51 protein-coding genes and 1 pseudogene (2 of these 52 running past the window's edge) are annotated in these 56,398 nt (G+C 71.2%); 24 read left to right on the top strand and 28 right to left on the bottom strand.

All coding sequences use genetic code 11. From position 1 onward, the window contains the following. Positions 1-1,702, bottom strand: the 5' portion of a protein-coding gene (locus AB0C28_RS39460; protein WP_358080462.1) for an FtsX-like permease family protein. Its footprint begins 239 nt before the window's first position; 1,702 of the gene's 1,941 nt are visible here — the first part of the coding sequence; the start codon lies at positions 1,700-1,702; its stop codon lies off the left edge, out of view. Between the two features lie 115 nt (positions 1,703-1,817). Further along, entirely contained in the window at positions 1,818-2,495 is a 678-nt protein-coding gene (locus AB0C28_RS39455; protein ID WP_358080461.1) for an ABC transporter ATP-binding protein, read from the bottom strand. Between the two features lie 92 nt (positions 2,496-2,587). Here AB0C28_RS39455 and AB0C28_RS39450 point away from each other — a divergent pair, with 92 nt between their 5' ends. Together AB0C28_RS39450 and AB0C28_RS39445 are read left to right on the top strand one after the other, a co-directional pair. Then, a complete protein-coding gene (locus tag AB0C28_RS39450; RefSeq protein ID WP_346105724.1) occupies positions 2,588-3,235 on the top strand; it encodes a response regulator transcription factor in 648 nt (215 codons plus the stop codon). A gap of 46 nt (positions 3,236-3,281) precedes the next feature. Beyond that, complete coding sequence (locus AB0C28_RS39445) at positions 3,282-4,091, top strand: DUF4328 domain-containing protein (RefSeq protein ID WP_358080459.1); 810 nt, start codon at positions 3,282-3,284, stop codon at positions 4,089-4,091. 22 nt (positions 4,092-4,113) lie between these two features. Here the strand turns inward: AB0C28_RS39445 and dnaE are convergent, their stop codons facing one another. The 3 genes from dnaE to AB0C28_RS39430 are packed head-to-tail and all read right to left on the bottom strand — an operon-like array spanning position 4,114 to position 8,864. Next, positions 4,114-7,770, bottom strand: a complete 3,657-nt coding sequence (gene dnaE / locus AB0C28_RS39440; RefSeq protein WP_358080458.1) for a DNA polymerase III subunit alpha — start codon at positions 7,768-7,770, stop codon at positions 4,114-4,116. Beyond that, complete coding sequence (locus AB0C28_RS39435; protein WP_346105731.1) at positions 7,770-8,036, bottom strand: DUF6504 family protein; 267 nt, start codon at positions 8,034-8,036, stop codon at positions 7,770-7,772. The genes dnaE and AB0C28_RS39435 overlap by 1 nt, the downstream gene beginning before the upstream one ends. Positions 8,037-8,096: 60 nt before the next feature. Beyond that, positions 8,097-8,864: a GntR family transcriptional regulator gene (locus AB0C28_RS39430; RefSeq protein WP_357855848.1), complete on the bottom strand. Its 768-nt coding sequence runs from the start codon at positions 8,862-8,864 to the stop codon at positions 8,097-8,099. 223 nt (positions 8,865-9,087) lie between these two features. On the opposite strand from AB0C28_RS39430, the gene AB0C28_RS39425 reads away from it, so the two are divergent. Genes AB0C28_RS39425 through AB0C28_RS39400 form a run of 6 tightly spaced genes read left to right on the top strand, consistent with a single transcriptional unit; the run spans position 9,088 to position 15,190 of the window. Continuing rightward, on the top strand, positions 9,088-10,128 hold the full coding sequence (locus tag AB0C28_RS39425) for an extracellular solute-binding protein (RefSeq protein ID WP_357855845.1): 1,041 nt from the start codon (positions 9,088-9,090) through the stop codon (positions 10,126-10,128). Continuing rightward, positions 10,125-10,949 carry an ABC transporter permease subunit gene (locus tag AB0C28_RS39420; RefSeq protein ID WP_357855842.1) on the top strand — a complete coding sequence of 275 codons (825 nt, stop codon included), beginning with the start codon at positions 10,125-10,127 and terminating at the stop codon, positions 10,947-10,949. The genes AB0C28_RS39425 and AB0C28_RS39420 overlap by 4 nt, the downstream gene beginning before the upstream one ends. After that, on the top strand, positions 10,937-11,785 hold the full coding sequence (locus AB0C28_RS39415) for an ABC transporter permease subunit (protein WP_358080456.1): 849 nt from the start codon (positions 10,937-10,939) through the stop codon (positions 11,783-11,785). The genes AB0C28_RS39420 and AB0C28_RS39415 overlap by 13 nt, the downstream gene beginning before the upstream one ends. Further along, positions 11,782-12,855, top strand: a complete 1,074-nt coding sequence (locus AB0C28_RS39410) for an ABC transporter ATP-binding protein (RefSeq protein WP_357855835.1) — start codon at positions 11,782-11,784, stop codon at positions 12,853-12,855. Before AB0C28_RS39415 ends, AB0C28_RS39410 begins: the two co-directional genes overlap by 4 nt. Next, entirely contained in the window at positions 12,845-13,501 is a 657-nt protein-coding gene (locus AB0C28_RS39405; protein ID WP_357855832.1) for an HAD family phosphatase, read from the top strand. Before AB0C28_RS39410 ends, AB0C28_RS39405 begins: the two co-directional genes overlap by 11 nt. 57 nt (positions 13,502-13,558) lie before the next feature. Then, positions 13,559-15,190, top strand: a complete 1,632-nt coding sequence (locus tag AB0C28_RS39400; RefSeq protein ID WP_358080454.1) for a serine/threonine-protein kinase — start codon at positions 13,559-13,561, stop codon at positions 15,188-15,190. An 87-nt stretch (positions 15,191-15,277) separates the two neighbouring features. On the opposite strand, the gene AB0C28_RS39395 is transcribed toward AB0C28_RS39400, so the two are convergent. Continuing rightward, entirely contained in the window at positions 15,278-15,658 is a 381-nt protein-coding gene (locus tag AB0C28_RS39395; RefSeq protein ID WP_357855826.1) for a helix-turn-helix domain-containing protein, read from the bottom strand. A gap of 325 nt (positions 15,659-15,983) precedes the next feature. Between AB0C28_RS39395 and AB0C28_RS39390 the strand changes: the two genes are divergently transcribed. Next, on the top strand, positions 15,984-16,655 hold the full coding sequence (locus AB0C28_RS39390; protein ID WP_358080452.1) for an NADP-dependent oxidoreductase: 672 nt from the start codon (positions 15,984-15,986) through the stop codon (positions 16,653-16,655). A 22-nt stretch (positions 16,656-16,677) separates the two neighbouring features. Here AB0C28_RS39390 and AB0C28_RS39385 read toward each other — a convergent pair whose 3' ends face one another. Then, entirely contained in the window at positions 16,678-17,235 is a 558-nt protein-coding gene (locus AB0C28_RS39385) for a TetR/AcrR family transcriptional regulator (protein WP_358080450.1), read from the bottom strand. 109 nt (positions 17,236-17,344) lie between these two features. Between AB0C28_RS39385 and AB0C28_RS39380 the strand changes: the two are divergent. Continuing rightward, positions 17,345-18,136: pseudogene (locus AB0C28_RS39380) on the top strand (ATP-binding cassette domain-containing protein); the annotation flags it as partial. Here the strand turns inward: AB0C28_RS39380 and AB0C28_RS39375 are convergent. Together AB0C28_RS39375 and AB0C28_RS39370 are read right to left on the bottom strand one after the other, a co-directional pair. Then, the gene (locus AB0C28_RS39375; protein WP_358080448.1) at positions 18,024-19,205 is read right to left on the bottom strand and encodes a YihY/virulence factor BrkB family protein; all 1,182 of its coding nucleotides are present in this window, start codon (positions 19,203-19,205) and stop codon (positions 18,024-18,026) included. The pseudogene AB0C28_RS39380 and the gene AB0C28_RS39375 sit on opposite strands and share 113 nt — an antisense overlap. Before the next feature lie 38 nt (positions 19,206-19,243). Next, entirely contained in the window at positions 19,244-20,527 is a 1,284-nt protein-coding gene (locus AB0C28_RS39370; RefSeq protein ID WP_357847718.1) for an amidohydrolase family protein, read from the bottom strand. A gap of 61 nt (positions 20,528-20,588) precedes the next feature. Between AB0C28_RS39370 and AB0C28_RS39365 the strand changes: the two genes are divergently transcribed. The 3 genes from AB0C28_RS39365 (at position 20,589) to AB0C28_RS39355 (ending at position 22,887) form a co-directional block, all read left to right on the top strand. After that, entirely contained in the window at positions 20,589-21,098 is a 510-nt protein-coding gene (locus tag AB0C28_RS39365) for a MarR family winged helix-turn-helix transcriptional regulator (protein WP_357847720.1), read from the top strand. Positions 21,099-21,421: 323 nt separating this feature from the next. Beyond that, the gene (locus AB0C28_RS39360; RefSeq protein WP_357847722.1) at positions 21,422-22,588 is read left to right on the top strand and encodes a helix-turn-helix transcriptional regulator; all 1,167 of its coding nucleotides are present in this window, start codon (positions 21,422-21,424) and stop codon (positions 22,586-22,588) included. A gap of 104 nt (positions 22,589-22,692) precedes the next feature. Further along, positions 22,693-22,887 (top strand): hypothetical protein, encoded by a 195-nt coding sequence (locus AB0C28_RS39355; RefSeq protein ID WP_346109640.1) that lies wholly within the window; start codon positions 22,693-22,695, stop codon positions 22,885-22,887. A 98-nt stretch (positions 22,888-22,985) separates the two neighbouring features. Here the strand turns inward: AB0C28_RS39355 and trpS are convergent, their stop codons facing one another. After that, positions 22,986-23,990 (bottom strand): tryptophan--tRNA ligase, encoded by a 1,005-nt coding sequence (trpS, locus tag AB0C28_RS39350; protein WP_346109641.1) that lies wholly within the window; start codon positions 23,988-23,990, stop codon positions 22,986-22,988. 14 nt (positions 23,991-24,004) lie between these two features. Beyond that, on the bottom strand, positions 24,005-25,318 hold the full coding sequence (locus tag AB0C28_RS39345) for a hemolysin family protein (protein ID WP_357847725.1): 1,314 nt from the start codon (positions 25,316-25,318) through the stop codon (positions 24,005-24,007). 86 nt (positions 25,319-25,404) lie between these two features. Here AB0C28_RS39345 and galE point away from each other — a divergent pair, with 86 nt between their 5' ends. Then, the gene (gene galE, locus AB0C28_RS39340) at positions 25,405-26,352 is read left to right on the top strand and encodes a UDP-glucose 4-epimerase GalE (RefSeq protein ID WP_357847727.1); all 948 of its coding nucleotides are present in this window, start codon (positions 25,405-25,407) and stop codon (positions 26,350-26,352) included. 38 nt (positions 26,353-26,390) lie between these two features. Further along, a complete protein-coding gene (locus AB0C28_RS39335) occupies positions 26,391-26,543 on the top strand; it encodes a hypothetical protein (protein ID WP_357847729.1) in 153 nt (50 codons plus the stop codon). Positions 26,544-26,646: 103 nt separating this feature from the next. On the opposite strand, the gene AB0C28_RS39330 is transcribed toward AB0C28_RS39335, so the two are convergent. Beyond that, a complete protein-coding gene (locus AB0C28_RS39330; RefSeq protein WP_358080446.1) occupies positions 26,647-27,645 on the bottom strand; it encodes a malate dehydrogenase in 999 nt (332 codons plus the stop codon). A 58-nt stretch (positions 27,646-27,703) separates the two neighbouring features. Then, the gene (locus AB0C28_RS39325; protein ID WP_357847733.1) at positions 27,704-29,782 is read right to left on the bottom strand and encodes a transporter substrate-binding domain-containing protein; all 2,079 of its coding nucleotides are present in this window, start codon (positions 29,780-29,782) and stop codon (positions 27,704-27,706) included. Between the two features lie 217 nt (positions 29,783-29,999). On the opposite strand from AB0C28_RS39325, the gene AB0C28_RS39320 reads away from it, so the two are divergent. Then, entirely contained in the window at positions 30,000-31,130 is a 1,131-nt protein-coding gene (locus tag AB0C28_RS39320; RefSeq protein WP_357847735.1) for a saccharopine dehydrogenase NADP-binding domain-containing protein, read from the top strand. Positions 31,131-31,136: 6 nt separating this feature from the next. On the opposite strand, the gene AB0C28_RS39315 is transcribed toward AB0C28_RS39320, so the two are convergent. The 5 genes from AB0C28_RS39315 to AB0C28_RS39295 form a co-directional block, all read right to left on the bottom strand. Further along, positions 31,137-32,150 (bottom strand): polysaccharide deacetylase family protein, encoded by a 1,014-nt coding sequence (locus AB0C28_RS39315; RefSeq protein ID WP_358080444.1) that lies wholly within the window; start codon positions 32,148-32,150, stop codon positions 31,137-31,139. 139 nt (positions 32,151-32,289) lie between these two features. Next, on the bottom strand, positions 32,290-33,753 hold the full coding sequence (locus tag AB0C28_RS39310) for a tetratricopeptide repeat protein (RefSeq protein WP_358080442.1): 1,464 nt from the start codon (positions 33,751-33,753) through the stop codon (positions 32,290-32,292). Between the two features lie 91 nt (positions 33,754-33,844). Beyond that, positions 33,845-35,062, bottom strand: a complete 1,218-nt coding sequence (locus AB0C28_RS39305; RefSeq protein WP_357847740.1) for an NADP-dependent isocitrate dehydrogenase — start codon at positions 35,060-35,062, stop codon at positions 33,845-33,847. Between the two features lie 53 nt (positions 35,063-35,115). Next, positions 35,116-35,418: a DUF3017 domain-containing protein gene (locus AB0C28_RS39300; protein WP_357847742.1), complete on the bottom strand. Its 303-nt coding sequence runs from the start codon at positions 35,416-35,418 to the stop codon at positions 35,116-35,118. A gap of 67 nt (positions 35,419-35,485) precedes the next feature. Then, entirely contained in the window at positions 35,486-36,607 is a 1,122-nt protein-coding gene (locus tag AB0C28_RS39295) for a citrate/2-methylcitrate synthase (protein WP_358080440.1), read from the bottom strand. 181 nt (positions 36,608-36,788) lie between these two features. Here AB0C28_RS39295 and AB0C28_RS39290 point away from each other — a divergent pair, with 181 nt between their 5' ends. Then, positions 36,789-37,436, top strand: coding sequence for an FHA domain-containing protein (locus AB0C28_RS39290; RefSeq protein WP_106236302.1), 648 nt, complete (start codon positions 36,789-36,791; stop codon positions 37,434-37,436). A gap of 218 nt (positions 37,437-37,654) precedes the next feature. Here the strand turns inward: AB0C28_RS39290 and AB0C28_RS39285 are convergent, their stop codons facing one another. Further along, positions 37,655-39,187, bottom strand: coding sequence for a family 10 glycosylhydrolase (locus tag AB0C28_RS39285; RefSeq protein WP_357847747.1), 1,533 nt, complete (start codon positions 39,185-39,187; stop codon positions 37,655-37,657). An 87-nt stretch (positions 39,188-39,274) separates the two neighbouring features. On the opposite strand from AB0C28_RS39285, the gene AB0C28_RS39280 reads away from it, so the two are divergent. Both AB0C28_RS39280 and AB0C28_RS39275 read left to right on the top strand, forming a co-directional pair. Continuing rightward, on the top strand, positions 39,275-40,705 hold the full coding sequence (locus AB0C28_RS39280; protein ID WP_357847749.1) for a glycoside hydrolase family 3 N-terminal domain-containing protein: 1,431 nt from the start codon (positions 39,275-39,277) through the stop codon (positions 40,703-40,705). Next, on the top strand, positions 40,702-41,562 hold the full coding sequence (locus tag AB0C28_RS39275) for a MurR/RpiR family transcriptional regulator (protein WP_357847751.1): 861 nt from the start codon (positions 40,702-40,704) through the stop codon (positions 41,560-41,562). The genes AB0C28_RS39280 and AB0C28_RS39275 overlap by 4 nt, the downstream gene beginning before the upstream one ends. Positions 41,563-41,592: 30 nt before the next feature. Here AB0C28_RS39275 and AB0C28_RS39270 read toward each other — a convergent pair whose 3' ends face one another. Then, complete coding sequence (locus AB0C28_RS39270) at positions 41,593-43,053, bottom strand: benzaldehyde dehydrogenase (RefSeq protein WP_357847753.1); 1,461 nt, start codon at positions 43,051-43,053, stop codon at positions 41,593-41,595. A 103-nt stretch (positions 43,054-43,156) separates the two neighbouring features. Here AB0C28_RS39270 and AB0C28_RS39265 point away from each other — a divergent pair, with 103 nt between their 5' ends. Continuing rightward, positions 43,157-43,930: an IclR family transcriptional regulator C-terminal domain-containing protein gene (locus AB0C28_RS39265; RefSeq protein ID WP_357847755.1), complete on the top strand. Its 774-nt coding sequence runs from the start codon at positions 43,157-43,159 to the stop codon at positions 43,928-43,930. Positions 43,931-43,982: 52 nt separating this feature from the next. On the opposite strand, the gene AB0C28_RS39260 is transcribed toward AB0C28_RS39265, so the two are convergent. Continuing rightward, on the bottom strand, positions 43,983-44,831 hold the full coding sequence (locus tag AB0C28_RS39260; RefSeq protein WP_346110575.1) for a bifunctional methylenetetrahydrofolate dehydrogenase/methenyltetrahydrofolate cyclohydrolase: 849 nt from the start codon (positions 44,829-44,831) through the stop codon (positions 43,983-43,985). 557 nt (positions 44,832-45,388) lie between these two features. Here AB0C28_RS39260 and AB0C28_RS39255 point away from each other — a divergent pair. Beyond that, positions 45,389-46,432, top strand: coding sequence for an ROK family protein (locus AB0C28_RS39255; protein WP_358080438.1), 1,044 nt, complete (start codon positions 45,389-45,391; stop codon positions 46,430-46,432). 137 nt (positions 46,433-46,569) lie between these two features. On the opposite strand, the gene AB0C28_RS39250 is transcribed toward AB0C28_RS39255, so the two are convergent. From AB0C28_RS39250 to purN, 3 genes are all read right to left on the bottom strand, one after another. Next, positions 46,570-46,758, bottom strand: a complete 189-nt coding sequence (locus AB0C28_RS39250) for a hypothetical protein (RefSeq protein WP_346110577.1) — start codon at positions 46,756-46,758, stop codon at positions 46,570-46,572. A 298-nt stretch (positions 46,759-47,056) separates the two neighbouring features. Further along, the gene (purH, locus tag AB0C28_RS39245) at positions 47,057-48,607 is read right to left on the bottom strand and encodes a bifunctional phosphoribosylaminoimidazolecarboxamide formyltransferase/IMP cyclohydrolase (protein WP_358080436.1); all 1,551 of its coding nucleotides are present in this window, start codon (positions 48,605-48,607) and stop codon (positions 47,057-47,059) included. Beyond that, the gene (gene purN / locus AB0C28_RS39240; RefSeq protein WP_357847762.1) at positions 48,604-49,233 is read right to left on the bottom strand and encodes a phosphoribosylglycinamide formyltransferase; all 630 of its coding nucleotides are present in this window, start codon (positions 49,231-49,233) and stop codon (positions 48,604-48,606) included. Before purN ends, purH begins: the two co-directional genes overlap by 4 nt. Before the next feature lie 143 nt (positions 49,234-49,376). Between purN and AB0C28_RS39235 the strand changes: the two genes are divergently transcribed. Next, positions 49,377-49,727, top strand: a complete 351-nt coding sequence (locus AB0C28_RS39235; RefSeq protein ID WP_357847764.1) for a hypothetical protein — start codon at positions 49,377-49,379, stop codon at positions 49,725-49,727. Positions 49,728-49,812: 85 nt separating this feature from the next. Here the strand turns inward: AB0C28_RS39235 and AB0C28_RS39230 are convergent, their stop codons facing one another. Further along, entirely contained in the window at positions 49,813-51,081 is a 1,269-nt protein-coding gene (locus AB0C28_RS39230) for an epoxide hydrolase (protein WP_358080434.1), read from the bottom strand. Positions 51,082-51,142: 61 nt separating this feature from the next. Here AB0C28_RS39230 and AB0C28_RS39225 point away from each other — a divergent pair, with 61 nt between their 5' ends. Continuing rightward, positions 51,143-52,102: a YafY family protein gene (locus AB0C28_RS39225; protein ID WP_357847768.1), complete on the top strand. Its 960-nt coding sequence runs from the start codon at positions 51,143-51,145 to the stop codon at positions 52,100-52,102. Positions 52,103-52,116: 14 nt separating this feature from the next. On the opposite strand, the gene AB0C28_RS39220 is transcribed toward AB0C28_RS39225, so the two are convergent. From AB0C28_RS39220 to sucC, 3 genes are all read right to left on the bottom strand, one after another. After that, positions 52,117-53,751 carry a DUF6350 family protein gene (locus AB0C28_RS39220; protein WP_358080433.1) on the bottom strand — a complete coding sequence of 545 codons (1,635 nt, stop codon included), beginning with the start codon at positions 53,749-53,751 and terminating at the stop codon, positions 52,117-52,119. A gap of 185 nt (positions 53,752-53,936) precedes the next feature. Continuing rightward, positions 53,937-54,812 carry a succinate--CoA ligase subunit alpha gene (gene sucD, locus AB0C28_RS39215; RefSeq protein ID WP_346110586.1) on the bottom strand — a complete coding sequence of 292 codons (876 nt, stop codon included), beginning with the start codon at positions 54,810-54,812 and terminating at the stop codon, positions 53,937-53,939. 3 nt (positions 54,813-54,815) lie between these two features. Beyond that, a complete protein-coding gene (sucC, locus tag AB0C28_RS39210; RefSeq protein ID WP_358080431.1) occupies positions 54,816-55,997 on the bottom strand; it encodes an ADP-forming succinate--CoA ligase subunit beta in 1,182 nt (393 codons plus the stop codon). A gap of 353 nt (positions 55,998-56,350) precedes the next feature. Between sucC and AB0C28_RS39205 the strand changes: the two genes are divergently transcribed. Further along, positions 56,351-56,398, top strand: the beginning of a protein-coding gene (locus AB0C28_RS39205) for a hypothetical protein (protein ID WP_357847774.1). The gene runs 750 nt beyond the window's last position; 48 of the gene's 798 nt are visible here — the first part of the coding sequence; it begins with the start codon at positions 56,351-56,353; its stop codon lies beyond the right edge, outside the window.

The following is a 56,398-nucleotide window of genomic DNA, read 5'->3' as shown; positions in this document are numbered from 1 at the left end:
CCGACAGCGGCGTGCCCGCCAGGCGCAGCAGCCCGTACGTCTGCCGCCGGTCCAGCACCGACGACATGGCGGTGATCCCCGAGCTGGCGATGGCCACCAGGAACGACACCGACAGCACCACGATCGTGCCCACCCGCACGTCGGCGAGGATCTCGACGCCGAAGCGCTCGTCGTCGGCCTCCGTGGTGGGCGTGCGTCCCGGCACGAGCCCGGCCAGCGCCGTACGGGCCCTGTCCACGTCCGCCCCACCCGCCGCGCTACCCAGGGCCGCGACCACGACGTTCTTCACCGGCTTCACCTCGGCCGTCACCCCCGCCTCGCGCAGCCGCTCGCGGGCCTGCCGCACCACCTGCTCCGCCTGCCCGGCGGGCGCGGTGATCCGCAGCTGGGGCGGTCCTCCGGAGTCCTGGTCGAACGTCGCCGGGCTGAGCAGGCCGAGGAAGCCCGCCACGAACCCGGTCAGCGCCACCCCGCTCACCGTCCGCCAGGCCGAGCGCGGGTCGTCCACCAGCCGGCGGCCCGCGAGCAGCCGGGCCGGGCCGCGCGCCGTCGCCGCCGTGATCCGGCCGATCAGGCCGACCACCCACGGGCCCACCAGGTTGACGCAGAGGAACGCGAGAGCCAGCGCCACCGCGATGATCGAGACGCTGGTGCCCCTGGTCAGCATCGGGAACACGGCCAGCACCGCCAGCAGGGCGAGCACCCGTACGAACCGCATGGCGGGCGGCGTCTCGCGCTTGGCCACGCCGAGCGGGCTCACCACGACCCGCCGCAGACCGGCCACCGCCGACAGCCCGACCAGCAGCGGCACCGCGACCAGCACCCCGGCCAGCACCAGCGGTCCGGGGAACAGGTCGGCGGCGAACCACCGCCCGCCCTGCATCTCGATCCCGGCCAGCAGCGGCACGGCCAGGGCGAAGACAGCGGCGCCCACGAGCGCACCGGCCAGCGCGACGATCACCGCCTCGGTCACGGTCATGCCCACGACCTGGCCCGGCGTCGCCCCGATCAGCCGCAGAGCCGCCAGCCGCTGATCGCGCCTGGCCACCGTGAGCCGGGCCGCCGCGCCCCCGAAGACGAGCAGCGGCACCGCCATCAGCACGCTGGCGACGAGCGAGAGCATCCGGTACGCCTCCGCGTCCTCGCTCGGCGTTCCCGCCAGGCTCGCGACCTTGACCGGCGGCTTGCCGAGCAGCCAGTCGTCGGAGCGGGCGGCGGTCATCTCGGGCGAGTCCGCCTGCCGGCCGACGACGGCGACGAGCTCGTCCGGATGGACGAGGGCCGCGTCGCCGAGCACCCCCTTGAGCGCGGGGTAGCGGGCGGCGAGCTGGTCGGCGGGCAGTTCCCTGGCCAGCTCGGCCAGGGCGGGCGACAGCCACACCTCGCCGGGCGCGGGGAAGCGCGGCATACCGGGCGGCGGGGCCGGGGTCCTGCCGTCCAGCGCGGCCAGGTCGACGACGGTGACGGTCCGGTCGCGGACGAAGTCGAAGCGCGACGCCTCGATCGCCACGGCGCCGGACGTGGCCGGGACCGGGTTGCGCCAGGCGCCGCGCTCGGCCCTGGCCTGGAATGCGGAGTTCGCGGCCGCCGCGAACAGCAGCAGCGCCGTGGCCACGGCGACGGCGCCCAGCGTCAGCCAGGCGCCCAGCAGCCCCCTGCGCCCGCCGCCCTTGAGCAGCCGCCAGGTCAGGTCGAGGTTCACGGGCGCACCCCGCCCGTGAGCAGCGGCCAGGTCGGGGCAAGGTTCGTGCGCGCGTTCGCCTGCGGGTGCCAGGTCAGGTCAAGGTTCATGCGCGCATTCGAGATCAGGACGGGGTTCACGCCATCGCCCCGCTCGTCAGGAGCCGGCCGTCGCGGACCTCGACCGTGCGGTCGCACCAGGCGGCCACGTTCGGGTCGTGGGTGACGACGATCAGGCACGCGCCGTTGTGCTTGGTCGCCTCCACCAACAGCCGCATCGTCTCCTGCCCCGTCTGCTGGTCGAGCGCCCCCGTGGGCTCGTCGGCGAACACCACGGCCGGCTTGCTCACCAGCGCCCTGGCGATGGCCACCCGCTGCGCCTGACCGCCGGACAGCTCGCCGGGCCGCCGCGTCTCCATGGAGTGCAGGCCGAGGGGCCCGAACCACTCGCGCGCCTGCCGTACCGCCTGGGTCCTCGGCACGCCGCCCAGCATGAGCGGGAGCGCCACGTTCTCCTCGGCGGGCAGCTCGGGCAGGAGCTGGCCGAACTGGAAGACGAAGCCGAAGCGGGTGCGGCGCAGCGCGCTGCGCCGCCGCTCGCCGAGCGCGTCGATGCGCTGGCCGAGCAGGTGCACCTCACCGCCGTCCGGCTTCATGATGCCGGCCAGGCAGTGCAGCAGGGTCGACTTGCCGGAACCGCTCGGCCCCATGATCGCCACCGCTTCGCCGGCCCGTACCGCGATGTCCACGCCACCGAGGGCGACCGTCTGCCCGAACCGTTTGGCCAGGGCCCGTCCAACAAGCACGTCGTTCATGACGTCCAGCGTGGCCGGGGGCGGGGGTGCGCCGGATCGGCCGTGCGTCCATTTCCGCCTCAGCCGAACGACCGATCCTTAGAGTTGGGGCCGTGACTATTCGGGTTCTCATCGCCGACGACCAGCAACTCGTACGAACCGGCTTTCAGATGATTCTGGACGCGCAACCGGACATGGAGGTCGTGTCCGCGGTCGCGGACGGCGCCGAGGCCGTGGCGGAGGCCAGGCGGCTGCGGCCGGACGTGTGCCTGCTCGACATCAGGATGCCCAAGCTCGACGGGCTGGAGGTGACCCGCGCGCTGGCCGGGCCCGGCGTGGAGAACCCGCTGCGCGTGGTCATCGTCACCACGTTCGACCTGGACGAGTACGTCTACGGAGCCCTGCGCTCCGGCGCCATCGGCTTCCTGCTCAAGGACAGCGGGCCGACGCTGCTCATCGAGGCGGTCAGGGCCGCCGCGGCGGGCGACTCGCTGGTGTCGCCGTCGGTGACCGTACGGCTGCTGCAGCACCTGTCCAGGCCCCGGCGCAGCGCACCGCCGATGGACGACCCGCTGACGGACCGCGAGCTGGACGTGGTGCGCCTGGTGGCCAAGGGGCGGACCAACCAGGAGGTGGCCGCCGAGCTGTTCGTGTCGTTGTCGACGGTGAAGACGCACCTGGGCAGCATCTTCGCCAAGCTCGGTGTCCGCAATCGGGTTGAAATCGCAGCTTGGGCGTGGGAATCCGGCGTGGTGAGCTGATTAACAGCGGGGCCGGCGGGATACAAGTGAATCAGAACCTCAGCGCATGGCCCGGGGGGAGAACAACGTGCGCTACACCCAGGCATCGCCCGCCAGAGCCGCCACCGCCGTCTACGTCACCCTCACCGCCCAGGTCCTCTCCCTCGGCGCCCTCGTGATCTTCGAGCAGTCCATGGGCCGCGAACTCGCCGCCCGCCTCGCCGCCTTCGGCGGTCGTCCCGTGGGGGCCGACGCGGAGGCGGTGGTGGGTGCGGTGACCACGTTCGCGGTGCTGATGATGACCGTGGCCGGCACCTCGATCGCGGCCGCGGCCGCCTACGTGACCTGGCTCGTGCGAGCCAGGCAGGCCAACGACCGCTCGGCCGCGACCGGCCCGGTGGCGGCGGCCTGGCTGGTGCCCGGCGTCAACCTGTTCGCTCCGGCGGTGCTGGTCGACGAGGTCTGGCGCGGCACCCGCCCGCCGGCCGGCCGCCGGGGCCGGTGGCTGGCGCTGCTGACCGGATGGTGGCTGAGCTGGCTGGCCACGCTCGCGCTGGTGACGATCCGGCTGCCGCTCGACAGCTCGGCCGGTGGCCTGACCGGGGTGGGGGCGCCTGAGCTGGTGTGCGCGCTGGTGGCGGCCCTGCTGTGCGCGGGGACGGTGCGTGAGCTGACCCGGCTGCAGCACGCGGCCCGCGACGCCAGGCCGGGCGCGGCGCCCGCCTTCGCCGCGGCCCCGGCCCCAGTCTTGGCCCCAATCTCGGCCCCAGTCTCGGCCCCAGTCTCGGCCTCTGCGGCGCCGTCCGTGATCTCACCGCCTCCCACGTTCTCGCCGAGCGCCGTGATCGAGGGGCCGCTGGCGACCGACTCCCACTGACAGGCCCCGAAAGAACGCGCGCTCAGGCCGCGGTCGGGCCCGAGCTGCCCGGGCTGGCGTGCCAGAGCTTCCTGGGCGGGCCCGCGAGAGCGGGGGCGAGGTCGGCGTAGGGCGAGAGCCGGAAGCCGTTGGCGTACTCGATCGCGCGTCCTCCGACGCCCGCCGCGTCCTCGGGCGTCCGGTCGAGGACGGCGCGCACCGCCTCGACGCCCTGGGAGCGCCAGAGCGCGTCGAGGTCGGCCAGGTTCCAGCAGTCGACCGCCCGCATGGTCACCGCCCGCGTCCCCGTGCGCCTGACCACGCCCTTGGCCAGCATGAGCCACGAGCCGAACACGGTCGAGGCGCAGTGGCCCTGCACCGACTCGAAGAAGGTCAGGTCGATCGGCCCCGTCGAGTCGTCGAGGGTGGTGAAGATGACCCGCTGCCCCGAGCGCACGGCCGGCGTCTGGGTCGCCACCTTGACCCCCGCCACCAGGATCTCCGCCCCGTTGCGCTGGGCGAGCAGGTCGCGGGAACGTACCACACCGAGCGCGTCGAGCAGCTCGTCGTGGAAGCTGATGACGTGCCGGCTGACGTCGATGCCGAGGATCTCCAGCTCGGCCTCGACCATCTCCGTCTCGGTCATCTCGGGCAGCTCCCCCGGCGGCAGGTGCTCGCCGAACCCCAGCGGCAACTGGACCGCCGGAGGAGCCGCGTTCCTGGCAGACGACAGGTCCATGTGCGACAGGTGCGAGCTGTAGCGCTTCGACTTGCGCGGCCCGGCCCGCACGCCGATCGCCGAGGTCCGGTCGAGCGCTCCGACCTGGGCGATCAGGTCGCGCCTGGTCAGCTCGCCCGGCCGCCAGCGGGGCCCGCCCGGGTGGAGGTCGTGCAGCGCGTCGAGCCCGCCGACCTGGACGATCCGCTCGATCGTGGGCCGCGAGGGCCTGGCACGGTCCCAGAAGTCGGCCAGCGACGTGTACGGCTGCCCGGCCACCATGCGTTCGACCTCCGCCTCGCTCACCCCCTTGACCGCCGAGAACGGCACGCGCAGCGCGTACCCCTTGCCGATGTCGCCGGCCCTGAACTCCCTGCGCGGCGCGGCCGGTCCTTCCAGCGCGGCCGGGCGCACCCGCACCTGGACGCGCGGCCCGAGCCGCTCCACCCGCCAGTCCTTGCCCGACTTGTTGATGTCCAGCGGCAGGATCTTCACCCCGCACTGCCTGGCCTCGTCGATGATGACCCGCGGCGGGTACATGCCGGGCTCGTGCGTGAGCACCCCGGCGAAGAACGCCGCCGCGTGGTGCCGCTTGAGCCAGGCCGACTGGTAGGTGGGCAGCGCGAACGCGGCCGCGTGCGCCTTGCAGAACCCGAACGCCCCGAACGCGTCCAGCACCTGCCAGGCCCGCTCCACCTCCGCGTCACCGAACCCGTTGGCCCTGGCCATGGGCGTGAACGTCCTGCGCACCCGCTCGCGCCCCTCGGGCGTGTCGAGCGTGCGCCGCAGCTTCTCGGCGAACGACAGGTCGCGCCCGGTCATCACCGAGATGATCTTCAGCACCTGCTCGTGGAACACCACGACGCCGTGCGTCTCCTTCAGCGCCTCGCGCAGCCTCTCGTGCGGATAGTACGGCTGCCGCCACCCGTGCCTGGCCTCCAGGTAGGGCGTGACCATGTCGGAGTTGACCGGTCCAGGACGGAACAGCGAGATGTCCACGATCAGGTCGTGCATCCTGCGCGGCTCCAGCTTGGCCACCAGCTCGCGCTGGCCGGGCGACTCGATCTGGAAGCAGCCGAGGGTCCTGGACGCGCAGATCATGTCGTAGGTGTCCTGGTCGTCGTGGGGGACGTACTGGACCTCCGGGTCGTCGCCGCGCTGGGTGTCCAGCTCGACCACGACGTCGTCGACCCGCTTGACCTCGCTCAGCGCGTACGCCAGCGCGGACTGCATCCGCACGCCCAGCACGTCGAGCTTGAGCAGCCCTGCCTCCTCCACGTCGTCCTTGTCGAACTGCGACATGGGGAACTCCAGCAGGCTGCGCTCGACCGGCGTCCGGTCGCGCAGGCCGCTGTTGCCGATCAGCACGCCGCACGGGTGCAGCGCGATGTGCCTGGGCAGCCCGTCGAGCTTCTCCGCCAGCCGGAACACCCGGTCCAGGCCCGCCTCGCCGAGCCGGCTCTCGCGCAGCTCGGGCAGGTCGCCCAGGGACGCGGTGATCTGCCTGGCCCTGATGTGCGGGAACGCCTTGGCGATGGCGTCGATCTCGTGCGGCGGCAGGCCCATCGCCCCGGCGACGTCGCGGATGGCGCTGCGTGCCCGGTAGGTCTCCATCATGGACACGCAGGCCACGCGGGCCTCGCCGTAGCGTTCGAAGATGGCCTGGTAGCAGTCGAGCCGGCGGGCCGACTCCACGTCCACGTCGATGTCGGGCAGCCCGATGCGGCCCTCGGACAGGAAGCGCTCCATGAGCAGGCCGTGTTCGAGCGGATCGACCTCGCCGATGCCGATGAGGTAGTTGACCAGGCTGCCCGCGCCCGAGCCGCGGATGGCGCAGCGGACGCCCATGCCGCGGATCATGTCGGTGATGCCGGCCACGGCGATGAAGTATCCGGACAGGCGCTTGCGCTCGATGACGGCCAGCTCGGCCCGCAGGCGCTCCCTGGCCTCGCCGGAGCGGTCGAGGCCGCGCCTGATCAGCCCGTCCTCGACGCGGTGGCGCAGCAGCGGCACCGGGTCGCGGCCGACCTCGGGCAGGTGCAGAGCGGGCGGGTCGTTGCGGAGCGCGAGCAGGTCGAGCGGTTCCATCGCGCACGCCTCGGCCAGCCGCCTGGTGGTGTGCAGCAGCCGGGCCACCCGTTGCTGGTCGGCGCCGCACACCTTGGCCGCCACCTGCCACATCTCCTTGGTGCTCTTGAGGTAGGCGTGGGAGGTGGTGCGTTCCAGGTGGCGCGGGTGCAGCGGGACGAGCTGGCGGGCCGCGTCGAGCACGTCGCCCACCTGATGGTCGGCCGGGTCGAGGTAGCGCGCCGCGTTGGTCAGCACGGCGGGCACGCCCATGGACTCGGCCAGGCCGAGCATGCGGACGGCCGTGATGGCGTCGCGGAAGCCGTACTGGTCGACCAGTTCGACGACCACGCCGGGCACGGCGGCGCGCCACAGGCCGAGCAGCGTCCTCGCGTGCTCGTCGCGCCGGTCGGCGACCGCGCGGCCCACGTCGGATCGGGGGCCGAGCAGCACCACGAGCCCGTCGTCAGCGCCGAACCCGTGGTCTCCGCCGGGACCGCCGGCCCATTCGCCGATCAGCTCCCTGGTCACCTTGGGCGCGCCGCGCTCGCCCGCGTGGTGGGCGGCCGTGACCAGGCGGCACAGGCGCGACCAGCCCTTGCCCCTGGACAGCACGGTGACGCGGTCCTCGGCTCCCGGGCCGGTCTTAGGGCGCCGCGCAGCCGCCCCGGGCACCGGGGCGAAGGGCGAGGCGGGGACGTCGAGGGCGAGGTCCACGCCGAGCACCGGCGCGATGCCGGCCTCCGCGCACGCCTGGACGTGCTTGATCGCGCCGTAGAGCCCGTCGCGGTCGGTCAGCGCGAGGATGTCCATCCCGTGCTCCACCGCCCGGTTCACCAGGGCGCGCGGGAAGGCGGTGCCGTAGCGCATGGAGTAGGCGGAGGACACGTGCAGGTGCGGGAACGGGGGCGCCATCAGTCCCACGCCCTCAGCAGCAGCCAGCCGTTGCCCGCGGTGTCGTAACGCAGCTCGTAGGAGCCCGACTCGCGGCCCGGGCTGGCCTCGACCCGCCAGAAGCGGCGTTCGCCCGGATCGCCCTCGCCGGTCTTCCACCACTCGCGCGCGACCACCCAGTGGTCGAGGACGCTCCGGACGAGGTAGAGCCGGTCACGCCAGACGAACTGGGTCGGCTCCCCGTCTCGGGTCCACACCTCTATCGGATCGCCATAGAGTCTGCTCAAGACGCTTCTCCCCGCCAGGCTCTGGTCCTTATGCTGAGCCACCCGGGGGAAGACGGGCGCTTACGACTCGAACATATGTTCTCTGCGCTCGAAACGCAAGTCGCCGGGCTCCCGTACGAGCGGGTTGGCCCCGATCGAGTTGCGGATGCTGAAGGCCACGCTGCCCGCCCGGTAACGGTCGTCCGACGACTCCACCGGCCGGCCCTCGTGCGTGGTCGTCACCCGTCGCTGGCGCAGCAGCGGGCTGCCCCTGCGCACGCCCAGCAGCCGGGCGTCCTCGGCGCCTGCGGGGACCGCGTCGATGAGATGCTCGCCGTAGGCGAACACCAGGCCGACGGACTCGTACAGCGCCTCGGTGACCGATCCGCAGTCGGCGGGCAGGCTCTCCACGGCGGCGGCCACCCATCCGGCGTAGACCGTGCGCTCCAGCAGCACGGGCTCGTCCTCCAGCGAGCGCAGCCGGAGCACCTCCAGCACCTCGCCGGAGCCGAGCCGCGCGGGCTCCGAGCCGCTCGCGGGCCGGCGGCGCTGGGCGATCACCCGGCCGCCGTAACGGTAGCCGTTCGCGCGCGCCCACTGGGCGAAGCTGTGCAGCTCGGCGAAGCTCTGGCTGCGCGTCCTGCCGAGCACGATGCGCCTGGCGCCCTGCCGGGAGCCGACCAGGCCCTCGGCGGCCAGCACCGCGACCGCCTGCCGTACGGTGCCGCGGGCCGCGGCGAAACGCCCGGCCAGCTCCGCCTCGCTCGGAAGCTGCGAACCGACCGGATGGGCGCCGGACAGGATGTCGTCCCGCAGCTCATCAGCGATCCGTTCATAGCGGGCAACCATCCCCGACCCTTCCTATTCATGAAAGAGCAACACTTATGCGACTTACTGGTGCTCGCTTGTTTGTACAAGTTCCCCTACGTTCTTGCCACACCCCCTGGAAAGTGGAGGCGTCGTGTTCACACCTCGCGCCCGCGCGGCCGGCGTTGTCGCAGTCCTGACCGTAGTCACCGCGGCGTGCGGCGCCGCCCCGAGTTCCCAGACCACCCAAGCATCCCAAGGCGGAGTGAACGCGGCCACGGCCACGTCCGCCGCCGACTTCGGCGGATTCGACCAGCTGGTCGCCGCGGCCAAGAAGGAAGGCGCCCTGCACGTCATCGCCCTGCCGCCCAACTGGGCGAACTACGGCGAGATCATCGAGAAGTTCCAGGCCAAGTACGGCATCAAGATCGAGAGCGAGACCCCCGACGCGGCCAGCGCCGACGAGATCAACGCGGTCAAGACGCGCAAGGGCCAGGACCGCGCCCCCGACGTGCTCGACCTCGGCCAGGCGTTCGCGATCAGCGGCGCCAAGGAGGGGCTGTTCGCCCCGTACAAGGTGCAGACGTTCGACAAGATCCCCGAGGGCCAGAAGGAGCCCACCGGGCTCTGGGTCAACGACTACGGCGGCTACGTCTCCATCGGCTGCGACGCCAAGCAGATCAAGACCTGCCCGACGAGCTTCGCCGACCTGCTCAAGCCCGAGTACAAGGGCCAGGTCGCGATGAACGGCAACCCGACCGAGGCCGGCTCCGCCTTCGCCGGCGTGTACGCGGCCGCCATCGCGAACGGCGGCTCCTTCGCCGACATCCAGCCCGGCATCGAGTTCTTCAAGAAGCTCAAGGATGCCGGCAACTACAACCCGGTCGAGACCACGCCCGCGACCATCGAGAAGGGCGAGACCAAGATCAGCATCGACTGGGACTACAACAACGCCGCCTACGCGCCCCAGATGACGGCCAACGGCATCGACTGGAAGGTGAACATCCCCACCGACGGCCAGTACTTCCAGATGTACGCCCAGGCCGTCAACAAGGACGCCCCCCACCCGGCCGCCGCCCGCCTGTGGCAGGAGTACCTCTACAGCGCCGAGGGCCAGAACCTCTACCTCAAGGGCTTCGCCCGCCCCGTCCTGCTGCCCGCGATGACCGCCGACGGCACCGTGGACAAGGCGCTGGCGGACAAGCTGCCCGCGGTCGAGGGCACACCCACGTTCCCGACGACCGAGCAGGTGGACGCGGCCAAGGCCAAGCTGGCCTCCGGCTGGGACGCCGCGATCTCCGGATGACCCGCACCCGTTCGAGGGGCTGGCTCGGCGCGCTCCCGCTGCTGGCGTTCTTCGCCTTCGTGTTCGGCGTCCCCGCCGTCGCGCTGGTGGTGGGCGCGTTCACGGCGCAGGGGCGGCCGAGCCTGGCCAACCTGACACAGAGCCTGCAGGGCGGCTACCTCACCGCCATGATCGGCAGCGTCAAGCTGTCGGCCGTGGTCGCGCTGCTCGGCGCGGTCCTGGGCACGTTCCTGGCCCAGGCGGTCGTGGCCTCGCGCGGCACGCTGCTGCGCGAGGCCGTGCTGACCGCCTCCGGCGTGCTGGCCAACTTCGGCGGGGTGCCGCTGGCCTTCTTCTGGATCGCCACGCTCGGCAACTCCGGCGTGATCAGCGGCCTGGTCGGGCTGCCCTCGGGCTCCCTCTACACGTTCTGGGGGCTGGTCGTGGTCTACCTGTACTTCTCCGTCCCGCTCATGGTGCTCGTCATGGCCCCGGCGCTGGACGGGCTGCGGCCGCAGTGGCGCGAGGCGGCGGCGAGCAGCGGGGCCACCTCGTGGCACTACTGGCGCTTCGTCGCGCTGCCGGTGCTGGCCCCGGCCATGCTGGGCGGCGTGGTGCTGCTGTTCGGCTCCTCCTTCTCCGCGTACGCCACCGCCAACGCCATGGTCGGCACCGTCGTCCCGCTCGTCACGCTGAAGATCGCCAGCGCGCTGACCGGCGACGTGCTGATCGGCTACGAGAACATCGCGCTGGCGCTCAGCCTCGACATGGTCGTGGTGGCCGGGCTGGTGATGGCGATCTACCTGCCGCTGCAGAGGAGGACCTCCCGATGGCTGCACTGACCGGCCTGGAACGGGTCTCCGGCACCGTCACACGGCGGCCGAGGGCGGCCTGGCGCGGCGTGGTGTTCGCGCTGGCCGCGGCCTACTTCCTGGTCCCGCTGGGCACCTCCGTCTGGTACACGATCTACACGCCCACCACCGGAGTGTCGTTCTCCGCGTACGGGGAACTGCTCACCGCCGACGGCTTCGCGCGCTCGCTGTCGCTCTCGCTCGGGCTGGCCGTGGCCACGATCGCGGTGGTGCTGCTGCTCGCGCTGCCCGCGATGCTGGCCATACGGCTCTTCGCGCCGGGGCTGCGGGTGGTGATGGAGGTGCTGTGCACGCTGCCGCTGGTGGTGCCGCCGATCACGTTCGTGGCGGGGATCGGCACGTCGCTGCGCAACGGGACGGAGGTGCTGGCGCCGACGCCGTTCTGGGCCACGCTCATCGCGGTGCAGGACCCGGCCTTCCCCGTCGTGCTCGTGCTGGCGTACGTGGTGCTGGTGCTGCCGTTCGTGTACCGGTCGCTGGACGCCGGGCTGCGCACGATGGACGTGCGCACGCTGGTGGAGGCGGCCCGCAACCTGGGGGCGTCGTGGCCGTACGTGCTGGTGCGGGTGATCGTGCCCAACCTGCGCTCGGCCCTGGCCAGCGCGTCGTTCCTGACGCTGGCACTGGTGCTGGGCGAGTACACCGTGGCCAGCCTGCTCGGGTACGAGCCGTTCGCCGTGTGGATCGTGACCGTCTCGGGCTCCAAGGGGCAGCTCTCCGTCGCGGTGTCGATCCTCAGCCTGCTGCTCATCTGGTTGTTGCTGCTCGCCGTGTCCACGGTGTTCGGCAGGAAGAGGGAGAAATGACGGCATCGGTGGAGTTCCGCGGGCTGCGGCGCGCGTACGGCAGAACGGTCGCGCTCGACGGGCTGGACCTGATCGTGGCGCCCGGCGAGTTCGTCGCCCTGCTGGGCCCTTCCGGCTGCGGCAAGACGACGGCGCTGCGCTGCGTGGCCGGCTTCGAGCGGCCCGACTCCGGCGCCGTGCTCGTGGACGGCAAGGACGTCACCGACGTCCCGGCCAACAAGCGGGACGCGGGCATGGTCTTCCAGTCCTACTCCCTCTTCCCCAACCTGAACGCCCGCGACAACGTCGCCTTCGGCCTGCGCGTGCGCAAGATCCCGGTGGCCACCAGGCACTCCAGAGCCGACGAACTGCTCGAACTCGTCGGCCTGCCCGCGCACGCCGACCGCTACCCGCACCAGTTGTCCGGCGGCCAGCAGCAGCGCGTCGCGCTGGCCCGCGCGCTCGCCCTGGAGCCGCGCGTCCTGCTCCTGGACGAGCCGCTGTCGGCGCTGGACGCCAAGGTACGCGTGAGCCTGCGCGAGGAGATCCGCCGCCTGCAGCTCGACCTGGGCATCACCACCATCTTCGTGACCCACGACCAGGAAGAGGCCCTGTCGATCGCCGATCGCGTGGCGGTGCTGCGCGACGGGCGGCTGGAACAGGTCGGCGCCCCCGCCGAGGTGTACGACCGGCCCGCCACGCCCTTCGTGGCCGAGTTCGTCGGCACCATGAACCACCTGGCCGGGCGCGTGTCCGGGGACCAGGTGACGGTGCTGGGCCAGATCCTGCCCGTGGACGGTCCCGTACCTGAGGATCCGTCCGTGGACGTCCTGGTACGTCCTGAGGCGGTCACGGTCGTCCTCTCCCCCGACGGGCCGGCCGAGGTGGTAGCCGCGTCGTTCAGAGGCGCCTCCGTGCGGCTCAGGCTCGCGGTGGAGGGCGGGGAGGTGCTCGCGGACGTCCCCGGCCACGAGGCGGCCCAGCTCGGCCCCGGGACGCGGGTTACGGTGCGGCTGGTGGAGCGGCCGGTGCTGGTGGCCGAGCGCACGGTCACCGTTCCCGCGCCCGTCGTGGCGGCCGATGCGGTCTGAGCTCGCCGTGCCGTCCCGCCGAGGCGGCCCCGACGCGGTCCTGCTGGACATGGACGGCACGCTGGTGGACACCGAGGGCCTGTGGTGGCAGGCCGTCGCCGCCGTCGCGGGCCGTCCGCTGACCGAGGCCGACACGCCGTACGTGCACGGGCGCACGATCGAGGACGTCGCCCGCCACCTCGGTGAGCCGGCGCTCACCGGCCGGCTCACCGAGGCGTTCGGCGAACGCGTCTCCCGTGACCTGACGGTCGTGGCCGGGGCGGCGGAGCTCCTGTCCGGGCTGGCCGCGGCCGCCATCCCGACGGCCCTGGTCAGCGCGTCGCCCCGGAGCATCGTGGAGCTGGTGCTGCCGCGGCTGGGGCACGCGTTCGACCTGGTCATCGCGGACGAGGACACGCCGCGGGGCAAGCCGTGGCCCGACCCGTACCTGGAGGCGGCCCGGCGGCTCGGCACCGTGCCGTCACGGTGCGTGGCCGTCGAGGACAGCCCGGCCGGGATCGCGGCGGCGAGCGCGGCGGGGTGCCTGGTGCTGGTCGCGGGGCCCGAGAACGGGCTGCCCTCGCTCGACCGCCTGCGCGAGTCGTTCACCTGCTTTCCCGGGGACCGTCCTGAAGGGAACGCCGAGGGGGCCTGCGACGAGCGCTGAGGGTGCGCGTGTGGCGCGACTGCGGCGGTAGGCCTTGTATCGGTAAGCTTGCGCGGCGTGAGCGGTGAAACCTCCCACATCGGGCGCTACAGGCTACTTAGCGTGCTGGGGCGAGGCGGGATGGGCACGGTCCATCTCGCCGAGGACGCCGCTGGGCAACGGGTCGCGGTCAAGGTGATCAACCCGGAGCTCAGCCAGCACGAGCAGTTCCGCATGCGCTTTCGCAGGGAGGCCGACGCGGCGCAGCGGGTGCGCCGGTTCTGCACCGCCGCCGTGATCGAGGCCGCGCTCGACGGCGACCAGCTCTACGTGGTCACCGAATACGTCCCGGGGCCCAACCTCGAAGAGGCCGTGCAGCAGTCGGGTCCCCTGCGCGGCTCCAGCCTGGAGGCGCTGGCCGTGAGCGTGGCCACCGCGCTCACCGCCATCCACGGGGCCGGGGTGGTGCACCGCGACCTCAAGCCGTCCAACGTGCTGCTCTCCCCCGTCGGCCCGCGGGTGATCGACTTCGGCATCGCGCGGGCGCTCGACACGCTCGGCGGCGTCACGAGCACCGGCGAGATCGTCGGCACTCCCCGCTACATGTCGCCCGAGGTGCTGCGCGGCGACCCCGTCTCACCGGCCTGCGACGTGTTCTCGTGGGGCTGCCTGGTGGCGTACGCGGCCAGCGGGCGGGCGCCGTTCGGCGGGGAGACGCTGCCGGCGATCGTCTACCAGGTGCTCAACACCGAGCCCGACCTCCAGGCCGTCGACCCCGGCCTGCGTGAGCTGGTCGCCGCCGCCCTGCGCAAGGACCCGGCCGCGCGGCCCACCTCCCAGCAGCTGCTCGACCATCTCATCGGGCGCTCGGCCGGGCCTGAGCACGCGGCGCAGACCGTACAGGTGGCCTGGCAGCGGGCCACGTCGCCGTACACGATCGTCCCGACGGGCTCCCGGCCGCCGCGCAGGGGGCGGCTCTACACGGCGCTCGCGGCGGCCGGCGCGGTCGTGCTCGCGGCGGGCGTGGGCGCCTGGATGATCTTCGTCCCCGGCGGGCCGCCCGACGACCTCCCCGTGCTGTACCAGGAGGACTTCACCACCTCGGGCGACTGGAGCGGCACGTACGACCCGTCCATGAGCGCGAGCTACTACGGATACCGTACGGACGGGACGTACGGGATCGACGTCGGCTCCGGGCACGAGGAGAAGTGGGCCAGGGCGCCCGTCCCCTTCACCTTCCACAAGCCGACCGCCACACCCGAGCCCTCCGCCACGCCCACCCCGATGCTGCCCGCGACCGTGCTCATCTCCGTCACCACCGACGTCAAGAAGTCCTCGGGCAGCGGCGACTACGGCATCTACTGCCACAACTCGGAGGACGACAAGTCGTACTACGAGTTCGCGCTGGACACGACGGGCAAGGCCAAGATCCGGCGCATCTCGAACGGCGCGGGCGGCACGGTGGCGCAGCCTGTGGACGCGGAGGTGAAGCACGGGGACAAGGCACGGATCGCGGTGTCGTGCGAGCAGTCGGGGAAGACGGTGCGGCTGACGATGTGGGTGAACGGCAAGCAGGTGCACGACGTGGAGGACCCGAACGGGATCGGCAGCGGGTCGCTGGGGGTGTTCGCGCGCACGGTCAAGGACGGCAGGTCGCAGCTGCAGACGACGTGGGACGACTTCGAACTGCGCGGCCGCCCGGAGTCCTGAACCCCGGCCCGATTTTGTGGCCGATTTTGCGGGCCGATTTTGCGGGCCGTCAGCCGAGCTGGGCGATCGGCGCGGGAAGTCAGCCGTTCAGCTGGGCTGGGCGATCGGCTCAGAGCCGGCGTCGAGCGCGTCGAGGACCGCCTCGCCGTGCTCCTTCGCCCACTCGGTCAGTACGTGGATCGGCTCGATCAGTGTCGCCCCGAGCGGCGTCAGCTCGTACTCGACCCGGGGCGGCACCTCCGCGTACGCGTGGCGGCGGACGAGTCCGTGCGCCTCCAGCCGCCGCAGCGTCTGGGTGAGCACCTTGCGGGAGATCCCGCCGATCAGCTCGACCAGCTCGCCATGACGCACCGGGCCCTCGCTGAGGCCGGCGAGCACGACCACCGTCCACTTGTCGGCGAGCAGCTCGACCGCCAGCCGCCCCGGACAGTCGGCGAGAAAGAACCCGCTGGGACCGCAACCACTCATGGAGCCCAAGGTACCTGGTGGTTCCTATCGCATACCTAGGGTTGAACTCTCCCCCTTACCTGAAGAGCAGGAGAGTCATCATGCGCGTCATCACCCAGCAGGAGTTCGGCGGCCCGGAGGTGCTCACCATCGTGGACGCGCCCACACCCCGGCCCCTGCCCTCGTCCGGGTCGAGGCGATCGGGCTGAACCCGCTGGAGGCGCGGCTGCGCGCCGGTGAGTTCCCGCTGATCGGCGAGCCGCCGTTCATCCTCGGCTGGGACGTCAGCGGCGTCGTCGAGGAGGCGAACACCGGGCGGTTGCGGCCCGGAGACGAGGTGTTCGGCATGCCGCTCTTCCCCCGGGCGGCGAACGCGTACGCCGAAGCCGTGGCCGCTCCTGCGCTGCACCTGGCGCGCAAGCCGGCGGCGCTCTCGCACGTCGAGGCGGCGGCGCTGCCGGTCGTCGGGCTGACGGCGTGGCAGGGCCTGGTCGACCTCGCCGATGTGACCGAGGGTGACCGCGTCCTGGTCCACGGCGGTGGCGGCGGGGTCGGCCACGTGGCGATCCAGATCGCGAAAGCACTCGGCGCGTACGTGATCACGACCGCCGGCGTGGGCAAGCGGCAGTTCGTGGAGGAGCTCGGCGCCGACGAGGTGATCGACTACACGACGGCCGACTTCGCCGAGACGGTCCGCGACATCGACGTCGTGCTCGACACGATCGGCGGCGACTCCGTCGAGCGGTCGCTCGGCGTGCTGCGCCCAGGAGGCCACCTCGTGACAGCGGTCGCCGACGAGGACACGCGGCTCATCGCCAGGTACGAGGCGGCCGGCCTGCGCTTCAGCGGCATCGCCGTCGGCCCCGATCCGGTCGGCCTGCGGAGGCTCGTCGAGCTCGTCGAGCAGGGGCGGCTCCGGGTGCACGTGCAGGAGACGTTCCCGTTCGAGCGCGTCGCCGACGCCCACCGCCTGCTGGACGCGGGCCACCTGCGCGGAAAGCTCGTCCTCACCCTCTGATCCCCCACCACGGCCCGCCTGGTCAGACGCCGTCGAGGACTCCCGCGCGGGCGGCGGCCAGTGCGGCGTCGGCGGCCCGGTCGGCGTCGCGCTCGGTCACCGGCTCGTGGGCGACGAACAGCCGGTAGTAGACGGGCGCGACCGCCACCCTGATCACCTCCCTGACGTCCACGACGTCGGGCAGCTCACCCCGCGCGACGGCCCGCCGCACCACCTCGGCCGACTGCTCGTGCCTGGCCACGAAGAACTCGTGCAGCGCCCGCGCGGCCGAGGGATTCTGCATGGCCGCCGCCACGAACGCCGACGACACAGGCCCCAGCTCCGGATCGTCGAACCCGGTGCGGACGAGCTGGACGATGCCCCGCAGATCACCCTCGACCGAGCCGGTGTCGGGAATGGGCCACGGCTCGTCACCGGCCAGCTCAAGGGCATCGGCGATCAGTCCTTCGACGCCGCCCCAGCGCCGGTAGACGGTCGTCTTGTGCACGCCTGACCGCTCGGCGACGTTTTCCACCGTCAAGCCCGTGTAGCCCCGTTCGAGCAGCTCCGCGAGCGTGGCCCGCCGCACGGCGTCACGCACGCGGGCGCTCCGCCCTCCGGGGCGTTTGTTAGATTCCAAAGACTACTCCAGTTGCATTAAGCCTCAAGCCATGCCACACTAACGCTACAACAGTAGCGATTGGAGTTCCATCCTGATCCACGTTCACCAGATCACCAAGTCCTACGGCGAGCGGGCCGTCCTCACCGACGTCTCCCTCTCCGTGAGACCCGGCGAGCGCGCCGGCATCGTCGGGGAGAACGGCTCCGGCAAGTCCACGCTGCTGCGCCTCATCGCGGGGGTCGAGCGGCCCGACGACGGCGAGGTGCGCATCGAGGGCGACTTCGGCCACCTCGGGCAGACCCTCGGCCTGCCGCCGGATCACACGGTCCAGCAGGCCGTCGACGCCGCGCTCGCCGACCTGCGCGCGATGGAGCGCAGGATGCGCGAGCTGGAGTCGGCGCTCACCGACGAGGTCATGGACGAATACGGGGAGCTCATGACGGCTTACGAGCTGCGCGGCGGCTACGAGGCCGACGCCCGTGTCGAGCGGGCCTTCCACGGTCTCGGCCTCGCCCACGTGAGCCGCGACCGGCGCCTGTCGAGCCTGTCCGGCGGCGAGCAGGCGCGGCTGGGCCTGGCCTGCGTGCTGGCCGCCGCGCCGCGCGTGCTGCTGCTCGATGAGCCGACCAACCACCTCGACGAGTCGGCGCTGACCTGGCTCGAAGAGCGCCTGCGCGAGCACCGGGGCACGGTGGCCGTGGTGTCCCACGACCGCGTCTTCCTCGACCGCGTCGCCACGGTGATCCTGGAGGTCGAGCACGGCACGGTCACCCGCTTCGGCGGCGGCTACACCGGCTTCCTCGCCGGCAAGGCCGCGGCCAGGGCGCGCTGGGAGCAGGCGTACGCGGCCTGGTCCGAAGAGATCCGCCACGTGCGCGAACACGCCGCCACCACCGCCCACCGCGTGGCCGCCGGGCGGATGATGCGCGACAACAACAAGATGGCCTACGACCGCAACGCCGGGCGGGTGCAGAGTTCGGTCGCCAGCCGCGTCCGCAACGCCCACGAACGCCTGCGCCGCCTGGAGGCCGACCCGGTCCCCCGCCCGTGGGGAAAGGGGGCGGGCAGAGCCCGGCGGTGGCCGTCCAGGCGGCGACGAGGAGCACGAGCCTGGCCGAGAAGTTGATCCAGACCAGCAGGCCGACGATGACCGCGAACGTGCCGTACAGCGCCGAGTTGCCGAGCGTGCTCGCCAGCAGCAGCGTCGCGATCTGCTTGAGCACGCCGAACCCGACCGCCCCGAGCAGCGCCCCCTTGGCGATCTCACGGAACGGCTGGGCCGACCGCCCGACCCAGCCGAGCAGGATCACGAACAGCAGCCAGTCGGCCCCCACGCTCGCCACCACCCCGGCCACCCTGAGCCCGAGGCCGGCCAGCGCTGACCCGCCGAACAGGTAGTGCAGGACCTGGTCCGTGGCCGTCGTGGCGAACCCGGCGACCAGCACGGAAACGATCGCCGTCACGCCGATCATCACCAGCGCGGCCAGGTCGCGCAGCTTGCCGACGAAGAAGCCGAGCGGCGGCGTGGTGGTCATCGTCATCTCCCGCAGCGCCGTGCGCAGCGCGTCGAGCGCGCCGAGCCCGGCGTAGAGCAGGCCGAGCAGACCGATGATCCCGGCGGTCTCCCTGGCGGTGGCGATGCTCGCCAGGTCGAGGTTCTCAGCGATGCCGGGCAGCCGTTCCTCGATCGCCTGCTGCAGGGCGTCCCTGGTGGCGTCGCTGGTCGCCACCGCGAACCCGAGCACCGCGTACGAGAGCGCCACCAGCGGGAAGAAGGACAGGAACGCGAAGTAGGTGACCGCGCCCGCCAGCAGGTCGCCGGTCTGCGCCTGGTAGCGCCGCACCGCCCTGATGAGGTGGTCGAGCGAGAGCCGGCGCACCCGCCACCGCTCCACCTTGGCCCGGCCCCACGACTTCACCGACTCGACGCGTTCCGTCAGACTCGCCATCGCCCGCCCCTCTTCCCGGGGCTGCTCCTACCCCGTGATCACGTCCCTGCCACCGCGGCCGCCGTCTCCGCCAGGGCCGTGCGCACCGCTGCCGGGTCGTGGTGGAGCAACTGCCCACCGCGCTTGACCACACGCCCGGCGACCATGACCGTCTCGACCACGCTGGTGTCGGCGTTCAGCACGACCGCGCCGATCGGGTCGTGGGCGGCGGCCATGCCGAACGTGTCCGTACGCAGGAGCACGAGGTCGGCCTGCTTGCCCGGCCGCAGCGAGCCGACGACGCCGGCCAGGCCGAGCACCTCAGCGCCCTCGATGGTGGCCAGGCGCAGCGCGTCGCGGGTGGTGAAGCCGAGCCCCGCGCCGTCGGGGCGGCCGCGTTCGAGCAGGTGGGCGGTGCGCATCTGGCTGAACATGTCGCCGGGGGCGCACACCACGGTGTCGGCGCTCAAGCTGGTCGGGACGCCCGCCGCCCTGGCCCGGCCGGTGGTGGGGTAGCCCAGGCCCAGGTTCATCTCGTCCACCGGCGAGACCGAGGCGGTGCCGCCCGCGGCGGCGATGCGCCGGAACTCCTCGTCGGTGTAGTGCAGCGCGTGCACGAACGTGGTGGGAACGGCCAGCAGCCCGTGTTCCTCCAGGAAGGCGAGCCCTTTGACCGCGTTCTCCCTGCCGTGCCCGCCGAGGTGCGCGGTGACCGGCAGGCCCAGCTCCTCCGCCAGCCGCCACTCCTCCAGGGCGCGCTCCTCCCCCGCGATCTCGGGGCCGAGGGCCGCCATCGCCATGCTGACCAGGCCGGGCGTGTCGAAGAGCGTCTCGCGCACCCGGCGGGTCTCCGCGACCAGCCCGCCGGGCGGGCCGCCGTAGCAGTAGCCGAAGACGGCCCTGATGCCGGACTCGCGCAGAGCCCGGACGGAGGCGCCGGTGTGCTCGGGGGTGAACTGGGCGTGGGACCAGTCGAGGAGCGTGGTGATGCCGGCGTCCAGGCACTCCAGCGCCCCGGCCAGGGTGCCCGCGTAGACGTCCTGGGGGCGGTGGCGCGGGGCCAGCTCGTCGAAGACGCGATGCATGTACTGCGGGAAGTCGACGTCAGGTGCGGCCGCCCTGATGCCCGCCTGCCAGGTGTGGCGGTGGGTGTCGACGAAGCCGGGCAGCACGATCCGCCCGGTCGCGTCGATCACCTCCGCCACCTCCGCTCCCTGGGCCTCGGGCAGGTCCCGGCCCACTTCGGTGATCACGCCGTCCTGGACGCGCACGTCGGCGTGGCCGAGGACGACGGGCTCCGGGTCGGTGTCGATGACGAGGCCGTTCTTGATCAGACTATGCATACTCGAAAGCTTATTCAGAAGCTTTTCAGAAAGCAATCTGCTGCTGGGTATCCTCGATGGCGTGAAACAGGATGAGATCGACGCGCTCGTGCCCCGCTGGAAAGAGGCGGGGCTGCCGTCGTCGCTCATCGCCACGCTGGAGCTGGGCAAGCGGGTCACCCGCCTCAACCTACTGTTCGAGCAGGCGATCAAGGCTGAGCTGTCGGAGCTGGGGCTGACCTACGCCGAGTTCGACGTGCTGACGACGCTCAACCGGGTCGACGATCCGCCGTACCGGATGAAGCCGAGCGAGCTGTCGAAGTCGCTGATGCTCACCTCGGGCGGCATCAGCAACGTGCTGCAGCGGCTGGCGGCGGCCGGATACGTCGAGCGCGAGGCCGATCCCGGCGACGCGCGCAGCCGCTGGGTCCGGCTGACGGACGAGGGCCGGCGCCAGGCCAGGACGGCCCTCGAAGCCTCGACCAGGGCCCACACCGAGATCACCGCGGCGCTGCCGGAGGAGACGGTGCGCCAGGCCGCCGACGCACTCCGCGAACTGCTGATCCACGTGGGCCGCCGCCGCTTCCGCTGAGCGCCCGCCCCTGGGTGCCCGGCCTTGGGTGCCCGGCCTTGGGTGCCCGGCCTTGGGTGCCCGGCCTTGGGTGCCCGGCCTGACCAGCGCCCCCCCGATGGGCGTCCGCCCGATGAGGACGGCCTGCTCGCGCTCCTGACCGCGACCGAAACATGAATCTTCTACGCGTTCCCCGGGAGCGCCCGCCGACCCGCCGTTCTCCGCGTGATACGGCCTGAGCAGGGCGGAAACCCATACGGGCGGACATCGGGAGCCCTAACCTGTGGGGTGTTGGGACCGATCCAGGAGGCGTCACGCCTATGTCCGAAATAGCCACCGGGCAAATGGTCAGGCTTCAGCGCGAACGGCGGGGCATGAGCACCACCGCGCTGGCCACCCAGTCCGGGTGCACCCCCAGGCACATCGAGCTGATCGAGCACGGCAAGCGAACACCGTCGCTGCCGCTGCTCAGGGAGATCGCCAAAGTGCTCGGCGTCCGCACCGCGGTCCTCTTAGGCGAGACCCCGCGCGACTCCCATGAGCCCAGCAGGCCGCAGATCGGCGACATCGAGCGGGCCCTGTTCACGTGCCGGTCGCTGGCGCCCGACATCGAGCCGCCCGACGCCGAGCAGCTCGCCGAACGGGTGGCCGCGGCGCGCAGCGCCTGGTTCACCTCGACCCGCCGCTACTCGATCCTCATGGCCGCGCTGCCCTCCCTCGTCACCGACGCCGAGAACCTGGTGCTCGATCACACGCCGAGCTCCTACCGTGTGGCGACGGACGCTTACCTGCTGGCCAGGGGGGTGCTGAAGCACCTGCGGCGGGTGGATCTGTCGCATCTCGCGGCCGACCGGGCCATGCGCTTCGCCGAGGAGTCCGAGGACGCGCTGATGATCGCGTGGGCGTACTGGAACCTCGGACAGTCGATGCTCTCCGACGACATGCACGAGATCGCGTACGACGTCGGCCGGCGCGGCATCGAACTGCTCGAACCGCACGTCGCCGACGGCGACGATCGCCATCTCAAGGCGCTCGGCGCGCTGCACCTGCTCACCGCGATCGGCGAGGCCAGGATGGGCGACGACGACGGGGCCAGGGAACGTCTGCGCGGGCCCGCCGCGCGGCTGGCCGAACGCGTGGACGACGCCTCGGCCGACTACGACCTGGCCTTCTTCGGGCCCACCAACGTCGCCATCCACGTCGCCAGCATCGAGCACGACATCGGCCGCCCCGAGGCGGTGCTGCGCCTGGCCGACGACATCGACCTGCGGCGCACGCCGTCCATCGAGCGGCGCGCCACCCACCTCGGCCATGTCGCCCGCGCCTGCGAGGACCTGGGCGACGACGCCGCCAGCCTGCTCCACCTGCTGCGGATCGAGCGGGAATGCCCGGAGGAGCTCGACCACAAGCTGCTGCTGCGGGAGATGGTCAGGTCACTGGCGCGCCGGGCGCGGCCGTCGTGGGCGCCTGAGGTCCGCTATCTGGCCGAACGGCACGACATCCCCATCTGAGGCATCCCCGGCTGACGTACGAACTGGGAGTTCGGTCATCGCGAACGGGGAGATCTTTCGCCCGAGTTCGTCACGCACAGGCGTTCACATGCCACTGTGCGTTCATGTCTAGTGCGCCGAGTGCCGACTTCGTCATGGAACACCTGCTGCAGGAGGCGAACCGCGAGTTCTCCGGATGGACCTTCGAACGGGATCCGTCCGGCTGGACCGCCGTCCGTGGCGACGTACGTCTCACCAGGCCCAGCCTGGCGGCCCTGCGGGCCCTGCTGCGCGTGCACCGGGCGGCGCGGACGAGATGAGCGGCCCGTCCCCGGGCCGGGGCGGGCTCGGGGACCGGGGCGGAAAAAGGCCGGGCGCGCCGGTCGATCGGCGCGCCCGGCCCTTGACGGCCGTGAGGTCACAGCGTGGGCAGGAAGCCCACCCGCTCGCGGACGAGAGCCATGGTCTCCTTGGCCACCGCGGCGGCGCGCCCGGCGCCGATCGCCAGCAGCCGGTCCAGCTCGGCCTCGTCGGACAGCAGCTTCTCGGTGCGCTCCCTGATCGGCGAGAACGTCTCCACGACCGCCTCAGCGACGTCCTTCTTGAATGTGCCGTAGCCCTGACCCTCGTAGCGGGCGACCAGCTCGGGGATGGGCGTGGTGGTCAGCGCGGACAGGATGCGCAGCAGGTTGGAGATGCCGGGCTTGTTCTCCTCGTCGAAGAGGACCTCGGAGCCCGTGTCGGTCACCGCGCGCATGACCTTCTTGCGCAGCGGCCCCGGCTGCTCCAGGACGTCGAGGATGCCCGCCGGGCTGGAGGACGACTTCGACATCTTCGCCGTCGGGTCTTGGAGGTCGGTGATCTTCTCGACCTCCTTGAGGATGTGCGGCTCCGGCAGCGTGAACGTGTCGCCGAACCGGTGGTTGAAGCGCTGCCCCAGGTCACGGGTGAGTTCGAGGTGCTGCTTCTGGTCGGCGCCGACCGGGACCCGGTTCGCCTGGTAGAGCAGGATGTCGGCGGCCTGGAGGATCGGGTAGGTGAACAGCCCGACACTGGCCGCGCTCTCGCCGAACTTGGCCGACTTGTCCTTGAACTGCGTCATCCTGGCGGCCTCACCCATGCCGGTGAGGCAGATCAGCACCCACGCCAGCTCGGTGTGCTCGCGCACGTGCGACTGCACGAAGACGGTGGAGCGCTCGGGGTCGAGCCCCGCGGCGAAGAGCTGGGCCGCGGCCACCCGGCTGCGGCGGCGCAGCGCGGCGGGCTCGGTCGGCACGGTGATCGCGTGGAGATCGACCACGCAGTAGAACGCGTCGTGGGTCTCCTGCAAGGTGACCCACTGGCGGACGGCACCCAGGTAGTTGCCCAGATGGAAAGAGTCCGCCGTGGGCTGGATGCCGGAGAGTACACGAGGTCTGGCCATAGCAGGCAATTGTGTCAGGAATCCTGGTCGGGCGGCGACTCGGTCACCGGTCGGCGTTTCACCCGTACCCGGGCGATTCGGCGGCCGTCCAGCTCGGTGACGGTCAGTTCGAACCCGGCCAGCTCGACCCGTTCCCCCTCCTCCGGAAGGTGGCCCAGCATGGCCATGACGAAGCCGGCCAGCGTCTCGTAGGGGCCGTCCGGGAGCCGGATGCCGGTCTCGGTGGCGAAGTCGTTGAGGTTCGTCAGGCCGTCGATCTCGATCTCGCCGGCGGGCAGGACGACGACGTCCTCCTCGATGTCGTACTCGTCCCTGATGTCGCCGATCAACTCCTCGACCAGGTCCTCCATGGTGACGATGCCGGCCGTGCCGCCGTACTCGTCCACCACGATGGCCAGGTGCTGGCCCTCGTCGCGCATCTCGTTGAGCGTGGAGAGCAGGCGCTTGGAGGCGGGCACGAACTTGGCCGTCCTGATCGGCACGACCGCGCTGATCGGCTCGATCCGCCCGATCAGCTCCGGGTCGAGCAGGTCGCGTACGTGGACAAAGCCGACCACCTCGTCGTAGGAGCCGCGATAGACGGGAAAGCGTGAGTGCGGGAGCGTGGCGGCCAGCCGGGCGGCCTCGTTCAGCGGCGTGTCGGCCTCCATGAACTCGACCTCCGTGCGCGGCAGCATCACCTCGCGCAGTTGCCGCTTGCCGGCGGCGAACACCTCACCGATGAGCTTGCGCTCGTCGGCGGTCAGGTCGGTGTGCCCGACCACCATGTCACGCAGTTCCTCGGTGGTGACCTCCTCGCGGTCGGCGTTCGGATTGCCGCCGAGCAGCTTGACCACGCCGTCGGTGGACTTCGACAACATCCAGATGATCGGGCGCGACAGTGAGGCGATCCGGTCGAGGAAGGGCGCCACGTACAGGGACAGGCCCTCCGCCCGTTGCAGGGCCAGCCGCTTGGGCGCCAGCTCGCCGAGGACCAGCGACGCGTACGAGATGGCCAGCGTCACCAGCACCAGCGCCAGGACGGGCGCCACGGCCTCGGGCACGCGCCAGCCCGTCAGCACGGGGACGAGCTGCGCGGCCAGCCGGTCGGCGCCGAACGCGGCCGACAGCATGGTGGCCACGGTCACGCCGATCTGCACGGCCGACAGGAACCGGTTGGGATCGCGGGCGAGCTTGGCCACGCGCTCGCCCCTGCGCCCGCGCTGCGAGAGCTTGCGGACCTGGCTGTCACGCAGGGAGACCATGGCGATTTCTGCGGCGGCGAAGAAGCCCCCGATCAGGATGAAGAGCAGGACCAGGGCGATGTTGGCCGCGACGGTGTCAAACATGGTGGTTGGCAGCGTACTCGCCGGGTTTCCCGCGTATGCTGAACGGCAAGCCGTACAAAATCAAACATATTTGAACAGGAGTGAACATGAGGCTGCTGGTCACCGGTGGTGCCGGATATGTCGGCAGTGTCGTCGCCGCGCAGCTCGTCGAGGCGGGACACGAGGTGACCGTGCTCGACGACCTGTCGACCGGGCACGAGGACGCGGTCCCGGAGGGCGCCAGGTTCGTCCGGGCCGGCATCCACGAGGCCGGGCCCGCGCTCGCCGGCGTGGACGCGGTGCTGCACTTCGCGGCCAAGTCGCTGGTCGGCGAGTCGGTGCAGAAGCCGGGGCTCTACTGGGCCAACAACCTGGGCGGCACGCTGGCGCTGCTCGACGCCATGCGCGACGCGGGCGTGGGCTCGATCGTGTTCTCCTCGACGGCGGCCACGTACGGCGAGCCCGAGCGCTCCCCGATCGAGGAGGACGACCCGACGCGCCCGACCAACCCCTACGGCGCCTCGAAACTGGCCGTGGACACGGCCCTGAGCGCCTACGCGGGGCTGCGCGGGCTGGGCGCGGTGAGCCTGCGCTACTTCAACGTGGCGGGCGCCTACGACCGCTTCCGCGAGCGGCACGCCGTCGAGACCCACCTCATCCCCAACGTGCTCAAGGTCGCGACCGGCGAGCGCGAATCGGTGAGCGTGTTCGGCACCGACTACCCGACGCCCGACGGCACCTGCGTGCGCGACTACGTCCACGTGTCCGACCTGGCCAGGGCCCACCTGCTGGCGCTCGGGGCGATCACGCCCGGCGAGCACCGGATCTACAACCTGGGCAACGGCACCGGCTTCTCCGTGCAGGAGGTGATCTCGGTCTGCCGCGAGGTCACCGGGCACGAGATCCCGGCCGTCGTGGGCGAGCGGCGCGCCGGCGATCCGGCCGTCCTGGTCGCCTCGTCCGCGCGGATCCAGCGTGAGCTGGGCTGGAAGCCCGAACGGGCGTCGCTGCGCGACATCGTCTCCGACGCCTGGGGAGCGCTTTCCGGGAAATGAGCCATACGGCGGGGCAATGTGTGCTGTGATATCGAAATGTGAGGAGCTTTTCACCAAGGGTCACGAAGCTGATCTTCGGCGGGCTCATCGTGGCCGCCAGCCTCCTGGCCGCGGCCGGCGTGATCTTCGCCACCCCCCAGTCCGCCGCGGCGATCCTGCCGTGGCCCTGCGACGAGGCGAGCCCCGGATGAACGGCGCCCGCACTGCCGGGCCGACCCGCCGTACAGCAGGTACAGCAGAACGCGCGCGCCCCCGCCGACGGGACGCGCGCGCTCGATGGAACGTGGGGACCGCTCAAATAAGGCCCAGCTCCTTGACCGCCTGACGCTCCTCCTCCAGCTCGCGCACGCTGGCGTCGATGCGCTCGCGGGAGAAGGCGTCGATGTCGAGGCCCTGGATGATCCCGAACTTGCCGCCCGCCGCCCTGACGGGGAAGGACGAGATGAGGCCCTCCGGCACGCCGTAGGAGCCGTCGGAGACCACGGCGGCGGAGGTCCACTCGGTGCCGTTGACCCAGTCGTAGACGTGGTCGATCGCGGCGTTGGCGGCCGAGGCGGCCGACGAGGCGCCGCGGGCCTCGATGATGGCGGCGCCGCGCTTGGCCACCGTCGGGATGAACGTGCCGCTCAGCCACTCGGACTCGACCTGCTCGGCCGCGACCTTGCCGCCCACCTCGGCGTGGAACAGGTCGGGGTATTGGGTGGCGGAGTGGTTGCCCCAGATCGTCATCTTCTTGATCTCGGTGACCGGCACCTGGAGCTTGGCCGCCAGCTGCGACAGCGCGCGGTTGTGGTCGAGCCTGGTCATCGCGGTGAAGCGGTCGGCCGGCACGTCGGGCGCGTTCTTCTGGGCGATGAGCGCGTTGGTGTTGGCCGGGTTGCCCACGACCAGGACCTTGATGTCGTCGGCGGCGTGCTCGTTGATCGCCTTGCCCTGCGGGCCGAAGATGCCGCCGTTGGCGCCGAGCAGGTCGCCGCGCTCCATGCCGGCCTTACGCGGCATGGCGCCGACCAGCAGGGCGACGTTCGCGCCGTTGAACGCGACGTTCGGGTCGTCGGTGATCTCGATCCCGGACAGCAGCGGGAACGCGCAGTCGTCCAGCTCCATCGCGGTGCCCTCGGCCGCCTTCACCGCCGCGGGGATCTCCAGCAGGCTGAGCTTGACCGGCACGTCGGCGCCGAGCAGCTGCCCCGACGCGATGCGGAAAAGCAGTGCGTAGCCGATCTGGCCGGCAGCTCCGGTGACTGTCACCTTGACCGGTACCTTGACGGGCGCAGTGGCTGACGACGCCATGGCCTTCCCCTAACTCGCAGCGTGATTCATTGACGTTGGGGATGTTACCCGCTCGTCATCAGCAGGTTTCCATCGCGGGCACTTTCAGCTCCGCTTTGAACTCGACCTTTCCGAAATGGCTGGTCAGGAGCTGCCCGACCACGCCCTTGGCGTAGAGGTCGGCGATCACCGCCTTCACCGCCTTGCAGGTCTTCACGTCGCCGTCCCTGATCCCGACGGCGTAGCGCTCGTTGGTCAGCTTCGCGCCGAGGATCTTGTACCGCAGGTTCTCCCTGGCCGCGAAGCCGGCCAGGATCAGGTCGTCACCGGGCACCGCGTCGACCTTCCCGCTCCTGAGCAGGTCCATGCAGGCGGCGTAGTCGCTGGCCACCACCGGCACGACCTTCACCCGGTCCTGGACGGCGCCGACCGACGGGCTGTTGGGCGCGCAGATGCGCTTGCCCTTCAGATCGCCGAGCTCGTCGATCCCGGCGCCCGCGTGCACGAGGAGGTCCTGGTGGGCGAGGTAGTAGGGGCCGGCGAACTGGGTGTCGCTCTTGTCGATCGAGTAGGTGGCGACGATGAGGTCGGTCCCGCCGTCGGCCAGCGACGACGCGCGGTCGTCGCGTCCGACCCTGACGAACGTCGTCTGCCTGGCCCCCAACCCCGTCGCCAGGCGTTTGGCGATCTCGACGTCGAAGCCCTGGAAAGCGTCGCCGTTCTGCAGCCCGACGCCCGGCAGGTCGCCCTTGACGCCGATGACGATCTTCCCGGTCTGGGCCACCTTGTCCACGACCGAGGACAGGCCGGAGCCGGAGCCCGTGTTGGACGTGCGCTCCGGGGTCGTGTCGCCGGTGAAGGCCAGAGGGCTCCAGCCGTTCATGACCAGCGCGATCGCGGCGGCGGCCAGCAGCGCGAGCGCGGTGAGCACACCCAGCCACACCCGCGCCCGCCGGCTGCGCTCGGGCCCGGCGGGCTCGGCCATCGGGTACGGCGGCCCGCCTCCGTCCTGCGGCGCGGGGCCGGCGTACGGCGCGCCCACCTGCCCCGAGGGTCCGGTGAGCGGAGCCGATCCCGTCTGCCCGGTCGTGCGGTGCTCCTGCTGCTGCGCCGGTGAGCCGTGCGTGGTCAGCTGGGACAGCCCGCCACGGGCCTGGGCGTGCGGCACGGGTCCGCCGCTCGTGGACGACGGCGCCGCACCCGCACCGGTCTGGGACGGCGGCGCCACGGTGCCCTGGCGGCCCGGCTGCTCCGTGATCGAGCCGGCCGACACCCTGGTGAACGGCGTGGTGTCGTCGCTGGCCACCTGCACGCCCCGGGTCAGCACCGCCGTGGAGGCCCCGACGGTGGACGCCTGGCCGAGCAGCCGCAGCAGGATCTGGTCGGCGGAGGGGCGTTCAGCCGGCGACTTCGCCAGCGCCGAGCGCACCACGCTCTGCAGCGGCTCGTGCATCATGCCGACGTCGACCTCGTGGTTGAGGATCCGGTTGAGCACCATCGCGATGGACTTGCCCTCGAAGGCCACCTCCCCGGTCGCCGCGAAGGCGATGGTGGCGCCCCAGGAGAACACGTCGGTGTAGGGCCCGATGTCGTCGCCGGCGATCTGCTCGGGCGCCATGTAAGCGGGGGTGCCGATCGCGCGGCTGGTGATCGTGCCGGTGGAGTCGATGATCCGGGCGATGCCGAAGTCGACCACGCGCGGCCCGTCGGCGGCGATCAGCACGTTGTCGGGCTTGAAGTCGCGGTGGACGATCGAGGCGTGGTGGATCGCCGTGAGCGCGGTGGCGGTGCCGATGGCCAGCCGGTCGAGCACGGTGCCGGTGAGCGGGCCGTCCTCCTCGATGATCTCGCGCAGGGGCCGGCCGTCGATGTACTCGCTGGCGATGTACGGCGTGTCGCCGTCGAGATCGGCCTCCATCACCCGGGCCGTGCAGAACGACGCCACCCGCTGCGCCGCCTTCAGCTCCCTGGCGAACCTCGACCTGGCGATGGTGTCACCGCTGAACTTGACGTGCAGCAGCTTGATCGCGGCCCGCTCGCCCTTGTCGTCGACGCCCAGGTAGACGATGCCCTGGCCGCCCTCCCCGATCCGCCCGGACAGCCGGAAGGACCCCAGCTCGGTGGGATCGCCGGCGACCAGCGGCGAGATCTGCGGCATTCGTCATCCCCACGTGTACTGAACCCCATCGACGCAAACTTTACGACGCTCAGCAACTTCACAGGGATCCGTTAATGCTTCGTGACGTCACGGCTTCGACTCTTTCGCGCACGGCTTCGTCATTTTCGCAGGAACGAAGGGAACTTTTCCCGCGATTCCGCAAGCATGGGTAAGCGAGCCCTTGCGTCCGGCCCGCTTCTCGACCAGCCTCGGGATCATGGACGAGCGCCCGTACGACATCGTGCTCTTCGGCGCGAGCGGATTCACCGGCGAGCTGACCGCCCGCTACCTCGCGCGGGCCGCCCCGCCGGGCGCCCGGTGGGCGCTGGCCGGGCGTGACCCGGCCAAGCTGGAGCGGCTCGGGATCGACGCGCCCATCCTGCGCGCCGACGCCACCGACCCGGCCTCGCTGGCGGAGCTCGCCCGGCGGACGCGCGTCGTGGCGAGCACGGTCGGCCCGTACGTCGTGCACGGCGAGCCGCTCGTCGCCGCCTGTGCCGACGCCGGCACGCACTATCTGGACCTCACGGGCGAATCGGAGTTCGTGGACCGCATGTACGTGCGCCACCACGAGCGGGCGGTCATGAGCGGCGCGAAGCTCGTGCACGCCTGCGGCTTCGACTCGATCCCGTACGACCTCGGTGTCCTGCACACCGTCGGCCTGCTCCCCGAGGGCGTCCCGCTCAAGGTCAGCGGCTTCCTGCGCGGCAACGGGCGGCCGTCGGGCGGCACGCTGGCCAGCGCCCTGTCCGTGCTCGGCCGGGCCGGTCAGGCCGCGCGGGCGGGCGCCCTGCGCCGCGCCGCCGAGCCCAGGCCACCGGGCCGCCGGGTGAGCGCCCTGCCGGGCGGCCTGCGCTACGTCGGCGGCTGGGCGCTGCCGATGCCGACCATCGATCCGCTCATCGTCGGCTACTCCGCCCGGCTGCTCGACCGCTACGGCCCCGACTTCACCTACCGGCAGCACTACGCGGTCAGGACCCTGCCCGCCGCCGTGGCCACGGTGGCGGGCGCGAGCGCGTTCGCCGCGCTCGCCCAGGTCCCGCCGGTACGCGACCGCGTCCAGGCCCGCCTGAAGCCCGGCGAGGGCCCTTCGGCCGAGCGGCGGGCCAGGAGCTGGTTCAAGGTCACGTTCCTGGGCGAGGGCGGCGGCGAACGCGTGATCACGCAGGTGGCGGGCGGCGACCCCGGCTACGACGAGACGGCCAAGATGTTCGCCGAGTCGGCCCTCTGCCTCGCCTTCGACGACGTGCCCGCGCGGGCGGGCCAGCTCACGACGGCCTCCGCCATGGGCCGGCCCCTCATCGAGCGCCTGCACCGCGCGGGCGTGACGTTCACCACCAGATCCTGATCCCGGTCAGTAGGGCAGGCTCCAGGTGGTGAACGACTTGCGCAGGTACGGCGCCTTGTACTTCGGATAGGCCACCGTGCTCACGTCACCGTCGGAGGTGTAGCGCATGTCCGGGTTCTTCTTGAGCCAGTCGAGCCAGGCCTCCGAGCAGAACTGGGCGCAGTCGCCCTTCTTCTCCATGGCCTTGATCCGCGGGATGCCCGCCGCGTCGTACGACTTGCTGAACGGCGCCGGCGCCGGCGTGTACCCGGCCAGGAACGCGCCCTGGTGGTGGTACTGCTTGCCCTTCAGCGCCCATTCCTTCTTGCTCGGCTGGTTGCCGTAGGGCAGCGCGATCGTGGTCGGGTTCAGGTAGGCCAGCGAGCTGATCGTCTTGCCGATCGTCCCGATCTGCTCCTCGACCTCCTGCTTCGAGCGTCCGCGCAGGTTGAGGTGGTCGCGCGTGTGGTTGCCGATGTCGAAGCCGTTGTCCTTGAGCCAGAGCAGCGCCTGGGCCTGCTCCTCACGCACGGTCTTGCCGAACATGTCGCGCGTCACGTAGAACGTCGCCTTCGGCTTCCAGCCCGGATGCTTGGCGGCCACCTCCCGCAGGATCGCGACCGCGGTGTCCTTCTGCGGCTCGCCCATCTCGTTCAGGGTGAGCTGGGAGGGCGAGGAGTCGTCGAACGTCAGCACCACGGGGTGCTTGCCCGCCGGGATGTCGATCTTCCCGGCCGCCAGCTCGGCGGCGGTGATCGGCACGTAGTCCTCTCTGACCAGCCGCTCCAGATCCGCCCTGAACTGCGCCGGCGACCGGTCGTCCGTGGTCTGCGGCTTCGGCACGATGCGGTGCCACATCAGCACCGGGATCTGCCCCAGCTCGTTCGCCCTGACCGCCGCGGCGGCCTTCACCTTGGCTGCCTTGCCGGCCTTGAGCTTGGCCGCGGCCTGTGCCTTGGTGTCGGGCAGCTTGGCGGTCTCCGGCTCCGAGTCGCACCCTGTCAGGATTGCGGCGGCCGCGAGCACCCCTAGCCCACTCAAAATACGCAGTCGCATCCGAACCCCCCGAGACGCGCACGACTGTTGTGAGGTGCCTCATACCCAACTGATCAACTACGGCACGCCTGCCGTACCGTCAAGACATGGGAAAAGGCCCGGGGCGCCCTTCCCCGGCGTCACGTCACCTCTCGGCGACGCGCCGGCGGAACTCGGCGGTGGCGGCCTGCATCACCCGGTCGAGCTCCTCCAGCTCGTCCTCGGCCGGCTCCCTGCGCAGGTGCACGTTGACCGCGAAGTCGCCGTCCTTGAGGTCCACCTCGAGGTCGGCGAGCAGATCCCGCGGCAGCCTGCCGAGGACGAACTCCCTGAACGCCGCGGCGATCACCTCGGGCATGTCGCCGCAGCCACACGAGCGGCCCTCCATGATGGCCCCCAGATGGCCGCGCCCCACGAGCGCGTCGGGATGCGCCACGTCGAGCGTGCTCAGCCCGGCCTCCACGATCGGACGGGCCTCCTCCAGCCGCTCCTGGTGCTGGAGGAACAGGCCGAGCGCGATGCGTACGCGCCCCAGCGTCTCCGGGTCGCCGCTGTCCTGCGCGGCGGACAGCGCCTCGCGCAGGCACCGCTCCGCCTCGTCCGGCAGCTCCGCCTCAGACAGCGCCAGCTCCCAGTTCCGTAACACCTGGGAGACCAGATCGGCCCGGCCCAGGCTCTGCGCCCGGACCAGAGCCTCGGCATACGTGCGGAGCGCGCCGTCGAGGTCACCGGCATCGCTCTGCGCCATCGCCAGGCCGAGCTCGGCCATGAGCGCCTCCTCACGCATGCCCTGCCGGTGGTAGGAGGCGAGCACCTTCCTGATCGCCGCGACGCGGTCCACGCCGTGGTCGTCCCGGCCGTGGTTGGCCAGTTGGGAGAGCGCGTTGAGCGTCGCCTGGTGGTCCGGGCCCAGGCGGGCTTCCATGGCCTCGGCCAGCAGGGACAGCACGGCGCCGTCGGTCTCCGGATGCTCGCCGGTCCGGTTGAGCACGGCCAGCGCCACGTTCTCGACGACCTCGTCCGGCAGCTGCTCCAGCGTGACGAAGGCGGGCTCGTCGCCGCCGGCGGTCGTCACGATCGTGGCCCGCAGCGCCAGCGCGGTGGCGAGCCGCTCGTGACCGCCGCGCCAGAAGTTCTGGATCGCCTCCTCCACGCTCTCGCGGGCCGCGCGCAGGTCGCCGCGCCTGAGCTGCACATCCGCCAGCGGCTCAAGACCGAACGCGTAACCCGGGTGCTCGCGGCCGTAGAAGGCGAGCCGCTCCTGCGCGTTGGCGCGCAGTTCCGTCTCCGCCTCGTCGAGGCGCCCCAACCTGCCGAGCACCATGCCGAGGTTCATCCGGTACGTCAGGCGGTCCTTGTGCGCTTCCGGATCATCAGGCATCGGACCGGAACAGGCGGCCCGGTAACAATCGACCGCTCTGGCCGGCTGGTCCGAGTTGAGCAGGACGTTACCGAGATCACACTGCACCGACGCCCACTCGGGGCTGCCGGCGCCGTACGTGCGCGTGACGTCCTGGAGTTCGCGCACCATGACCTGCTCGGCGTCGACCAACCGGCCCTCCCGCACCAGGGCGAAGGCCATGTCGAGCGACGAAGATGATGTTGACATGGCGCAGGAGCATATAGATCAGCAGCGGCAGAAAAATGCGAAACGGCCCCTACCGTGCAGCACAACTGCAGGTGGAGGCCGTTTTCGGCATTCAGGCGGACATCTTCTTCTTGAGGTTCTCGTCCAGGGCCGCCAGGAAGTCCTGGGTGGTGAGCCACTTGGCGTCGCCGCCGACCAGGAGCGCCAGGTCCTTGGTCATCTGACCGCTCTCGACGGTCTCGACGCAGACCTGCTCCAGCTTGTCGGCGAACTCGGTCACCGCGGGGGTGTTGTCGAGCTTGCCGCGGTGGGCCAGGCCACGCGTCCATGCGAAGATCGAGGCGATCGGGTTGGTGGAGGTGGGCTTGCCCTGCTGGTGCTGGCGGTAGTGGCGGGTCACGGTGCCGTGGGCGGCCTCGGCCTCGACGGTCTGGCCGTCGGGGGTCATCAGGACCGAGGTCATCAGGCCGAGCGAGCCGAAGCCCTGCGCGACCGTGTCGGACTGCACGTCGCCGTCGTAGTTCTTGGCGGCCCAGACGTAACCGCCCTCCCACTTCAGCGCCGCCGCGACCATGTCGTCGATGAGGCGGTGCTCGTAGGTGAGGCCGGCCTTGTCGAACTCGTCCTTGAACTCGGACTCGAAGACCTCGGCGAAGATGTCCTTGAAGCGGCCGTCGTACGCCTTCAGGATCGTGTTCTTCGTGGAGAGGTAGACCGGGTAGCCGCGGTTGAGGCCGTAGCGCATGGAGGCGCGGGCGAAGTCGCGGATCGACTCGTCCAGGTTGTACATCGCCATCGCGACGCCGGAGCCGGGGAAGTCGTACACGTCGAGCTCGATCGGCTCGGAGCCGTCCTTCGGCGTGTACGTCAGGGTCAGCGTGCCCTCACCGGGGATCTTCAGGTCGGTGGCGCGGTACTGGTCGCCGAAGGCGTGACGGCCGACGACGATCGGCTTGGTCCAGCCGGGGACGAGCCGCGGCACGTTCGACATGATGATCGGCTCGCGGAAGATGACGCCGCCGAGGATGTTGCGGATGGTCCCGTTGGGGGATCGCCACATCTTCTTGAGGCCGAACTCCTCGACGCGCGCCTCGTCCGGGGTGATGGTGGCGCACTTCACACCGACGCCGTACTTCTTGATGGCGTTCGCGGCGTCGATGGTGACCTGGTCGTCCGTCGCGTCCCGGTGTTCGATACCGAGGTCGTAGTACTTCAGGTCAACGTCGAGGTAGGGAAGGATCAGCTGGTCCTTGATGAACTGCCAGATGATCCGGGTCATCTCGTCGCCGTCAAGCTCGACGACGGGATTCTCCACCTTGATCTTGGGCATGCGAATGGTTCCCCTTCAATGAATGGATGCGTTGAGGCTATCGGACCGTCCGGTCACGGGGCGAAAAGGGACTGGATGAGCGCCTTGAGCTCGTTGTTGTAAAGCAGGAGTGAGGTCAGCACCAGCACGAATCCAAAGACGGACAGCGTGATGACGTCGACCTTCCTGCTCCGCAGCGCGAGCTGCCCGCCGTAGCCGGCGAAGCGCAGCGCGGCGGCGACCATGATGACGGCGCCCAGCGCGAACCCGCCCCAGCGCGGATTCGCGACGAAGATCACCAGCACGCCGACAGCCGCACCCGCCAGGATCAGCGGGTACGGCCCCCAGCTTTCGCGTTCGGTCCCGTTCTGGCTCAACACACCTGCTCAGGGTCATGCTCGCGGCGGGGCGGCGTCGGCGTTCCCGCGCTGTCCTGCCCGCTGCTCATCGCTCTTCTATCGGCTTCCACTTCTGGTCCGTCTCACCGATGTACTCGCTGTCAGGGCGGATCAACCGATTGTCGGCGTGCTGCTCGATGACATGAGCCGTCCACCCCGACATGCGGCTGATGGAGAATACCGGAGTGAACAGGTCGGTCGGTATGCCGAGGTAGTGATAGACCGAGGCGGCGAAGAAGTCGACGTTCGGATAGAGGCCCTTCGTCTCCAGGACGACCTCCTCCATCTCCTTCGACATCCGGTAGTAGGTGTCGTCCCCGGTCGACTCGGCCAGTTCGGCCGACATCCGGCGCAGGTGCGTGGCGCGGGGGTCCTCGGTCCTGTAGACGCGGTGCCCGAAGCCCATGATCTTCTCGCCGGCGGCGAGCTTGTCGCGTACGGCCTGGGCCACGCCTCCGGGCGACAGCGACTCCAGCGTCTTCATGACCTGCTCGTTCGCCCCGCCGTGCAGCGGGCCCTTGAGGGTGCCGATGGCGGCAACAATGGCGGAGTGCATGTCCGACAGGGTCGCGGCGCAGACGCGGGCGGCGAACGTGGAGGCGTTCATCGTGTGGTCGGCGTGCAGGACCAGGCACTCGTCGAAGATCTCGACCTCGCGCGGGCCCGGGGTGCGGCCGGTGACCTGGAGCAGGAAGTTCGCGGCGATGCTCAGCGACGGGTCGGCCTCGGGGGCCTCCGTTCCCGTACGGGCGGCGTGGTAGCGGGCGACGAGCAGGGGTTGCTGGGCCACCAGGCGTGCGGCCTTGCGCAGGTTCGCCTCAGGGGAGATGTCGTCCTTGTCGGGATCGTCGGCGGCCGACAGGGAGACCAGCGAGCGCAACGCCTCCATGGGTTTCTGTTTCTCGGCGATTTCGGCGATGTTCGCGGACACCAGGGCGCCCAGCTCCCGGCCGCTCGCCAGCTCCGCGCCGTACGCGTCGAGCTCGGCTCGGGTGGGCAGCTTGCCACGCTGGAGCAGGTGTGCGGTCTCCTCGAACGTCGCGCGGCCGGCCAGGTCGTGGATGTCGTATCCACGGTAGAAGAGCCGGCCGGCCTTTCCGTCGATGTCGCTCAGCGCGGTGGACGCCGCTACGACATCGGCCAGACCTTTCGTGGGCTTGTCCGCCATGAGTGTTTCCTCCGCTTATCTCCGCCCGAAGTCTACCCGTGAGCAGGCAAAACCGACTGCAGAGGTCCAGACCAATTTCACGTGGGATTCTCCTTTCGGCAAAGGAGATTCCGCATCCCCTCGTTTGGGTAAGCCGGAGCTGTAGTAATAGTTACGGCGGGCTACCTGGGGAGGAACTGCCGTGGAGGGGCCGTTCATACGCATCGAGGACACTGGCGAGGTGGTCCCGTTGCGCCCCGAGATCACGACTGTGGGGAGGGGCCGCGGTGTCGACATCCGGCTCACCGATCCCAGCGTGTCTCGACTCCATGCCGAGTTCGTCAGACGAGGACCCTACCTGTATGTCGTGGACCTGGGGCTGTCCAGGAACGGCACGCGGGTGAATGGCAGGCCGATCGCCCGGAGGGTCCTTGACGACGGCGACGTCGTCTCCTTCGGCGCGGCCCGGGGTCGCATCGGTGGAGTCCCCCGAGAGGACTTCACCCCTGAGGTCGAGCTGCGCAGAGCGGCCGCGCCCGAGCTGACCAGGCGTGAGGTCGACGTGCTGACCTCGCTCTGCCGGCCGGCGCTGTCCGACGAGGCGTTCGTCGCTCCGGCGACGGCACGTGAGATCGCCGACGACCTGGTCGTGACCGAAGCCGCGGTGAAACAGCATCTGCTGCGGCTCTACCAGAAGTTCAGGATTCCCGAAGGCACCAACCGGCGCACTCGACTGGCCAATGAGGTCGTCGCGCTCGGTCTGGTGCGTCCGACCCCCGTGGTTCCGCCGCAGAGGTCGTCGGGAGCTTCGACCGAGCAGCCGTCGGCCGCCGGGCGCAGGGCTTCTTAGGGACCGGATCGCGACCGGGGCTTCGGCGAGGGGTTCCGGCAGCATCGGAACCTGAGCGTCCACCGTGCCCGCGGGCACGTTCACGAGCGCCGGCGAGCGTCCCTGGAGGACGCCCGCCGGGCTCGTCGCCGGTCGGCACCTGACCGGCGACGCGAGCGGGCGTAGCGTTCCCTCAGACCGGTTCGCGGATCGGGTAGGGGTGCACGCGAACCGATCGGTCAGATGACCCTGAAGCCGTTGCTCGGCTTGCTGGTCCTGTTGGCCCGGTCCACCGCGACCACGTAGTAGTGGTGGCCGCGCCTGCCCTCGGGGTCGGTCCAGCGCAACTGCCGGTCACCGGGCACGACGGCGACCAGGTCGCGGGCGTCGTCGAACGCCCTGCTGCCCGCGGGCCGGTCGAAGCGGAAGACGGCGTACAGGAACGGCTCGTCCCTGCCCGTCGCCACCGCCCGAATCTCGACCCCGCCGCCGTGGCGGCGCAGCGCGTAGGCCAGCACCGGCCGCCTGGGCGCCTCTCCCCTGGCCAGCCTGGGCAGGACGGGCGCGAGCGCGGGCCGCTGGTAGTGGTCGCCGACCGCGGTGGAGATGGAGGCGAGCCGGTCGACCTTGACGTCGTTGGCGTTGTACCAGATGTCGCCGCCGATCTCGGGGTGCGCGCGGTTGAGCGTCAGGTGCCTGGACAGCTCGTCCGGCGCCTGCCACTCGGCCGCCTGGGCGGGATCGCCCGCCTTGTACGCCGCCTGCCCGATCCACAGCAGCGTCTTCGTGCCGCTCGCCACGTCCGACCACCACGGCACCAGCTTGGAGTAGTCGGCCGGCGGCTGCCCGATGTACCAGTAGAGCTGCGGCGCGATGTAGTCCAGCCAGCCCTTCTTGACCCAGCCGCGGGTGTCGGCGTGCAGGTTGTCGTAGGACTGCCCGCCGTTGGTCTCGGAGCCGAGCGGGTCGGTGGCCTTGTTCCGCCAGATGCCCGACGGGCTGATGCCCCAGGCGATCTCGGGCTTGGCCGCGCGCACGCGCTGCTGCATCTCCTGGACCATGAGATCGACGTTGTTGCGCCGCCAGGCGGCCAGATCGGGGAAGCCGGCGCCGTACTTGGCGAACTCCTCGGCGTCGTCGAAGTCGGTGGTGCTGGTCGGGTAGAAGTAGTCGTCGAAGTGCAGGCCGTCGATGTCGTAGCGGGTGACCGCGTCGAGCATCGCGTCCTGGCAGAACTTGCGCACCTCGGGCATGCCCGGGTTGTAGTAGAGCTTGCCGCCGAACGGCAGGATCCAGTCGGGATTCTTGCGGCCGGGGTGGTCGGGGTGCAGCTTGGCCGGGTCGGCCTGCATCGACACGCGGTACGGGTTGAACCAGGCGTGGAAGGCCAGGCCGCGCTTGTGCGTCTCGGCCACGGCGAAGGCGAGCGGGTCGTAGCCGGGGTCCTGCCCCTGGGTGCCGGTCAGATACTGCGACCACGGCTCGTACGGTGACGGCCAGAACGCGTCGGCGGTCGGCCTGATCTGCACGAACACCGAGTTGAGCTTGCGCTGTACGGCCACGTCCAGCCAGGCGAGATATTCGGCCTTCTGCTCGTCGGCGCTGAGGCCGGGCTTCGACGGCCAGTTGATGTTGACCACGGACGCGATCCACATGCCGCGCATCTGCCGTAACGGCGGAACGTAGCCCGCTTCCGCGAAGGCGGGCAGCGGAACGGCCGAGGCGGCGGCGGCGAGGGCGAGACCCTTCAGGAGAGTTCTTCTGCTGGGCATGGGGGGTGGCCTCTCGGAAGTGGTTGTATCGAAGGCGACGATGACAGAAAATTACCTTCAGATCAACAACTGTGAAGGAAAATGCCGATGAGCGGTGACCTGTACAGACTGGCGATGACGGTGCTGCATCCGGGGTACGAGGGAACCTCCGCCCCCGACTGGCTCCGCCGGGCGCTGGGCGAGGGTCTGGGCGGCGTGGTGCTGTTCGCCCGCAACGCCATCGACGACCGGCTGATCAGGGATTTCCGCGCCGAGAACCCCGACACCGTCGTCTCCATAGACGAGGAGGGCGGCGCGGTCACCCGGCTTGAGGTCATGGCCGGCAGCTCCTTCCCCGGAAACCGGGCCCTCGGCGTGGTGGACGACGTGAAGCTGACCGAGCGGGTGGGCCGCCAGATCGGCAGGATGCTCGCAGATCTCGACATCACCCTCAACTACGCGCCCTCCGCCGACGTGAACGCCAACCCGGCCAACCCCGTGATCGGCGTGCGCTCGTTCGGGCCGACGCCGGAGCTGGTCGCCCGGCACACGGTCGCCTACGTCAACGGCGTCCAGGGCGCGGGCGTGGCCGCGTGCGCCAAGCACTTCCCCGGCCACGGCGACACGATCACCGACTCCCATCTGGCTCTGCCGACCGTGCACGCCTCGCGCGAGGTGCTCGCCGAGCGCGACCTGCCGCCGTTCCGGGCCGCGATCGACGCCGGGGTGCGTTCGATCATGTCCGGCCACCTGCTCATCCCCGCGCTCGATCCGTCGCTGCCGGCGACGCTGAGCCGTACCGCCATGACCGAGCTCCTGAGGGGCGAGCTCGGCTTCGACGGGATGCTCGTCACCGACGCGATCGAGATGCGGGCGGTGGCCGCCATGTTCGGCCCCGGCGAGATCGCGGTGCGGGCGCTCGGCGCGGGCGTGGACGCCATCTGCGTGGGACTGTCGACCGAGGACAGCCTGCACGAGATCCGCGACGCGATCGTCACGGCGGTAAGGAACGGCACGCTCCCCGAGGAGCGGCTGGCCCAGGCGGCCGAGCGGGTCCGCGCCCTGGCCGGCTGGTACGCCGCCCAGTCCGCGCTGCGCCAGGAGGTCCACGACGACGTCGACGAGGGTGTGGGCCTGCGTGCCGCCCGCGCGGCGCTGACCACCCAGGGCAGCGCCACGCTCGACCGCGGCCCCCTGGTCGTCGAGATCAACACCCGCTTCAGCAAGGCCGTGGACCCCGCCACGCCGACCGGCATCACCGCCGCGCTGACGTCCCTGCTGCCCGGCACCGAACGAGTGCAGATGGAGCAGGAGGGCGAGCTGCCCGCGTTCGACGAGCGGCCGGTGGTGCTGGTGGCGCACGACGCGGCCCGGCACGCCTGGGTGCGCGACACCGTGGCCAAGGCCCTCGCGCTGCGGCCCGGCGCGATCGTGGTGGACACCGGCATCGCCGCCGCCCCCGAGGGCGCGACCCACGTCGCCACGCACGGCATCTCCCGGGTCTCGGCGCAGGCCGCCGCGGAATGGCTGCTGCGTTGAGCACCGAGCCCGCGAACCCCGTCGCGGCCGTACGCGCCGTGCTGCCCTCGCTGACCCCGGCCGCGCAGTCGATCGCCCGCCTCATCCTCGACGATCCCGGGCTGGTCGTGCGCAGCACGATCACCGAGTTCAGCGCGGTGTCGGGAACGAGCGAGGCGACCATCGTGCGCACGGCGCGGGCGCTCGGCTTCGCCGGGTACTCGCAGATGCGCTTCGCGCTGGCCGCCGCCGTGGCCAAGGAGCCGGAACGGCTGGTGCCCGGCGACCTCGCGCCCGACGACCCGCTCACGGACGTGATCGCCAAGGTCGCGCGGGCGGAGTCGGAGGCGCTGGCCGACACCGCCGCCCAGCTCGACCCCGACCGGCTCGGGGAGGTGGTGAAGGCGATCTCCGAGGCGCGGCGGGTGGACGTGTACGGCGTGGCGGCCTCGGGGCTGGTGGCCACCGACATGTCGCAGAAGCTGCTGCGCATCGGCCTGTCCAGCCATCCGTTCAGCGACGCCCACCTGGCGCTGACCAGCGCGGCGCTGCTGCACGACGGCGACGTGGCGGTGGCGATCAGCTGCAGCGGCGAGACCCCCGACGTGCTGGTGCCGGCCAGGACCGCGGCCGAGGCGGGCGCGCTGATCGTGGGGATCACCAACAACCCGCGCTCCACGCTGGCCGAGCTGGCCGATCACACGCTGGTGTCCGCGGGGCGGGAGACCGCCTTCAGGCCCGGGGCGCTGGCCAGCCGGATCAGCCAGCTGCTGATCGTGGACTGCATCTTCGTGGGGCTGGCGCAGCGGCGCTACGAGACGGCCGACGCCGCCATCCGCGCGACCAGGGAGGCCACCGACCGCTACCGCAACCGGTGACAACCGGTGACCCCTGGCGGATCGTGCTGATCAGAACGGGTAGGCCGCGATGTCGCCCTGCATCGTGACCCACTGCGTCTCGGTGAAGGCGTCCACGTTGGCCCCCGTCCCGCCGAACCTGCTCCCCGTCCCCGACGCCCCCACCCCGCCGAAGGGAGCCACCGCCTCGTCGTCCACCGTCTGGTCGTTGATGTGCACGATGCCCGTCGGCACCAGGTCCGCCAGGGCCATGCCCTTCATCACGTCCCTGGTCAGGATGCCGAGCGACAGGCCGTACTCCGAGTCGGCCGCCAGGGCCGCCGCCTCCTCCAGGGTGGAGAACGTGGTCACCGGCGCCACCGGCCCGAACACCTCCTCCGCGTACGCGGGCGCCGCGACCGGCACCTCGGCCAGCACCGTGGGCCGGTAGAACAGCCCCTCGAACGTCCCTCCCGTGGCCAGCCGGGCCCCGGCCGCCACGCTCTCGGTGACCAGCCGGTGCACCCGGTCGCGCTGGTGGGCGTCGATGAGCGGGCCGAGCGCGACCTGTCCCGTGGCCGGGTCGCCGACGGGCAGGCCGTCGGCCTTGGCGGCCAGACGTTCCACGTACTCCTCCGCCACGGCCTCGTGCACGAGGTGCCGTCCCGAGGTCATGCAGATCTGGCCCTGGTGGAAGAACGTCGCCCACGCGCCCGCCGACGCCGCCAGGCCGAGGTCGGCGTCGTCGAAGATCACCAGAGCGGAGTTGCCGCCCAGCTCCAGGTGCACCCGCTTGAGCAGGCGCGCTCCCGCCTCGCCGACCTTGCGGCCCGCCGCCGTGGAGCCGGTGAACGAGATCACCGGGATGTTCGGGTCGGCCACCACGGCCTGCCCGGCCTCGGCGCCGCCGGGCAGCACGTGCAGCAGGCCAGGAGGCAGTCCGGCCTCCTCGAAGACGCGGGCGATGGCGTACCCGCCGCAGACGGCGGTGCGCTGGTCCGGCTTGAAGACGACCGCGTTCCCGAGCGCCAGGGCCGGGGCGACCGACCTGATGCCGAGGATCAGCGGGAAGTTGAACGGGGCGATCACCCCCACGACGCCGACCGGCACCCGGCGCGCGAAGCTGAGCCGCTTGCGTGAGGTGGGCAGCACCTCGCCGAGCGGCTGCGAGGCCAGCGCCGCCGCCTCGTAGCACTCCTGCGCAGCCACGTGCGTCTCGAAGCCCGCCTTGCCCGGCACGCCGCCGGACTCGCGCACGATCCAGTCCTGGATCTCCTGCGCGTGCTCCTCGAACAGCCGCCCGGCGCGCCGCAGCAGCGCGGCCCGCTCCTCGTACGGCGTCGCGGCCCACGCCCGCTGCTCCTGCCTGGCGCGCAGGGCGGCGGCGGCCACGTCCTCGGCGCCCGCCGTTCCCGCGCGGCCGAGTTCTTCGCCCGTCGCGGGCTCGACCACGGGCGCGTCACCGGCGCGCGAGACCGTCCAGCTTCCGTCGAAGATCGAGCCCGTCCAGACCTTGGGGTCCAGGAACGTCATGATGAGCTCCTACTTGTTCGCGATGCGCACATGTATTCTCTGACCGAACAGCCCCGTATCGCGGAACCTACGCTCCTGCCGGCTCCTGTCAAGGGGGATCAGCATGGTCGATCACGTGCAGTCGCTGGCGCGCGGCCTCGCGGTGATCCGGGCGTTCAGCGCCGCGGAGCCTGAGCTGACGCTCAGCCAGGTCGCCCGCGCGACCGGGCTCAGCAGGGCCGCGGCCAGAAGGTTCCTGCTCACGCTCACCGATCTCGGGTACGTGCGCAGCGACGGGCGGCTGTTCGCGCTCACGCCGCGGGTGCTGGAGCTGGGCTACGCCTACCTGTCCAGCCTGTCGCTGCCCGAGGTGGCCGACCCGCACCTCGAACGGCTGGCCGCCGAGGTGGGCGAATCCGCCTCGGTGGCGGTGCTCGACGGGGAGGACGTGGTGTACGTGGCGCGGGTGGCCACGGCCCGGATCATGCGGGTCACGATCAGCATCGGCACCCGGTTTCCCGCGTACTGCACCTCGATGGGCCGGGTGCTGCTGGCCGCGCTGCCGCCGGAGGCGCTGGACACCTACCTGGGGCGGGCCGAGCTGCGGCGTCTCACCTCCCACACCATCGTCCTGCCCGCGGCGCTGCGGACCGAGCTGGACGAGGTGCGGGGGCGCGGGTGGGCGATGGTGGACCAGGAGCTGGAGGAGGGGCTGCGCTCGATCGCGGCGCCCATTCGCGATCGAGCGGGGCGGACGGTGGCCGCGGTGAACGTGTCGACGCACGCCACGCGGACGAGCTTGCAGGCGGCCCGGCGCGACCTGTTACCGCCCCTGCTGGCCACAGCCACCAAGATCGAGACCGACCTGTCCTCCCTCACCTCCGCCACCCGCTCATGACCGGCTCCCCTGAGCCGCGCCCGCTCGCCGGAACGCCATGGCAGCCCGGGTGTCAGAGGCGGTTTTCTGCGGCCTCGACCACGTTGGACAGGAGCAGGGCGCGGGTCATCGGCCCGACGCCGCCCGGGTTGGGCGTGAGGTGGCCGGCCACCTCCTCGACGTCGAGCGCCACGTCACCGGCGATCTTGCCGTCCACGCGGGAGACCCCGACGTCGAGCACCGCCGCCCCCGGCTTGATCATGTCGCGCTTGATGAGCTCGGGCACGCCGGCCGCCGCGACCACGATGTCGGCGCGGCGCACGTGAGCGGCCAGGTCTTGGGTGCCGGTGTGGCAGAGGGTCACGGTGGCGTTTTCGCTGCGGCGGGTCAGCAGCAGCCCCAGCGAACGCCCCACGGTGATGCCCCGGCCCACCACGACCACCTCCGCGCCCTTGATCGGCACGCCGTATTCCTGGAGGAGCAGCACGATGCCGTGCGGGGTGCAGGGCAGCGGGGCGTCGACCATGTGGACGAGCCGGCCCAGGTTGACCGGGTGCAGGCCGTCGGCGTCCTTCGCCGGGTCGATGCGCTCCAGCAGGGCCATCGTGTCGAGGTGCTTGGGCAGTGGCAGCTGCACGATGTAGCCGGTGCACGCGGGCGAGGCGTTGAGCTCGTCGATGGCCGCCTCGACATCGGCCTGGGCGGCGGTGGCGGGCAGGTCGACGCGAAGGGAGGCGATGCCCACCTCGGCGCAGTCACGGTGCTTGCCGGCCACGTAGATCTGGCTGCCGGGGTCGTCGCCCACGAGCACGGTGCCCAGGCCCGGGGTGATGCCGCGTTCCTTGAGCGCGGCGACCCGCCTCTTGAGGTCTTCCTTGATCTTGGCGGCGGTGGCCTTGCCATCGAGTTTCACTGCGCTCATGCCGCAATCCTTCCATGCCGCTCCCGCTCCTCCGCACCGGCGGGGCATCGTGCCGTACGGAAGCCGCACAACACCCACCATCGCCCAGTTATCCACAGAGGCCAGGCAGTCCACCCCGAGTTATCCACAGCCCTATGCTGACATCGTTGTCATTGATCTTGGAAGGGCCTAAAGTTACGCATGCCCCAGCAACCACCTGCCCCCACCCTCACGACCCGGGAGAGCGCCATCCCACACCTCGACACGGAGCCCGTCGCCCACCCCCGCGAACCGAGCGGCCCCGCCCACCATCTCCGGCCGAGAGCGCGACGGACGTCCGGCCCGCGCGCCACACGACGGATGTCCGGCCCGCGCGCCACACGACGGACGGCCTTCCCGCGAGCCACGCAACGGCCCGGCTTCCCGCAAGGCCCGGACCAGATGGACTTCCCGCGTGCCACACGATGCGTGATCCCGGCTCACCGGCTGGATGATCCGCGCGCCGGGAAATCGAGACCCGTGCCCGGCCTGGAGCACCCTGGCGATTCCCGCCGGCCCGACGACCAGCGCGGAAACCGATGACCTGCGTACTCGCCATCGACATCGGAGGGACCAAGCTCGCCGCCGCACTGGTGGACGAGGCAGGCTCCATCCTGCGTTCCGACACCCGGCCGACGCCGCGTTCCGACGTGATGTCCGCTCTGACCGCCCTCATCAAGGAGGTGATGGACGACGGTCCCCCGCCTCTGGCCGCCGGCATCGGCTGCGCGGGCCCGGTCGACCTCGCCGCCGGCACCGTCAGCCCGGTCAACATGCCGAGCTGGCGCGGGTTCCCGCTGCGTCGTGAGGTACGCGAGCTGACCGGCCTGCCCACCGTGCTGGCGGGCGACGCGCAGTGCTTCGCCCTCGGGGAACACTGGCTGGGCGCCGGCCGCGACTGCGCCTCGCTGCTGGGCGTCGTCGTGTCGACCGGCATCGGCGGCGGCCTGGTGATCGACGGCGTCCCGCTGCTGGGCCCCACCGGAAACGCCGGACATGTCGGCCACATGAGCATCGACCCGTACGGCGAGCGCTGCGAATGCGGCGGCCGCGGCTGCGTCGAGCGCTACTCCAGCGGCCCCAACATGACCCGCTGGGCCCTGGAAAACGGCTGGACCCCCGGCAGCGCTTCGGGCTCCAACGGCACCGCCTCCAGCACTGCCGGTGCCGGCCCCGGCACCGCTTCGGGCCCCAGCGGCACCGGCCCGGGCATCACTGGCGCCGACTCCGGCGCCACCGCCCAGGCTCCCCACGGCATCCCCGCGAAGGCGGACGCGCGGGCGCTCGCGCAGGACGCCGCGGCGGGCGACCCCATCGCGGTGGCCGCCTTCGAACGCGGCGCCCGGGCACTGGCCGGCATGATCGCCTCCACCGCGGCCGCCGTCGAGATCAACGCGGTGGTCATCGGCGGCGGCGTCTCGGCCGCGGGCAAGGTGCTCTTCGAACCGCTGGAGCAGGCTCTCGACGACGTCGCCGGCCTGCCCTTCGTCAAGGCGGTCCAGGTCAGGCAGAGCACTTTGGGCGTACGCGCCAGCCTGGCCGGCGCGGCTCACCTGGCCTGGCACCCACCACCCACGAGCTGACCGCGTCCATCCGGCCCACGAGACGCGGCACCCATTCCGGCAACCCGCCCGCAGGAACCGGGCCCGACCTGAGGGCGCACGCCAGGACCTGAGGGCATGGGCCTGCACCTGCGGGCGTGCGCTGGACTCGGAAAGGGTCAGGCGTCGCGTTCGGCGGCGGCGGCCTGGGCCTCGCGGCGCTCGATGATGCGGCGGGTGTAAGGAATGAGCTCCACGGCGCGGCTGCCGAGGTAAGCACCGACGAAGGCGAGTGCCACGAGCACGAAGGGGCTGGTGGACAGGCCGTTCAGGGTGACGAATGCCTGCAGGATCGCGTCGAGCGCCATAGGGGTACTCCGAGTGACGGCAACGGGGAGAGGTTCAGAGTAACCGGATGCGATGAGTGCTTGCGGCAAAATGGGATAAGGGCGACATGATCGGCACATGTCGCCCTTATCGCAGTGATCAGCACTTAACGGTGACGATCAGCCACTTGGGCGGCGATCAGTCCTTGAGACGATGATCAACCCTTGGGGCATGATCAACCCTTGGGGCGATGATCGGCCCTCTGCAGGAACGTTCAGCGCTCAAGGGCGTGGCGCCGGTCAGCCCTCTCCAGGAACGATCGGCGCCGATCGCACGTGATCAGTGGAAGAAGTGGCGGGTTCCGGTGAAGTAGAGGGTGATGCCGGCCTTCTGGGCCGCCTCGATGACCTGCTCGTCCCGGATCGAGCCACCAGGCTCCACGATCGCGCGTACGCCGGCCTCCGTCAGCACCTCCAGCCCGTCAGGGAACGGGAAGAACGCGTCGGAAGCCGCCACCGACCCAGAAACCCGCTCCCCCGCCCTGGTGACCGCCAGACGGCACGAGTCGACCCGGTTGACCTGGCCCATGCCCACCCCGACGGTCGCCCCGCCGCTGGCCAGCAGGATGGCGTTGGACTTCACCGAGCGACTGGCCCGCCAGGCGAACTCCAGGTCCGCCAGCAGCTCGGGCGTGGCGGGCGAGCCCGCCTTGAGCTCCCACTGGGCGGCCACGTCGCCGGGCGCGTCGACCCGGTCGACCGTCTGCACGAGCAGGCCGCCGCTGATCTTGCGGAACTCGGTCGGCTCGGCAGGCCCCTCCGGGCACAGCAGCAGGCGCAGGCTCTTCTTGCCGCGCAGCACCTCAAGAGCCTGCGCGTCGTACGCCGGAGCCACCACGACCTCGGTGAACACGTCGAAGATCTGCCTGGCCAGCTCCTCCGTGACCGTCCGGTTGACGGCGATCACGCCGCCGTACGCCGACACCGGGTCGCACGCGTGCGCCTTGCGGTGCGCCTCGGCCACGTCGGCGCCGATCGCGATGCCGCACGGGTTCTGGTGCTTGATGATGGCCACGCACGGCTCGGCGAAGTCCCACGCCGCGCGCCAGGCGGCGTCGGCGTCGAGGTAGTTGTTGTAGGACATCTCCTTACCGTGCAACTGCTCGGCGTTGGCCAGCCCGCCCTTGCCCGCCGTGCCGCCGGTGTAGAGGGCCGCGCGCTGGTGCGGGTTCTCGCCGTAGCGGAGGGTGGCCTTGCGCTGGTACGCCGAACCGGCGAAGGCGGGGAACTCGTCCTCGCCCGCGTACGACCCCGCGAACCAGTTCGCCACGGCCACGTCGTAGGAGGCCGTGTGCGCGTACGCGATGCCCGCCAGCCGCCTGCGCTCGGTCAGCGTGAAGCCGCCTTCGCTCACCGCGTCGAGCACGTCGCCGTAGAAGGCGGGGTCGACCACGACCGCGCAGGTGCTGTGGTTCTTCGCCGCGCCCCTGATCATGGCAGGGCCGCCGATGTCGATCTGCTCGACGCACTCCTCGGCGGAGGCGCCCGAGGCGACGGTCTCCTGGAAGGGGTAGAGGTTGACCACGACCAGCTGGAACGGGTCGATCTCCAGCTCCTCCAGCTGGGCCACGTGGTGCGGCTTGGTGACGTCGGCCAGCAGCCCGGCGTGCACGCGCGGGTGCAGCGTCTTGACCCGCCCGTCCAGGCACTCGGGAAAGCCGGTGAGCTGCTCCACCTTCGTCACCGGGATCCCGTAGGACGAGATGGCGGCCGCCGTGCCGCCGGTCGAGACGATCTCCACCCCGGCGCCGTCGAGGGCTCTGGCCAGCTCCTCAAGCCCGGACTTGTCGTAAACAGCGATCAACGCGCGCCGGATGGCGATGCGAGTCACGTGGATTCCCCTCCTGTGTGGTTGCCGATTCGGACGCTACGTCCGCTGACCGTCCAGCCCTCGCGAGCCATCCGGCCGACGATCTCGACGAGCAGCCGGCGCTCGACCGTCTTGATGCGCTCGTGCAGGACCTTCTCATCGTCGTCGGGGAGCACGGACACCGCCTCCTGCGCCACGATCGGCCCCGTGTCGACGCCCGCGTCGGCCAGCATCACCGTGCATCCGGTCACCTTGACCCCGTGGGCGAGCGCGTCGCGGACGCCATGGGCTCCGGGGAACGACGGCAGCAGCGCCGGGTGGGTGTTCAGCACGGGGAAGGCGTCGAGCGTGGGCGGGCCCAGAATCTTCATGAACCCCGCCGAGATGACGAGGTCCGGCTCGTACGCCGCGATTCGGGCCGCGATGGCGGCATCCCAGTCCGCCCGCGTCGCATAATCGCCCACTTTTTCGACAAATGTCGGGACGCCTGACCTCGATGCTCTGGTCAGCCCTTCGATGCCCTCCCTGTCGGCGCCGACCGCTACCACGCGAGCGCCGTACGACGGGTCGGCAGAAGCGTCCAGCAGGGCCTGTAGGTTGGTTCCAGAGCCGGAGACGAGGACGACGAGCCGCCCAGCCTTAGACACACATACTCCAAAGAGGAAACAGGGTGGGGGTCACAGGGTATCTGTTCCTCGCCCGGCGACGCAGAGGAGGTCAGGTGTCGACACCGGTGAAGGCACCGGCAGGCCAGCAGCCCGCTGACGCAGCGGGCCGCCGAGCGATTTGGTTGTCCATCGCAGCGCTGGCCATGACGTTCATGTTGCCGCTCGCGGGTCTGGTCATGGCGCTGTTCGCGCTGATGGCCGGGGTCCGGGCGCTGCCGCTGCTGAGGGCCGAGGGCAAGCCGACGGGCGTGGCGGTGGGCGGCATCACGGTCTCCTCCATCGCGCTGGCGCTGTCGGCCATGGCCGCGGGCATGCAGCTCTACCTGATGGACGAATACTCCGCCTATCAGGAGTGCCTGAAGGGCGCGGGCACGGTGTCGTCGCAGGGCGAGTGCTTCGCCCAGTTCAGGGAGGCGGCCCAGCGCAAGCTTCCGCCCGACGTCCTGGAGATGCTCGGCGCCATGCAGCCGTAGGCGGCGCGTCCCCTCGCGCCGCCTGTCGTTCCGCCGGCGCCCGACGGCGACTGCTCGCCGCGTCGAGCGTCGCCTGCCACCGGGATCAGCGCACGGTGCGGAAGAACGTGCGCAGGTCGCCGACCAGCAGGTCGGGCGTCTCCAGCGCCGGGAAGTGGCCGCCCCGGTCGAACTCCGACCAGTGGCCGACGGTGTTCGCCGGGTCGGCGAGGGCGCGGATCGTCATGTCCGCCGCGAACACCGCGATCCCCTGCGGCGGCATCGGCACGGACGGCCACCCGGCCTGCTCGGCACCGGCCTGGTCGCCGCTGGACTCACCGTCGCCGGACTGATCGGCACCGGGCTGGTCGTCGCCGGACTGGTCGTCGTCGTGCGACGAGGAGGCGGCCATCTCTCGGTAGGCGCGCATTCCTTCGTAAAGAACGCCGGCCGAGGATGCCCCTGACCCGGTGAACCAGTACAGACTCACCTCGGTGAGCAGCCGGTCACGGTCCACCGCGTCCTCCGGCAGTTCGGCGGCGGGATCCGTCCATTCCTTGAACTTCTCCACGATCCACGCCAACTGCCCGATCGGCGAGTCGTTCAGCGAGTAGCCCAGCGTCTGCGGGCGGGTGGACTGCAGGTGCAGGTAGCCGAGACCGTCCTCGCGGAAGGCGTTGAAGCGCTCGGCGCGATCCCGGTCCGCGCCGGACAGTCCGTCCAGCTCGATGGACGGCCCGAACGGGTACGGCGAAGGACCGTTGATGTGAGTGGCGACCACCCGGCCGGGGGCGACCATGGGCAGCAGCATGGTCACGCCGCCCCCGACGTCGCCGCCCTGCGCGGCGAACCGCTCGTACCCGAGCCGGGTCATCAGCTCCGCGAACGCGGCGGCCACCCGGAACAGGTTGCCCCAGCCCGGCTCCCGCACCGGGTTGGAGAAGCCGAAGCCGGGCAGCGACGGGATCACGACGTGGAACGCGTCCGCCGGGTCACCGCCGTGCGCGCGGGGGTCGGTCAGCGGCCCGATGACGTCCAGGAAGTCCGCGAACGAGCCCGGCCAGCCGTGGGAGAGGATCAGCGGCAGCGCGTCCGGCTCGGGTGAGCGGACGTGCAGGAAGTGCAGGTCCTGGCCGTCGATCGTGGTCATGAACTGCGGGTACTCGTTCAGCGTCTTCTCCTGCGCGCGCCAGTCGAAGCCGTTCGCCCAGTGGTCCGCCAGGTGCTTGAGGTGGTTCACGGGAACGCCGCGCTCCCAGCCGGCGCCGTGGAGCTGCCGGGGCCAGCGGGCGCGGGTGATGCGGTCGCGCAGGTCGTCCAGCTCGGCCTGGGGGATGTCGATGCGGAACGGGCGGATGTCCGTGTTGTTCGTCATACCGGAAATGTAGGATCGATACAGGAACCAACCGTTCCTGTATCAGGGCAGACTGGCAAATATGTCGGACACAGCACAACGACTGCTGCGGCTGCTCTCCTTGTTGCAGACGCCGCGCGACTGGAGCGGGCCCGAGCTGGCCGAGCGGCTCGGCGTCACCGGGCGCACCGTGCGCAACGACGTCGAACGCCTGCGCGGCCTCGGCTATCCGGTGCACGGGATCAGGGGCGTTACCGGCGGATACCGGCTCGGACCCGGCGCGCAGCTGCCACCCCTGCTGCTCGATGACGACGAGGCGGTCGCCGTCGTGGTCGGGCTGCGGGTGGGCGCCACGCAGGGCGCGGTCACCGGCATCGAGGAGGCGGCGCTGCGTGCGCTGACCAAGCTGGAGCAGCTGCTGCCGTCACGGCTTCGGCACCGGGTCAACGGCCTGCGTGCCTCGCTCGTCCCGCTGCCGTACGCGGGCTCCCACGTGGACGCCGAGACGCTCACCGCCATCGCGGCGGCCACGCGCGACCACGAGCGGCTGCGCTTCGACTACGCCGCCCACGACGGATCGGCCACCCGCCGCGAGGTCGAGCCGCACCGGCTCGCGCACAGCCGGGGCCGCTGGTACCTGGTCGGATGGGACGTCGCGAAGTCCGACTGGCGCACGTTCCGGGTGGACCGGATGCGGCTGCGGACGCCGAACGGCCCCCGCTTCACCCCGCGCGAGGACCCCGGCGGCGACCTGGTCGGCCATGTCACCACCGGTCTGGCCACCGCGACCTGGCAGTGCCGGGCACGGGTGACGGTCCGCGCGCCGGCCCAGCACGTACGCGACCGGCTGCCGTCCGGCGTCCGGGTGGAACCCCTGGGCGACGACGCCTGCGTGGCCGAGGTCGGCTCGGACACGCCGCAACTGCTGGCCTCCTACCTCGGCATGCTCGGCGCCCCCTTCGAGGTCACCGAGCCGCCCGAACTCGTCGCCGAGATCCGCGCCCTGGCCGACCGCTACCGGCGGGCGGTCCCGGCGGACTGAGACACGTCGCCGCGTCAGTCGCGGTCCCAGGCGTAGGGGTCGACGTAGATGACGTGGCCGCCCCGGTCGTCCGACTCGTCCACGATGTCCTTGCGGGGCGGGCGGGCGGCGGACTCGGGCTCCGGCGGGCGGGGCCGGGCCTGGGCCAGGGTCTCGGCCTCGGCGGACGCGTGCTCGTCCTGCCAGTCGTCCCTGATGACCGGGATCTCCTGGGTGTCTGCCTCGGTGGCGTCCATCCAGTGGCCGGGCAGCGGGCGCGGGTCGGACTCGGCCAGCCCGACCCTGCTGGCCGCCTTGGCGATGGCGGCGCCGGCCTTGCGTACGGGGGCGGCCGCCTTGTCGAGCGGGGTCCTGGCGCGTTTGTTGATCAGCAGCAGGTTGGTCACGCCCGCCGAGATGCCGGCCGCCACCCCGACCTCGATCGCGACCGACAGCGCCACCTCCCAGGGCGAGGGCCCGACCGTGGCCAGCCGTCCGCCGCCGATGGGCCCGCCGGACAGCGCCGCCAGCACCCCGGCCACCAGCCCGGTCGACACCCCGCTGATGAACCCCCACAGCGGCGCCGCCTCGTACGACGGCGAGGGCGCGATCCTGGCCACCATCACGCCCGCCACGGCCCCGGCCGCGAACGGCAGCGCGATCACCGCCATCATCCACGCCGGCACGGGCCCGCTCTCCGGCAGCGCCCCCAGCAGCGGCAGGCTCGGCACGGTGCCGAGTTGCACGCCCGTCGGCGCGACCAGGGTCTCGGCGCCGATCGCGAAGCCGGGCCCGGCGATGTAGGAGAAGGCCCAGATGACGGCGTTGAGCAGGTAGAGGAGCTGGACCAGGGCCAGCAGCACCCCGCCGACGAACCCGGGCGCGAGCACGTCGGACAGCTCCTTGACCTGCCCGAAGTTCAGCACGACCGCGACCAGCACCAGCGCCAGCCCGGCCACGAGCAGCACCGCCGTGGCGAGCGCCGTGCCGACGGTCAGCGCCCGCACCCGTTCTGGCAGCAGCCGCAGCATCACCCGCCACGGCCCGATCATGCGCGCGGTGGCCAGCGCGCCGCACAGGAACGCCAGCACGAAGTGGCTGAGCAGCGCCTCGCCGATGAAGGGCTGGGTGATCTCGTTGCCCGCGACGAGCGCGATCAGTCCGGCGAGCAGCGCGTACGGGGCCGCCAGCGACACCCCGGCCTGCATCACCAGCACGAGCTGGGCCCGGCGGCGGGCTCCCGCCTGCTCCTTCGGGCTGTTCTTGGGCAGCCGGGCGGGCAGCCGCAGGCGCAGGTCGGCGTCATTCGCCATCCAGCGGCCCGCGCGGTAGAGCAGCATGGCGGGCAGGATCATCAGCCCGAGCGGCAGCAGCCCGACGCGCCCGCCGGGGATCGCGAACCCGGCGTGGTGGGCGGCCAGCCAGAGCTGCGCCGCCGTTCTGAACACACCCGGCAGGCCGGCGCCCAGCGCGCCGCGTGGCGCGGCGATCCAGCCGACCAGGGTGAGCGTGGTCAGTGCGGCCAGGCCGACGCCGAGGGTGCAGGCGGCGGCCAGCATTCCCGACACCGGCAGCGGCCGCCGTGTCTCGTCGTCGTCGCTCGAGACCCCGGGGAGCTTGCCGAGCACCGACCGGGGGGCGGTACGCAGCTGGTCGAGAATCGCCGTCACAGTAGGCGATTTTCTCAAGCTTTCCCGACCGAAGCTTGGTTGACGCGCCGCCCGCCGCCCACTTTGTGCGCCTCCGCACGGGCTCTGAGGCCGTACGGCGTGTTCCGTCGGACGGTGAGGCAACGCGAAGGGCCCCGCATCGAGCAGGGCCCTGGCGAAAAACGGTGCGAACGGACGGAAACCCGTCAGCGCGCCTGCATGATCTCGCGCATGAGGCGAGCCGTCTCGGACGGAGTCTTGCCGACGCGGACGCCGACCTTCTCCAGCGCTTCCTTCTTGGCCTGCGCGGTGCCGGCCGAGCCGGACACGATGGCGCCCGCGTGGCCCATCGTCTTGCCCTCGGGGGCGGTGAAGCCCGCGACGTAGGCGACGACCGGCTTGGTGACGTGCTCCTCGATGTAGGCCGCGGCCCGCTCTTCCGCGTCGCCGCCGATCTCGCCGATCATCACGATGGCATCGGTGCCCGGGTCCTCCTGGAAGGCCTGGAGGGCGTCGATGTGGGTGGTGCCGATCACCGGGTCGCCACCGATGCCGACGGCGGTCGAGAAGCCGAAGTCACGCAGCTCGTACATGAGCTGGTACGTGAGCGTGCCGGACTTCGAGACCAGGCCGATGCGGCCGGCGGTGGTGATGTCGGCGGGGATGATGCCGGCGTTGGAGGCGCCGGGAGAGGCGATGCCCGGGCAGTTGGGGCCGATGATGCGGGTCTTGTTGCCCTTTTCGACGGCGTACGCCCAGAAAGCCGTGGAGTCGTGCACCGGCACGCCCTCGGTGATCACCACGACAAGCGGGATCTCGGCGTCGATGGCCTCGATGACCGCGTCCTTGGTGAACGCCGGCGGCACGAAGACGACCGACACGTCGGCGCCGGTCTGCGCGATGGCCTCCTTGACCGTGCCGAACACGGGCAGGCCCTCGTGCGTGGTGCCGGCCTTGCGCGCGTTGACGCCGCCGACGACGCGGGCACCGGAGGCGAGCATGCGGCGGGTGTGCTTGGTGCCCTCGCCGCCGGTCATGCCCTGAACGATGATCTTGCTGTTCTCAGTCAACCAGATGGCCATGGGTCACGCACCTACCGCAGCGAGCTCGGCGGCACGCTTGGCCGCCTCGTCCATCGTGTCAACCAGCTCGACGCGCGGGAGCGCGGCGTCGGCCAGGATCTGCCGCCCGAGCTGGGCGTTGTTGCCGTCGAGGCGGACCACCAGCGGGTGGGTGACGGCCTCGCCGCGGCTTTCCAGCAGCTTGAACGCCGAGACGATGCCGTTGGCGACGGCGTCGCAGGCGGTGATGCCGCCGAAGACGTTCACGAAGATCGACTTGACGCTCGGGTCGGAGAGGATGATCTCCAGGCCCGCGGCCATGACCTCGGCCGAGGCGCCGCCGCCGATGTCGAGGAAGTTGGCGGGGGACGGCTTGCCGGGGAACGCCTCGCCGGCGTAGGCCACCACGTCGAGGGTGGACATGACCAGGCCCGCGCCGTTGCCGATGATGCCGACGTCGCCGTCGAGCTTGACGTAGTTGAGGTCCTTCTCCTTGGCCTTGGCCTCGAGCGGGTCCTCGGCGGCCTTGTCGGCCAGCGCCTCGTGGTCGGGCTGGCGGAACGCGGCGTTCTCGTCGAGCGTGACCTTGCCGTCGAGGGCCTTCACCTGGCCGTCGGCGGACAGGATCATCGGGTTGACCTCGACCAGCGTGGCGTCCTCGTCGACGAAGCAGCACCAGAGCTTCTCGATGAGCTCGGCCGCGCCGTCGAGCGACTTCTCCGGCAGGCCGCCGGCCGCCGCGATCTCGCGGGCCTTCGCCCGGTCGACGCCGGACAGCGCCGAGACCGGCACCTTGGCGACCTTCTCCGGCGAGGTGTGGGCGACCTCTTCGATGTCCATGCCGCCCGCGGCGGAGCAGATGGCGAGGAAGGTACGGTTCGCGCGGTCGAGCAGGAAGGAGAAGTAGTACTCCTCCGCGATCGCGCTGGCCTCCTCCACGAGGACCTTGTGGACCGTGTGGCCCTTGATGTCCATGCCGAGGATGGCCTCGGCCTTGGTGACGGCGTCGGCGGCGTCGTCGGCCACCTTCACGCCGCCGGCCTTGCCGCGGCCGCCGGTCTTGACCTGGGCCTTGACGACAACGCGGCCGGTCAGCTCCGTGGCCGCCGACCGTACCTCCTCCACGGTGTGGGCGACGATGCCACGTGGCACCGGGATGCCGTAGTCAGCGAAGAGCTCCTTCGCTTGATGTTCGAACAGGTCCACGAGGGTCCGTCCTCTTCCATTGCGACTGATGTTCGGCGGCCCGGGCAACGGCACTGACGGTCGCGTCCGCTTCGCCGCTCCTTGGCATCGTGCCTTGCCCTTTCACGGCGAGCTCCTACGCTCGGGGATGCGTGCCGGGCGTTTCCGCCAGTGAAGCCTAGCCCGAAGCTTGACCTGACCAGGTCATCGGGTCGTGGTTCTTCCACTATGTGACGGTGATCTCACTTCTTCAGGGCGGGACGTGCACCGGAAGTGCACCGTTTCGGGGGCATATGGCCAGTTTCTCGATATAGGGTCGTGATCTTCCATTGGCAGGCTGCTGCTTCCCTCTTCTTTGAAGCGAAGGAAAACCCATGAAGCGAATTCTCGCGGGCCTCGCGTTGACGACGGCCGCCGCGCTC

Origin of the sequence: Nonomuraea sp. NPDC048892 (assembly GCF_040649735.1) — a bacterium.
GTDB lineage: Bacteria > Actinomycetota > Actinomycetes > Streptosporangiales > Streptosporangiaceae > Nonomuraea > Nonomuraea maheshkhaliensis.
Note: the sequence above shows the minus strand (reverse complement) of the source record. Positions and strands in the feature narration are given on the sequence as shown.

Bases quoted from the DNA above. Each gene is read 5' to 3' on its own strand.
- AB0C28_RS39280 (WP_357847749.1), top strand. From the start codon at position 39,275: ATGAGCGGTGACCTGTACAGACTGGCGATGACGGTGCTGCATCCGGGG.
- AB0C28_RS39225 (WP_357847768.1), top strand. From the start codon at position 51,143: ATGTCGGACACAGCACAACGACTGCTGCGGCTGCTCTCCTTGTTGCAG.
- AB0C28_RS39250 (WP_346110577.1), bottom strand. From the start codon at position 46,758: ATGGCGCTCGACGCGATCCTGCAGGCATTCGTCACCCTGAACGGCCTG.
- trpS (WP_346109641.1), bottom strand. From the start codon at position 23,990: ATGGCCAGACCTCGTGTACTCTCCGGCATCCAGCCCACGGCGGACTCT.
- AB0C28_RS39375 (WP_358080448.1), bottom strand. From the start codon at position 19,205: ATGGCGAGTCTGACGGAACGCGTCGAGTCGGTGAAGTCGTGGGGCCGG.
- galE (WP_357847727.1), top strand. From the start codon at position 25,405: ATGAGGCTGCTGGTCACCGGTGGTGCCGGATATGTCGGCAGTGTCGTC.
- AB0C28_RS39370 (WP_357847718.1), bottom strand. From the start codon at position 20,527: ATGCATAGTCTGATCAAGAACGGCCTCGTCATCGACACCGACCCGGAG.
- AB0C28_RS39415 (WP_358080456.1), top strand. From the start codon at position 10,937: ATGGCTGCACTGACCGGCCTGGAACGGGTCTCCGGCACCGTCACACGG.
- AB0C28_RS39295 (WP_358080440.1), bottom strand. From the start codon at position 36,607: ATGGCGGACAAGCCCACGAAAGGTCTGGCCGATGTCGTAGCGGCGTCC.
- AB0C28_RS39260 (WP_346110575.1), bottom strand. From the start codon at position 44,831: ATGAGCGCAGTGAAACTCGATGGCAAGGCCACCGCCGCCAAGATCAAG.
- AB0C28_RS39345 (WP_357847725.1), bottom strand. From the start codon at position 25,318: ATGTTTGACACCGTCGCGGCCAACATCGCCCTGGTCCTGCTCTTCATC.
- AB0C28_RS39310 (WP_358080442.1), bottom strand. From the start codon at position 33,753: ATGTCAACATCATCTTCGTCGCTCGACATGGCCTTCGCCCTGGTGCGG.
- sucD (WP_346110586.1), bottom strand. From the start codon at position 54,812: ATGGCCATCTGGTTGACTGAGAACAGCAAGATCATCGTTCAGGGCATG.
- AB0C28_RS39330 (WP_358080446.1), bottom strand. From the start codon at position 27,645: ATGGCGTCGTCAGCCACTGCGCCCGTCAAGGTACCGGTCAAGGTGACA.
- AB0C28_RS39285 (WP_357847747.1), bottom strand. From the start codon at position 39,187: ATGCCCAGCAGAAGAACTCTCCTGAAGGGTCTCGCCCTCGCCGCCGCC.
- AB0C28_RS39410 (WP_357855835.1), top strand. From the start codon at position 11,782: ATGACGGCATCGGTGGAGTTCCGCGGGCTGCGGCGCGCGTACGGCAGA.
- AB0C28_RS39405 (WP_357855832.1), top strand. From the start codon at position 12,845: ATGCGGTCTGAGCTCGCCGTGCCGTCCCGCCGAGGCGGCCCCGACGCG.
- AB0C28_RS39390 (WP_358080452.1), top strand. From the start codon at position 15,984: ATGCCGCTCTTCCCCCGGGCGGCGAACGCGTACGCCGAAGCCGTGGCC.
- AB0C28_RS39430 (WP_357855848.1), bottom strand. From the start codon at position 8,864: ATGGTTGCCCGCTATGAACGGATCGCTGATGAGCTGCGGGACGACATC.
- AB0C28_RS39445 (WP_358080459.1), top strand. From the start codon at position 3,282: ATGGCCCGGGGGGAGAACAACGTGCGCTACACCCAGGCATCGCCCGCC.
- AB0C28_RS39325 (WP_357847733.1), bottom strand. From the start codon at position 29,782: ATGCCGCAGATCTCGCCGCTGGTCGCCGGCGATCCCACCGAGCTGGGG.
- AB0C28_RS39305 (WP_357847740.1), bottom strand. From the start codon at position 35,062: ATGCCCAAGATCAAGGTGGAGAATCCCGTCGTCGAGCTTGACGGCGAC.
- AB0C28_RS39420 (WP_357855842.1), top strand. From the start codon at position 10,125: ATGACCCGCACCCGTTCGAGGGGCTGGCTCGGCGCGCTCCCGCTGCTG.
- AB0C28_RS39355 (WP_346109640.1), top strand. From the start codon at position 22,693: ATGTCTAGTGCGCCGAGTGCCGACTTCGTCATGGAACACCTGCTGCAG.
- AB0C28_RS39265 (WP_357847755.1), top strand. From the start codon at position 43,157: ATGGTCGATCACGTGCAGTCGCTGGCGCGCGGCCTCGCGGTGATCCGG.
- AB0C28_RS39360 (WP_357847722.1), top strand. From the start codon at position 21,422: ATGGTCAGGCTTCAGCGCGAACGGCGGGGCATGAGCACCACCGCGCTG.
- AB0C28_RS39230 (WP_358080434.1), bottom strand. From the start codon at position 51,081: ATGACGAACAACACGGACATCCGCCCGTTCCGCATCGACATCCCCCAG.
- AB0C28_RS39320 (WP_357847735.1), top strand. From the start codon at position 30,000: ATGGACGAGCGCCCGTACGACATCGTGCTCTTCGGCGCGAGCGGATTC.
- AB0C28_RS39255 (WP_358080438.1), top strand. From the start codon at position 45,389: ATGACCTGCGTACTCGCCATCGACATCGGAGGGACCAAGCTCGCCGCC.
- AB0C28_RS39395 (WP_357855826.1), bottom strand. From the start codon at position 15,658: ATGAGTGGTTGCGGTCCCAGCGGGTTCTTTCTCGCCGACTGTCCGGGG.
- AB0C28_RS39270 (WP_357847753.1), bottom strand. From the start codon at position 43,053: ATGACGTTCCTGGACCCCAAGGTCTGGACGGGCTCGATCTTCGACGGA.
- AB0C28_RS39455 (WP_358080461.1), bottom strand. From the start codon at position 2,495: ATGAACGACGTGCTTGTTGGACGGGCCCTGGCCAAACGGTTCGGGCAG.
- dnaE (WP_358080458.1), bottom strand. From the start codon at position 7,770: ATGGCGCCCCCGTTCCCGCACCTGCACGTGTCCTCCGCCTACTCCATG.